A 53,490-nucleotide genomic window follows, 5' to 3' on the forward strand; every position below is an offset into this window, starting at 1 on the left:
ACCGCGTGCAACAGGACATTGAGGCCCGGCGCAAGATCGTCGCGGTCGCAGTCTTCCTCGTTGTTGTGGGTGATGCCGCCCTTGCAGGGCGTGAAGATCATTGCCGTCGGGCAATGTCGCGCGAGGAAATAGGCATCATGGCCGGCCTGGGACTGGATGTCACGCCAGTCGTAGCCCATCCGGACCGCTTCAGCCCGGATTCCATCCACCATCGCGTGATCGAAGATGTCCCCGCCCCAAAACCACTCGTCCTCTATCACCGCGTCGCAGCCGGCGCGGGCGGCGCTTTCGAAGACGGCACGGCGCATCTTTTCACCCATTACGCGCGCGGTCGCCGCATCGGGATGGCGAACGTCGCAGATCGCTTGGGCCGTGTCGGAGAGGATGCCCGGTTTGTTCGGCCACGCCGCCAGCCGGGCGCCTGTCGCCTTGCCGTCGCCGACGGCAAAGTCCCAGCCGATGTCATCCACGGCAGTCAGCCAGCGTGCGCCCGCGATCAGCGCATTGCGGCGCAGGTCCATCGGCGTCGGGCCGGTATGCGCCGTCTTGCCCGTAAAGCGCACCCTCATCCCGTAGCTCGGATATCCGCCCGTAACCACTCCGATATCGCGTTTCTCGAGGTCGAGGATCGGCCCCTGCTCGATATGCAATTCGTAATAGGCATCGATCTCACCGGCACGACAGGGCTTGTTTCCGTTGTAACCGATGCGCTCGAGCTCGGCGCCAAAACGCGCTCCGTCGTCGGAGACGAGCTCTTTGACCCAGTCCCCGTCATAGGCCCCGACGAAGCAGCCGGATGCGACCATGGGCGGCGAGAAGCGCGCTCCCTCCTCATTCGTCCAGTTGACGACGACGATCGGACGGCGGGTGACATGACCGACGTCGTTCAGCGTACGGATCACCTCTAGTCCGGAAAGAACGCCGGCAATCCCATCGAAGCGACCACCGTTGATCTGGGTATCGAGATGGCTGCCGATCAGCACCGGCGGCAGCGACGGGTCGCTTCCTTCGCGCCGCCCGAAGATGTTGCCGAGTTCATCGATCTCGACGCTCAGCCCTGCATCACGACACCAGTTGACGAACAGGTCGCGCATTCTGCGATCATCGTCCGTCAGCGTGAGGCGGGCGAGACCGCCCGGCCGCCCCTGGCCGATTTCGGCGGAAGTCTCGATGGTCGACCAGAAGCGATCGATGTTGGCACGGGTGTTCGATGCGAACGACATGGTTCACCTTTCAAATGCAATTGCGGACGAAGCGGCTCACATTCCGAGCGACATCAGTGTCATCAGCCCCGGGAAGAGAATGAGGAGGAACATGATGAGCGCCATGACGCCGATGAACGGCAGCAGGTAGCGGAAGGACGCCGACATCGGAATGCCACCGGTGCGGCACGCGGCCATCAGGTCGATGCCGAGTGGCGGTGTGTTGGCGCCGATCGCCAGGTTGATGGTCAGCAGTACGCCGAAATAGACCGGATCGATCTCGAAGACCCGCAGCACCGGCAGGAAAACGGGCGCAAGGATGAGAATGATGGCGATCGATTCCATGAAAGTGCCAAGGACCAGGACCGCGACCATCATCAGTATGAGAGCGACCGTGGCGCTCTCGGTCGCGCCGGTGATGGCATTGACGACGAGCTGCGGAACCTGCTCGACCGTCAGGATCCAGCCGAAGACTGAGGCGGCCGCGATGACGATGAGGATGGAACCGGTCATTTCCGTCGTTTCGCGCAAGAGGTTGAAGACCTTGGCGAGCGTCAGCTGGCGATAGACGAAAGCCCCGACGAGCAGCGCATAGGCGACGCCGATGCCCGCCGCCTCCGTCGGCGTGAAGATGCCGAAGCGGATGCCGCCGACGATGATGACCGGCGCGAGCAGGGCAAGCACGGATTCGCGCAGAGCGGTGCCCAGCCGAGTCCAACTGAACGGTTCCCCGCCCTTCCAACCGTTTTTGCGGGAAATCCACCACGCGACGACCATCAGCCCGAGACCGAGCAGAATACCTGGACCGATGGAGTGGATGAAAAGCTGCCCGATCGACGTTCCGGTCGCCGTTCCGTAGACGATCAGGACAATAGACGGCGGAATGACCGTGCCAAGCGAACCGGCGCAGCCGAGACCTGCGGCGGAGAAGCCCGGATCGTAGCCGCGCTCCTTCATGGCCGGCAGCAGCATGGAACCGATCGCCACCACGTCAGCGACACCCGATCCCGAGAGCGAGCCGAACATCATGCAGGCGGCAATCATCACGATGGCGAGACCACCCGTCCGCTGTCCCACGACAGCCGCGCAGAGATTGACGATCCTCGGGGCGAGCCCCCCATGCACCATCAGCAAACCGGCAAGCAGGAAAAGCGGGATTGCAAGCAGCGTGAAGCTGTCGATCCCCGCGACCATGCGCTGCGCGACCACCATCAGCGGCAAGACATCGCCGACCAGCAGATAAGCGACCGAGGAAAGCGCAAGCGCAATCGCGATCGGTGCATCGATCAGGAGCAAAAGAATGAAGACGGCAAAGAGGACGAGAAGGGCAAGGCTCATTTGCGCAGTTCCGCGGCAACGAGGGCACCGAGGGCGGTGGCGCCGGTGACCGGCAGCGCGAGATAGACGAGCCCGGCGGGCCAGCTCAGGACCGTGGTTTCATGCGACCATGTCAGCACCGTTATCTTCCATCCGGACCAGATGACGACGACCAGGAACAGGAGGGATGCCAGACGCGCGAGTACGGCCAGGAAGGAACGGAACCGGCCGGGCGCAACGAGCAGGTCCGTCAGGCCGGCGCAAAGATGCGTGTTGCGGACGAAGGCGGAAACCGCACCGATGAACGTCACCCAGACCAAGAGAAGACGCGGGATCTCCTCCGACCAGCGCGGTGTGAAGGAAAGGGCATAACGGCAAATGACGACGTAGACGATGATGGCGGTGAAGGTGGCGATGGCCAGGCCGCCCGCCGCGCGGGCTACGTTGTCTATGGCATTGGAAATCCGCGGACGCGGTATCGATGCGTCTTGCATGGAAGCCTCGCTGGTGTGGACGGACGGACATGGCCCGGCGATGGGAAACGTCCTGCCCGCAACCGGCGGGCAGGACGACCGCATCACTTGCGGTAGCTGTCCATGACTTCAAGCAGCTCGGGACCGAAGACGTCCTTCTCGCTCTCCCAGATCGGCTTCAGGGCGTCGACGAAGGCAGCCTTGTCCACCTCGTTGAACTGCATGCCTTTCGATTTCAGCTTTTCGATCAGCGCGACCTCGTTATCGGCAACCATCTGGCGCTGGGCGTTGCCCCACTTGACGGCCGCTTCCTTCACGATGGCCTGGTCCTCGGGGGAAACCTGCGCCCAGGTCATGCTCGACACCGTCAGGCATGCGGCGCCCCAGATGTGGCCGGTCATCGAAACGTATTTCTGTACTTCGTAGAACGACGAGGCATCGATGATCGAGAGCGGATTTTCCTGGGCGTCGAACACGCCCTGCTGCAGGGCCGAGTATAGCTCGCCGAAGGCCAGCGGCGCCGGCTGCGCGCCGAGACGTTCGAACGTCGCCAGCCGGACCTTGTCCGGGGTTACGCGGATCTTGATGCCGGCGAGATCTGCCGGCTTGACGATCGGATGCTTGTTGTTGGTGATGTTGCGGAAGCCGTTTTCCCACCAGGCGAGAACCTCGATGCCTTTCGGCCGAAGCAGATCGGCAAGCGCTGTGCCGAGCTTGCCGTCGAGCGCGGCAAAAGCCTGTTCGCGACTGGTCCAGGCATAGGGCATTTCGATGATGCCGAACTTCGGTTCGACGAACTGGAAGGAGCCGCTGCCGATCAGGCCGCCCTGGATGGTGCCGATCTGCATGCCCTCGATGACTTCCTTCTCCGTGCCGAGTTGGCCGGAGGGGAAGATCTCGATCTTGACGCGGCCTTCCGTCTTCTCCGAGACCTCCTTGGCGAAGTCCGTCGAGGCCTTGTGCCAGCTATGGGTGTCGGCAAGCACGTGGCCGAGACGGATCGTTGTTTCGGCTATGGCAGCCGTATGAGCGGAAAGTCCGACGATGCCAGCGATCACGGTGGCGGCAAGACCGCGGGAAATTTTCGAAATGCCCAGTTTCATAGCGCCCTCATTTGTTGCGTTTATTCTGGGCATATTAGGCGGGCATGATGCCCGCAACGCAAATAGCCGGACCCAATGACAAACATTGAGTCCGCTTATGGGAGTGGCTGCGATTTCCTGTGAGAAAAGATCGCATCACTCCACGGTGGCGATACATTCGATCTCGATATCGAAATGCGTCCAAGGCTTGATCGCCACACAACTGCGGGCCGGAAAGCCGCCCGGAAAATACGCGCGATAGACCGCATTCATCTCCGCCGCCAAATCGTTATCGGTGATAAAGACGAGCGATTTGAAGACATTGTCGAGCGAGGAGCCAGCATGGCGGAGGGTGAACGAGAGCGCGTCCATGCAGGCGCGCGTCTGGATGGTCATGTCTCCCCTGACGATCTCGCCTGTGTTCAGGTCGATCGGCGGCATCCCGCACGTATAGAGAAGACCGCCGACGCGGGTCAACGCGGAGGTCGGCGCGCCCAGTCTTCGGATTGCTTCGGAAATCACAGGGATTTCAATAATTTCGTGCTTCATGTCGCATGACCCTTTTATCGGCGCAGATCGTACCGGTTATGTGGGAGATACTGTTTGCGCCACGTTTCGAGCAATGTATAGCCGTAGCGTATATTGCGTTCCAAGCCCCTGCATCTTGTTCCGCATGCCCCGGAGGGAGCCACAAAGCTGCCGCCTAATGGTCAGCAAATTGCCCCGTCGTCGCCGCACCGAGCACTTCCGGGGCGTACATGCTCCACGAGTCGCTTGCGTCGTTTCGACGGCGGAGCGAACGAGCAAGGCGGTATTGCTGCCGATCAAGTCATGCACGTCATGGAGGACAGAACATGATTACTCGCTATACACTCGTTGCATCGCTGACCGTTGCAGCCTCCAGCTTAATGCTTCTCAGCCCGGCTTCGGCGCTGGAAATCGCGCAGGCGCAACAGGCGCAGCCGACACAGACCCAACCCGACGCCGGCGGCACAGGCGCCCCGATCAGCGATCAGAAGATCGAGGCCTTTGCAGTGGCCTATCTTCAGGTCGACAAGGTAAGGCAGGAGTACTCCACGAAAATCGGGGCTACCACCGACGAGGCCGCGAAGGCGAAGCTGCAGAACGAAGCCAGTCAGGAAATGGTCAAGGCCGTAGAGACCGCGCCGAACATGTCGGTGGAGGAGTATACGACGATCCTCAAGGCTGCGCAGAGTGATCCGGCGCTTGCCCAGAAGGTTCAGGAAAAGCTCCAGACGTCCACGCCGCAGCAGCCGCAGCAGCAGTAAGCACGGCTTCGACACTTTGAGCAGCTCCGAGAAGATCGCGTGGCGATTTTCTGTCCGGAGTTGCGCATTTCAAAGACTTAGATCGTTTCACCATTGCGTGAAACGATCCGAGCTCTTCAGCTGACGAGCCAGAACAGTGCCGCGGCTATCAGAACGAACAGTCCAACAGCGGCTAGGAAACGCAGCGTACCGGCGTTCGTATTGTCGCCGAGCACCCGATTCCAGTATTCGCCGCCAGTGGCGTCGTTCGCTTCGGCGCCCGCTTCGGTCGGCGTATTCGTAAGCGTCATCGCGACCTTTCCGTCGCCTCCACTAAGATTGCGCGGATGCGGCTGTGGCGGGTCGGGGCGCGCCCGATCCACCTCGCCGAGATAGGGCGCACCGCTTCCAGCATCGCCGGCATCGGCGACGTGATCGTCGGGCTCCGCGGCACCGCCGGGAGCTAGACCAGTCCGGATCGGCATGCTTTCCTGTTTCCCCGCCATAGTTGGCCTCCCTTGTGCAAAATGAGAAAGGGGGCGCCATCGCGCCCCCATCCGAGCTCAACCGCCGGACCGTTCAGCCGCTTCGGTTGGACTGGTTGTGGGATCCACCGGGTTCGGTCACGCCCTTCAGGCCGGTGCCGGCCATTTGCGGCTGTTCACGGGCCGCGTCGGCAAGCGAAACGATCCCGACCAGCTGCTTGTCATGGTTCACCACGGGCAGCCGTCGAACCTGGATGTCGCCCATGTTGCGCGCGACATCGTCCACCTCATCGTCGTCGAAGCAATATTTCACGTCCGTGGTCATGATGTCGGCCACCCGTGCCTGCGGGTCCATCCCATCGGCAACACCGCGCACGACGATGTCTCTGTCCGTTATCATGCCGATCAGGCGGTCATCGTCTCCGACCGGCATGAAGCCGATATCGTTTTCCGCCATCTGCCGCGCAACAGCCGTTATGGTGTCGTTGGGGCTTGCAAGATGAACGTCTCTTGTCATGATCTCCGATACACGCATTTGTTTTCTCCTTCACGTTTCGTCGGCGGCTTCATCGGCTGCCCGGGAAGGCTCGAGCCGCCGTTACGGCCGCTCAGCGCCCGCCGTCCGGGCGGGCCGCCGGATTTCCTTCGGGCGAAGCGGGCGCCCCAGCCCCCGCCGCGGTCTGCTTTTCGCGCCGCCTGCTGCCGTTGGCCGGGCCCCCGCTCTCCGGCGCGGGGCCGTCTCTCTGCGTTTCCGAACCCTGTATTTCCGGTCCCTGCATTTCTCTGGCGGCCTGCTCCCAGTGGCGCTGATGCTGCCCGTCCGGCCGGCCCTCCTGCTCCCAGATCGCATAGGCTCTGCGCCTGATAAGCTCTTCGCGTTCGTTGTCCGTGTCCCTTCGCTCGTCCATGTCCCTTACCTCGCCGCTTTCGTTGATGGCGAGTTTCAAACGGCGCGACCGTCCATTTGTTCCGCCCGCGGCGCCATCCGCGCGGGACCTTCAAATGTGCTTTGGCGGCTCCGGATTTTCGTCCGGATTAGGGACCGGAATTTCATCCGGAAGGCGGTCCGGATCGGGCTCCTCGATCGGCGGCTCGGGATACCAGGGCGGCAAGTCCGGCGGCGGCGGCTCCGGTACTGGCTCCGGCTGACGCGGGTTCGGCATTTTCGTCTCCCTTGGGCATGCGGGGGCGACACCCCTCTTTCGGGGACAATCCCGACCGTGCGCGATTGTTCCGCCGGCGGCGCAGCGAACGGGGCGAAGCGCGGAACCCTTTGGGGCGATCGTGGGTTTGACCCAACATCAGCAAGAGCAAAAGCCAGGAGAGAGCCCATGCCCAGACATCCGGACTATGGCAGATACGATCCCTACGGCCGTCGCGATTGGGCCCGCCGCGACTGGGAGAACGAGCGCCAGCGCGACCCTTACAACTATGGATCCGAGCGCCGCGGTCGGGCGCGCAGCCGCTTCGACGAAGATGTCGAGCCGCGTGGCGCCGACTACGAGAGTTCGATGAACTGGCCGACCGGGAGCTACCGCGGCGGCGAACGCGAACGCTGGAGCGACGACGACTACGATCGTAGGGGCCGCGAGCGCTATTTCAGGGATTATCACGGACCCGGTTATGGCTATCGCGGCGAGGGCCGTTACCGCGGCTACGGAGGTTACGGCGAAACGCGCGATTATCGCCACGACCGCGATTTTCTCGACCGCGCCAGCGACGAGGTCGCTTCCTGGTTCGGTGACGAAGATGCCGAGCGCAGGCGGGAGATGGACCGGCACCGCGGCAAGGGCCCGAAAGGCTACAGGCGCACCGACGGCCGCATCCAGGAAGATGTCAGCGACCGCCTGAGTGACGACGGCGCTCTCGACGCCTCCAACATCGAAGTGAGCGTGTCGAACGGCGAAGTACAGCTCAATGGTTCGGTGAGCTCCAAATGGGCGAAGCGCCGCGCCGAGGACTGTGCAGAAAATGTATCTGGAGTCACGAATGTACAAAACAATCTGCGCATCGAGACGGCGGATACGGGCACTATTCAGCAGAACCCGAACCTCACCGATCTTAGTTGAGGCGATTGCGGGCGTGAGAGCCGAGGGTTTTTGATCGCCTCGTCCCTGTGCTCGTCACAGGGATGAGGCGGAGAGATTTCAGTCCTCGGAAAAGTTTCCTGCAGCGCCGCGCGTCTTAGCTGCTGCATGTTTTTGTTGTTCGGCTACGATCAATGGCGCACGGTCGGCACCATGATCTAAACAGCCCTTAGTTGGAAGCGCGTCGCTGCTCCGGGGCAGATCTTGCCTGCCGCGCCCTCGAGTGCGCCGAGCGCCGAAGAAAACTCAGCAAACGTTGTTCCTCCACACGCAGTTCGCTGTCCGAGCGCCCGCGCGCCTGAAGCTGTCGCGCGGAGATCGAGGCCGACTTGTCGGCGAGAGCGAGCACATCCGGATGAATGTAGCTGCTCCGGCTGATGGCGGGCGTGTTGTGAAGAACGGACGCAGCCGCTTCGCTCATCTGTTTGATCGTCGGCCACTCGCCCTGTTCGATCGAGGTGCGAGCGGCCGTGAAAGCCGCGAGAGTGCCGCCCCAGGTTCGGAATGTCTTTGCCGAAACCGCTGTTCCGGCCACCTCTGAAAGGTACCGGTTGAGCCGGCCGGAATCGACCGGCCGCAGGGCGTCGTTTTCATCCTTCCAGACGAAAAGCTGCCTGCCCGGCAGATCCGCGATCTCCTCGAGCAACCGCTGCAATTTGGGGCGGCGTAGCAGCCGCTGGACGCGCTTGCCGCCCTTGCCGATGAATTTCAGCTCTATGAAGCCGTCACCCAGCCTGAGATGCCGCTTCAAAAGCGTCGTGGCACCATAGCTCCCATTGGCCTGCACGTAAGCCTGGTTGCCGGTGCGCAGATGGGCTTCGTCCAGCAGGGCGACCAGCGCGGCGAGCACGGTTTGCATGTTTTCCACGTCACCCTGCATGTGGCGCCGTATCGTGCGGCGTATCCTGGGCAACGCCTTGCCGAACTCCACCAGTTGCGCGAATTTGTCGGCGCTCCTGAGAGCCTGCCACGCGCTGTGATAGCGGTACTGTTTCCGTCCGCGTGCATCATAGCCCGTGGCCTGCAGATGCCCCCGTTCTTCGAGGCAGATCCAGACGTCTTCATAGGCAGGCGGCAGGCCCAGCGCCGCTATGCGGCTTTTGATCGACGGATCGGTAACGATCGAGCCGTCCGGCATTCGGTAGACAAACCCCTTGCCACGCCTTTGCCGCCGGATGCCCGGCTCGCTGTCGCTGACATAGACGAGCCCGGTTTCCTCGGGCACGAGACCGGCCGCCGCCAAGTTCCGCGGGCCATCCACGATCACGCAAGGCGGAGGTTCGAGCACGTCGACCATCGTTGCTCTAGCCATTGCCTCCCTCCTGCGGGACGAAGGCGACGACGCTCTGCGCCGGGATAGTGTCGCGATCCGCGCTGGCGAACTTGCCGAACGGTTCTTCGGCTGCCGTGTCGAGCACGCGTTGCCAACGCCTGCTTCCGTTTCCGCGGGGAAGGGCTATCTCGCAATCACCGCCTGCATTGAGCACGAGGACGATCTCGCCGGCCGGCGAAGCTTCGCCCTGCCCGACGCGGCATATATAGGCGCAAATCAGGCGGAGCTCGGCGTCGTGCCAGGCACCCTCGTCCATGGGACTGCCATCCGCCTTGTACCAGGCGATTTCGACCCGTCCATTCTCGTCGGGCTCTCCGTCGAGGAATCGCTCCTGCCGCAAGACAGGATGGTCCTTGCGGAAGGCGAGGAGCTTGCGGCAGAAATCCACGAAGCTATCCTCCGCTCCGCTCCAATCGAGCCAGCCGATCTCGTTATCCTGGCAATAGGCGTTGTTGTTGCCCTGCTGGCTGTTTCCCAGCTCGTCGCCGCCGAGCACCATCGGCACGCCCTGGCTGATCATCAGGGTGGCAAGCATGGCCGCCCGCCGCCGTTTGCGCGCCTCGATGATCTCCCCGTTGTCGGTCGGGCCCTCGGCGCCCACGTTGTCGGAATGATTGTCGGAGTGACCGTCCCGGTTCTCCTCGCCGTTCGCCTCGTTGTGCTTTTCGCCGTAGGAGACCGTGTCCATCAGGGTGAAGCCGTCATGGGCGCTCACCAGGTTGATCGACGAGGTCGCGGCACGGTCCGAGTGCCTGAACTGCACGGGCGAACCGAGAATGCGCTCGGCAAGCACCGGAACCATGCCGCCGTCTCCCTTCCAGAAGCGCCGGACGTCGTCGCGGAACCGGTCGTTCCATTCGCGGAACGGCGGTGGGAAGCCGCCGAGCTGATAGCCGCCCTCGCCGACGTCCCAGGGTTCGGCGATCAGCTTCACACCCGCCAGGATAGGATCCTGCCGGATCGCGTCGAAGAAGCCGCCTTCGCGATCGAACTCCATGTATTCGCGGCCGAGCGTGCTTGCGAGATCGAAGCGGAAGCCGTCGATATGCATCACGCCCACCCAATAACGCAGGCTGTCGAGGACCATGCGCAGCACCAGGGGATGGGCAACGTTGAGCGTGTTGCCGGTACCGGTCGTGTCGTAGGTGTGGCGCGGCTCGTCGGGCGACTGGCGGTAATAGCTGAAATTGTCGAGCCCGCGGAAGCTCAAGGTCGGGCCCCGTTCCGAGCCCTCGGCCGTATGGTTGTAGACGACATCCATCAAAACCTCGATGCCGACGGAATGAAACCGCTTCACCATCGTCTTGAATTCGGTAAAGCGGTCGCCCTTGAGATAGCGCTCGTGCGGAGCGAAGAATCCGAGCGTCTGATATCCCCAATAGTTTCTGAGATTCCGCTCCACCAGGTAACGGTCGTCGAGGAAATATTGCACCGGCATCAATTCGATCGCCGAAACGCCGAGCTTCGTCAGGTGCTCGATGATCGGATCGCTCGCCATGCCGAGAAACGTGCCACGCAGCTCGTCCGGCACGCCGGGATGCGTCATGGTCATGCCGCGGACATGCGCCTCGTAGATGATCGTTTCCGTCCAGGGACGGCGGATCGCTTCTTCGCCCGCCCAGTCGAAAGTCGGGTCCTGAACGACGCCCTTCACCATGAAGGGGGCGCTGTCGCGCTCGTCGAAGGAAAGATCGCCCTCGGGGCTGCCGATCGTGTATCCGAAGAGCGCATCGTCCCAGATGAGCTCACCCGCGACCAGCTTGGCGTAGGGATCGAGCAGCAGCTTGTTCGGATTGAAGCGGTGACCATTGTGCGGATCGTAAGGTCCGTGGGCGCGGTAGCCGTAGAGGGTGCCGGGACCGATACCCTCGATGTAACCGGACCAGATGTCGCCCTCGCGCTTCGGCAGCGGCATGCGCGCCGTTTCCTCGCGCCCGTCCGGGGAAAAGAGGCAGAGCTCGATCTTCTCCGCATGCGCCGAGAAGACCGCAAAATGGGTCCCTTGCCCGGTGTATTCTGCACCGAGTTCAGGTTTTATGAAATCGAGTTCGGAAAAAGTCAGGTTCATTCAGTCGCGCCCTCTACCGCCTTGCCCGGCAGCTTTGATGCAACGCAACGGGCAGGCATTTGTTCCTCCTCCCGGACGAGTGCCGGGGGAACTTTCCCCGCCCTTGGCCAGTTCCTCGCCTTTCATCTCGAGGGACATATCGATGCCGGCGAACTCGACACGTGCACATTTCAGAAACAGCTGGGGCGCGAATTTCATCGACGGGCACACATGCCGGTTTCGGTTGTGGGCTCCCGACGAGCGGGACGTCGATCTGGTTCTCAGCGGGGCCGCGCATAAGATGCAGTCACTCGATGGCGGCTGGTTCGAAATCACGCTCGAGGCGAAGGCGGGGGAGCGCTATTGCTTCCGCCTTGCCGACGGCACCGAGGTCGCCGATCCCGCCTCCTCGGCACAGGAGCGGGAAGCTTCCGGTAGGTCGATCGTCGTCGATCACGCCGCCTATGAATGGCAGGCTTCCTCCTGGCGCGGCAGGCCCTGGGAGGAGACGGTCATTTCGGAGTTGCATGTCGGCTGCTTCACGCCGGAGGGCACCTTCCGCGCTGCAATTGAGCGCTTGCCGCATCTGGCCGGGGCCGGAATCACCGCGATCGAGATCATGCCCGTCGCGCAATTCCCCGGGGTGCGGGGCTGGGGCTACGACGGCGTGCTGCACTATGCTCCGCACAATGCCTACGGCAAGCCGGATGACCTGAAGGCGCTCGTGGATGCGGCCCATTCGCTCGGTCTGACGGTCCTGCTCGATGTCGTTTACAACCACTTCGGGCCGGAGGGAAATTTCCTTTCCCGCTATGCGAGCCGCTTCTTCAACAAGGATCGCCCGACACCCTGGGGAGCGTCGATCGCCTTCGAGGAGGAAGCGGTCCGACGCTATTTCATAGAGAACGCGCTCTACTGGCTCGGCGAATTCCGTTTCGACGGATTGCGTCTCGATGCGACCGAACAGATCCGCGATACGACCCGGCCGCATTTTCTCCTCGCGCTGGAGCACGAGGTTCGGGAAACGTTCGCCGAGCGCCAGATCCACCTGGTGCTGGAAGACGCTCACCGCCGAAGAAGCCTTCTGCAGCGCGACGCGAGCGGCACGCGCATGCTCTTCGATGCGGGATGGAACGACGATCTTCACAATGCTCTCCACGTCGTGGCGACCGGCGAGACCAAGGGCCACTATCGCCCCTTCGCCGACGAGCCCTGGGGCAAGATCCGCAGCGCGTTGGCCGATGGCTTCGCCGTGCCGGCAAAGGAAGACAATTTCTCTCCTGAGGGGAGCCGAGCCCGCGTGCCGCCGCAAGGCCGCGTAAATTTCCTGCAGAACCACGACCAGATCGGCAACCGCGCCTTCGGCGAACGTCTCGCCTCGCTCCTCCAGGAGGACAGGCTGCGCGTTTTGGCGGCGATGCACATGCTGACGCCGCAAATCCCTCTCCTGTTCATGGGTGAAGAATACGGCGAGACGCAGCCCTTCTGTTTTTTCGCCGACTACCAGGGAGAAATAGCCGAGGCTATCCGGCTGGGACGCCGGGACGAAGCCGAAAATTTCGGCGGCCTTCCAGAGGGCAAGACGATGGATGATCTCCCCGATCCGCTCGACCCGGACGTCTTTGCCGGCTCCAAGCTGCGTTGGAGCCGCGCGACAAGCCCTGCCGGCGAGCGGCATCTTGCCTATATGCGCGACCTCGCCGGGATAAGGCAGCGGCACATCGTGCCGCTGATCGCCGGCACCGCCGTACCGGATTGCCGTGCATACGAGACCAAGGACGGCATCATCGCCGTCGACTGGCAGTTCGGGGAGGCTTGCCTGGAACTGCGCGTCAATCTTTTGCAGGAGAGACAGGCCGTTCCCGCAATTCGCGGTCAGCCGATCTTCACGAGCGGAACGTCCGGGGGCGAGACCGTCGACGGCAGCGAGTTGGCCGGTCCAGGCATCGCCGTCGCCATTGCGCGGTGACACGCCATCGGCAGACAGGGGAACATGCCTTGAGCCTCACGGTTAGACACCGCGGCGAGAATAAAGGGAGAGCGCCCCGAGGAACGATGCCGAAACAGCCTGCGAAACTTGGACCGGCCCTTGCCGGCGAACACGCCGAGGCAACCACGATTGCCTCTCTGCGGCGGCAGGCGGAGGGTTGCGAGCGCTGCGACCTCTACAAGAACGCCACCCAACTGGTCTTCGGCGAGGGTCCGGTCGACGCCCGTGTCGTGCTCGTCGGCGAACAGCCCGGCGACCGCGAGGACCTTGCCGGGCGCCCGTTCGTCGGACCCGCCGGGCGCATCCTGGACGAATGCCTGCACGAAGCCGGGATCGATCGGTCGGAGTGCTATCTCACCAATGCCGTCAAACACTTCAAATTCGAACAGCGCGGCAAGCGCCGGCTGCATTCGCGGCCGAATGCCGGTGAGATTCAGGCCTGCGCCTGGTGGCTCGGCGCCGAACTCGATGAGCTCCGCCCCGAAATCGTCGTCGCGCTCGGGGCCACGGCGCTGATGTCCCTGCTCGGGCGAAGCGTGGGTGTCACCAGAAACCGCGGCGAGCTTCTGACGGCGCCCGGGGGCTTCTCCGTTCTCGTGACCATCCACCCCTCCTATCTTCTGAGAATCCGAGGCAGATCCGACCCCGAAGCGGAACGCGCCCGGTTTGTCGACGATCTCGCCAAGATCAAGGCTCGCATCGGTTGACGGTCAGGACTGCCGGTCGAGTTCCGGATAGTGGCGGAAGACGCAGGATTCGTTGAAGGCGAGCCGCCGCTCCGAGGCCAGATAGCTCAGAATTCTCGGCCGTGCACGAACGGCATCATGCAAGGCGACCAGTCCGGGAATGTTTGCCTCATAGGCATCCATCGCCTTGGGAAAGGCATAGCGGAGGCCTTCGATCACCTGGAAAAGCGAAAGATCGACGTAGCTCAACCGGTCCGAGACCATATGGCTCGGCCCTTTGGGGTTCTGTGTGAGCACGCGTTCGAAATAGCCGAGAAACTTCGGCAGGCGCTCGGAGAGGAAATCGGCCGACCGCCTCAGCGCTTCGGGCTTCTGGTCCTCGAAATAGAGAGACACGGCGATCGGATGATGCGTGTCGTGAATCTCCGCGACGAAATCGGTGATCGTCAGCTGCAGACCATTGGCAAGGGTTCGAAGTCCCTCGTCCTCGGCAACAAGGCCGAGCCTCGGCCCGAGATAAAAAAGGATGTTGGCGACGTGGCTTATGACGAGGTCGCCATCGACGAGGAACGGGGGAGCGAAGGGAGCGGCGGCTTCACCGGGCTCCTTCATAAGCTTCAGCATTTCATTCGTGCCGCCCGGCTGGCGGGCAATGTCGACGTAATCCGCGCCGGCCTCCTCCAGCGCGAGGCGCACGAATTCACCGCGGCCGGGAATACCATCCCAGTAATAGAGCTTGTATGGCATGAAAGGTCCCCTTCTTTGCCAGCATTCATCTTTGTTCGCCGGAGTCTATTCTGAGCACGATTGAAGGAAACATACAGCCGCGCAATTCGTTCCGGTTCGGCAGGGAACGGAACATCCTGCGCCGAGGAGAAAACCAATGAAAATCGAAGAGCTCATGTTCGCCGAAAGCGGCGGCGTACCGAACAACCCGCGCCTGCCGGTCCTGGTCTATCGTCAAGCGGTCGACGTTACGGAAAATGGAGCCACACAGATAGAGGAACGCTTCCGGGCCAATGGTTGGCGCGGCCTGTGGCGCAACGGCGTCTTTGCCCATCACCATTACCATTGCGGTGCGCACGAGGTTCTCGGGATCGCGGAAGGCCGGGCACGGCTGCTGATCGGAGGGCCGGAGGGACAGGAGGTCGAGGTCGCAGCCGGCGACGTCATCCTCCTCCCGGCAGGTACGGGCCACCGCCGGAACGAGGCGAGCATGGATTTCCTGGTCGTCGGCGGCTATCCGCCGGGTCAGGATGCCGAGATCCAGAGCGGCGCCGCAACCGCGGATGACCGTAAGGCAATCGCCTTGGTGCCGCTGCCGAGCCTGGACCCCATTCTCGGCGCAGAAGGACCTGCGGTCACCGTGTGGCAGTCCGCCATGCATGCGGGGGACGGTCTCGGCGAAGCACAGGGCCACTGATCACGCGCCGCAGTCGTCAGCGCAGCCAGACCGGGAGGTCGGCGGCGGTGCGGCAGCCCGCTGCCCGCTCTTTCAGTCCCAGTTTTTCCCAGGCGAATTTCTGGGCAGCGATCTGTGCCATTTCCTTGGTCTCGTAGATGTCCGGCAGGACGTATGCCTTACGGCCACACGACAGGAGCGCCCTGTGGCTCAGCAGATCGTAGTGAAGCTCGAGGTATTCTTCGGAATGCATGGGACCCTCCCAGGTGGCGATAAGGAAAACGGCAGCCGTCGCGGGAAGTTCCATGCTGCCCGCCGATTGCTGCGACGGTCAACGCTGCCGACGGAACATAGACGTCGCTTTCGAGTTGATGACGCTTACGGGAGTTCAGTCATGAGCACGAACAAACATGGAGAACCGCGCCCGGGGGCTGATGCGCGCCCGCTCGACCCACCGAGCGTCGACGAGCCGATCGACGCATGGGGGCGAGATCGGAAGAGCGCGCCGGGGGTCGGGAACCAACTCGACGAACTACGCGAGCGCATCGCCCGGCTACAATCCGAAATCGACGCCATCGCGACCGAGACCCACACGGCCGTTGGCACGGTGCCCGGAGGCGACAGGCTCGAAACAGCAAAAGACGTGGTCGCCGAAAAGCGCGGCGAGATCAAGCGACTGACCGCGCGTCTCGAAGAGATCGAGCAGACACTTGGCGGTAACGCCTAGTTTTCCGGACCTAAAATACGGTCATCCATACGCCGCGCCAGAAAAGCGAATCCGGGTCATCGAGGCGCTCGCAATCGTCGGTCGAAGGCTTCCGGATCTTTGCAGGCGCCGGCTCGATGCCGGTAAAAGGAGGCACAGGGCGCCCTTCGCGTTCCGTCGCGGGTTCCGGTTTTTTGATCGTAAGCATCGCGAGATCCTTTCCGCCGTAAAGGCATTCCGGCCTCAAGTGCTCCTTCCGCTTCTCCTCCGAGATCCGTCTTCGGGTCAGTCCCGGTTAATGAATTTACAGAAGCGGCTGGGTTGCCCGTCGTCAGTCATGTCCTGATGGAGGAAGGCCAGGTTCTCGTCGTCGAAGATCTTGAAGAATTCGTCCCAGGAAATTTTCTCCAGCGTGTCTTCCGGTTTGCCGAAATCAACGCGAAGCAGACCACCACCCCCTTCGGTCGCGCCCTTCACGCGCGCCGGCTGCCCCTTGCGGGCTTCTATCCAATTGCGGATCGTGTCGTGGTCGATCGTAGTCATCGCAGCGGTCATCGGAAACTCCATCAACTGGTATGCCGGCGGCGCCTCCGTATCCGAAGCGCCATCCTCAGCGGCAGCGAACGCGGTGTGCGCTCAACGCGCCCCAGCTGTGTAAATCGATCGCTGCGCTTATTGTTCCGCCTCAGCGCCGCGTGCGGTCGCTTGGCTCCGCGGCGGTTGCCTCGTCGTCGTGCGGTTCCCAGCCGAATATGCTGCGCCCGCCGAAACGCGCGGAGTCCCTGAATTCGCCCGCGACGATCTCCTTGAGGTCGGGCCCCGTGACGTAGCGCTCCAGCCGGCGCGATTGCTCGTCGAGCCGCTTCAGAGCCGCAAGCTCTTCCTCGCGCCCGAGCCGGCCCTTGCTGACCGCGGACTTCATGATCCTGATCGTCTCGTCGTAGACTTTCACCGGCACGGGGAACGGATGGCGGTCCTTGCCGCCATGGGCGAGCGAAAAGCGGGCAGGGTCCGAGAACCTGCAAGGCGTCCCGTGGACCACCTCCGCGACCATTGCCAGCGCCTTGACCGTCCGCGCGCCCACGCCCGGCACCAGCAGCAGGTCCTTGAAATCCGCCGGACCACGGTCGGCGGCGGCGGCGAAGTTGCCGTGCAGGCGCCGGAGATTGACGTCGCTTTCGCGTACATCGTGATGGGCAGGCATGAAGAGATGCGGCAGCATCGGCTGTGCCGGCGAGGCCAGAGGAGCCCCCCGAGACTCGATCCGGGCGACCTCGCGCAAGAGCCCGTCGGGCCCGAATGACTGGAGGAGATCGAGCTGCGCGGTCCTCGAGGCGGCGGCGCGGCGGTCGGCCAGATTGACGATCTCGCCCTGTTCTCTGCCTTCGATCGCGCTATGCGGCGCGTCGACGAAGCTTGTCAGGCCCTCCGAGAGCCAGTGATAGCGCCTCGCCTGCCGGAGGTCGCCGTTCATGCCCTGCTGGACGACCACCCACCTGGCATCGTCCGTGACGACGAAACCGTGCAAGTACAGATCGAAGCCGTCCTGAACGGCCGCACTGTCGACCTTGGCGACGAGGCGGCTCGCTTCTGCCAATGCGCCGCCATCGAAACCGACACGATTGCCGATCGACATGAGTTCGCCCGGAGTTTTGCGGGAGTGCTGGCCGCGGCCGCCGCAGACATGGATGCCCAGCTCGCCGGAAAGCGGGGTGAGACCGCGTTTCAACGCACCGATGACGCTCGTGGTGATACCGGAGGAATGCCAGTCCATGCCCATGACGGCACCGAAGGACTGAAACCAGAACGGATGCGCAAGCCGCTTTAGAAACTCGTCGCGTCCATAGTGATGAACCACCGCTTCGGTGACCAGCGCGCCGAGGCGCGTCATACGGTCGCCGAGCCATCGCGGCACGCGGCCGCCATGCAGCGGGAGATCCGCATTGCCTGCTCTTTGAGCCATAGTGTTTCCGTTCTGCGTCCCGACCGACAGGGCGCGTCGCCATCAGGCGCCGCGCCGACCCACTTAACATAGTGGAAATTGGAGCACGAAGCGAAAAACGCAGGCACGAGGACGCGCCGCGCACGAAGACAACCTTGAGAACGAGGGCGAACCCAAGCCCTCGGAGGACTACGCCGCGGATCGAAGGCAATCCGCCAGCCGGAGGCGATGGGAGCACCGCAGTGCGAGCGGTTAAGCCTTCGCACTGCGGCCCGCCTCCTCCGGCGGCCGCCTTCGATCACGACCCTCGATAATGCCGTCGCCTGCCCTAGCCGACAAACATCTGGCGCAACCGAGCAAACAGGCCTGGCTGTTTCTCGACAAGCATTGCGCGGATGTGGCGGGCGGCCGTCGATGCGCTGACCGTCGCGCCGAAATGGCAATAGCAGATGACCTTATGTAATTGCTCGTCGCTCAGCTCGAAAAACCGCCTCGCTTCGCCGTAGCTGTCGTTCTCCATCCCGGCGGTCCGGAAGACCGGATCCTCGAAGGCGACGGAGATCGGCGAACCGTCGCCGCGCATGGCCGCGCGGACTCTCGCCGGCTGATACTCTGTTTCGTGCAGCGTCGAAAGGCGTCTGTGAGGATCACGTTCCAGGAGTTCCGCCCAACGCTCAAGGCGCTCCTTGCGCGATAACGTCCGTCGCGGCAGGTCCTGCTTGACCTCGGCGACGCCCTGTAACTGCTCGATTGCTTGGTGCTTCATTGCGACCTCCTACTCTTACGATAGTTGGTCCCCCAATTTCCACCTCGTAGGCCTTATCAGCGTGACTCCAACCGGTCGGGAAGTCCAATCACGAAAATAGATCATGCCAAATTTGGCGCATGGCGTCGCACGCGGCGGCGCTCGTCACCCCTTGACGGCGCCGGACGTCAACCCCGCGACGATCTTGCGCTGGAAGATCAGGACGAGAACGAGCAGCGGCAGCGTCACCGTGACCGACGCGGCCATGATCTGGCCGAACGGATATTCATAGCGGCTGCTACCCGTCAGAAGGCCGATCGCGACCGGAACCGTCCGGTTCTCGTCGGTCAGGATGAAGGTGAGCGCGAAGAGGAATTCGTTCCATGCGAGGATGAACGACAGCAGACCGGTGCTGGCAATCGCAGGCCCCATCAGAGGCAGCAGCACATGGGTGAGAATGCGCAGGCGCGAACAGCCGTCGATGAGCGCCGCCTCCTCCAATTCGTTCGGCAGGTCACGGATGAAGCTCGTCAGGATCCATGTCGTAAAGGGCAAAGTGAGAATGAGATAGGAAACGATCAGCGCCGACGGCCGATTGTAGAGCCCGAGCCATCCGATCACCTCGAACATTCCCGAAAGCACCACCACTTGCGGGAAGACCGAGATCATAAGAACGGCGATCAGAACGATGCGGCCCGGAGGAAAATGCAGGCGGCCGAGCGCGTAAGCTGCGAGAATGCCGATGACGAGGGAGATCGCCGTGCTGACAAGCGCGACCACGCCGGAATTGACGAGCGCGCCCATGAATACCGGATTGTCGAACAATTGCCTGTAGTTGCTGAAATCGAGCGCCGGCAGCAGAGTGAACTGGTAAAGCGCCTGCCCCGTCTTGGTCGAAGAGACGATCGCCCAGTAATAGGGAAACAGCATGTAGACGAGGACGGCCGCCACGCCGGCATAGAGTCCGGCCGTCTTGACGCGGCGCAAGGTCCGGTACGTCGCGTTCGAATAGCGTCTCGTCATGGCTGCGCTCACCGTCATCGATACCCCCTCAGCCCGTCGCCCGATCGAGGCGCAAAAGCCCGACGATGACGATGGCGATCAGCCCGATGATCATGAACACCCAGGTGGAAGCAGCGGCTCCAAGGCCGAGGTCCTGAAAGCTGATGAGCTGGTCGCGCGCATAGATCGACATCGTCATCGTGTTTTCGTTGTTGGCCGCAAGCACGTAGCTCAGATCGAACATGCGGAGCGCGTCGAGCGCGCGGAAGAGTATCGCGACGCCGATCGCCGGCGTCGCGAGCGGCAAGGTTATGGACCAGAAGCGTTTCCAGTGCGGCACGCCGGAAACGTCCGCTGCCTCGTAGATTTCCTCGGGGATCAGTTGCAGGCCGGCAAGAATGAGGAGCACCATGAAGGGCGTCGTCACCCAGACGTCGATGAAGATCACCGTCCCGAGGATCAGCGAAGGATCGGCTGTCCAGGCGACGCCCTTTTCGACGAGTCCCAACGCGACCAGGAGCTTGTTGATCAGCCCGAACTGATCGTTGAGCATCCATTCCCAGATCCGGGCCGAGACGACCATCGGCATCGCCCAGGGAATGAGGATCGCCGCCCGCACGATGCCGCGGCCGGGAAAAGCGCGGTGAAGGAGCAAGGCGATCGCAAGTCCGAGAAGCGTCTCCAACCCGACGGATACCAGCGTGAAGACGAGCGTGTTCCTGACCGCGCCCCAGAACACCGGGTCTTCTGCAACTTCCACGAAATTCTCGAAACCCACGAATCCGTAATCCGAAGGGGCATCGAGATAAGCGTCGGTGAAGGAGAAAAAAATGCTGCGGGCGAGCGGCCATATCGCCACCGCCACCAGCGTCAGCAGCAACGGGAGCAGGAATATCCATGCGGTGCGGCGTTGCTGCCGCTCCATCCGGCGGGCGGCGTTCACGACGATGCTCCAAGGGCCAATGGAACGCTCGCGCGGTGATCGATGCGCCGGCCATCCTCTCCGAAGAGGTAGAGACCTTCCGGTTGCCAGCTCAGGCCGACGGGGTCGCCGGGGGCGACTTGCGGTGGACTTCCCGTCGAACGAACCATCCAGACCAGCGTCTCGGTGAGCCGCACATAGCAGACATATTCATAGCCGAGGTCCTCGATCCGCTCGAAGGTTCCGCGGATCGCGCCTTTCGTGTCGGCACCGACAAGCTTCAAAGCCTCCGGCCGCAAGCCGATTTCCGCAGGCCTTCCTTCGGCCGCGAGATATTCCGCGGCGTAGGCGAAGCCGCCTGCCCCCCTCAGAACCGTAGCGGCGGAGCCTGTCGCTTCGAGCGGGGCGAAATTCATTCTCGGGCTGCCGAGGAAGCCGGCAACGAAGCGATTTTCCGGCCGGTCGTAAAGCTCGCGCGGCCGCCCCACCTGCTCGATCTGCCCGTGGTTTAGAATGACGATCCGGTCCGCGAGCGTCATCGCTTCCGTCTGGTCGTGGGTGACATAGATCATCGTCGTCTTGACGCCGGCGTGCAGCTTGGCGATCTCGAAGCGCATTTCCATGCGCAGGTCCGCGTCGAGATTGGAAAGCGGCTCGTCGAAGAGGAAGACTTCCGGTTGGCCGACAAGCGCCCGGCCGATCGCCACGCGTTGCCGCTGACCGCCGGAAAGCTGGCGCGGCCGACGCTCGAGCAGGTGACCGATCTTCAGCATGTCCGCGACCCTGGCGACACGGCGACGGATTTCATCCTTGCCGAGCCGCGCCGTTTCCAACGCAAAGCCGATGTTTCGCGCCACATTCATATGCGGGTAGAGCGCGTATGATTGGAAGACGAAGGCCAGTCCACGTTTGGACGCCGGCACGTCCGTCACTTGGTCGCCGCCGATAAACACGTCGCCGCCGGAAACCGGCACGAGGCCGGCGATCAGTCGAAGAAGCGTCGACTTCCCGCAACCGGATGGGCCGACGAAGACGACGAACTCCCCGTCCTCGATCTCGAGATCGATGGAGCGGATCACGTCATAGGTGCCGAAGGTCTTGCTGACGTTCTTCAGGGAGACCGAAGCCATTCCATTTCCCTTCCAGGCCTTTCGCGGCAGCGCGTCCAACGCAGCCGGTTTCGATGAGGCGCCCCCGGCCGGGCCGAGGGCGAGCTCTCGTCATTTCGCCTTCACGTCGCGCTCGAGGCGGCGCTCGAGGTCGGCGAGTTCCTTGGCGACATCGTCCTTGCCGGAGATGATATCGTGTACGGCCCGGTAGAAGGTGCGGGAAACGCGGTTATAGTTCTTGCCGGTCGCAGCCGACGGACGTGCGACCGATTCCTCGAAGGCGGTCTTCGCCATGCTCAGGAAGGGGATCTTAGCCAGCACATCGGCGTCCTCGTAGAGCGCCTCGACGGTCGGATTGTAGCCGCCTTCGATCGCACGCATCTTCTGGTCTTCCGCGCCGACCATATAGCGCAGCAGCTCCGCGGCAAGCTCCGGCTTCTTGGAATATTTGGAGACGCCGAGATAGGCCGTGCCGAGCGCGCCGCTCGACTTCTGCCCGTCCGCACCGACGGGAAGCGCGCTCACTCCGACCTTGCCGACGAGCTTGCCGCCCTCGGCCTGCGACGTTCCCCAAACATAGGGCCAGTTGCGGTGGAAGACGGCATTGCCGCTCTCGAAGAGGGCACGTGAGTTTTCCTCGTCATAGTTCAAGACCCCCTCGGGCGAGATCGTACCGATCCAGCCGCGGGCACGGGTGAGCGCCGCCTCCGTCTGCGGATTGTTGATCGTCACCTCGCCGTCGTCGGAAAGAATGGTGCCGCCGCCGGCGGAAGCGATCCACTCCAGAGCATCGCATGTCAGGCCCTCATAGCTCCTGCCCTGCCAGGAATAGCCCCAGATGTCCGGGCTGCCGGCCTTGCGCTCCGCGTCCTGGATCTCCTTGGCTGTCGCCGTCAGCTCATCCCAGGTTTTCGGCGGCTGCTTGCCGTATTTCTCCAGAAGGTCCTTGCGGTAGAACATGAGGCCCGTATCGATATAGAAGGGCATCGACAGGAGCTTGCCGTCGAGGCGCGCCGCATCCGCGGCAGAGGCGAAATGCGCCTTCACCTCGTTCTCGGGTACGAGAGAGGTCAGATCGAGGAGATGATCCTTGAACATGCCGAGCCAGATGACGTCGATATAGAGGACGTCCATGTCGGACGACTGGGCCGCGAACAATTGCTGATAGATCGGAATGGCGTCGTCGAGATTCTGCGGCATCCGGTTGAGCTTCACCTCGTGCCCGGTGTCTTTCGTCCATTTCTGGACGGCCTTCTCGCAAAGTTCGTAATCGGTCGCCGAACAGAACATCGACACGGTGTCCGCCTTTGCCGGAAAGGCCGATGCGACGGCAAAAACGGTCATGCCTGCGAGTGTTTTCAACATATGCTTCATGTTCGTTCCCTCATTTGTTCGCTTGTGAACGCAAGCTATATCGCGGCCTCCCGCCGCCGATATTTCGTCAGATCCTCTTTGAAAGGCAGGTTGCGGCCGCCATATCCCGTCACGGCCAGCGAGCCGCAGATCACGCCGAGCTCGATCGCGCCGCCGATGTCGGGCTCGGTGAGGAGCCCATGAACGAAGCCGGCGTTGAAACTGTCGCCTGCGCCCGTCGTATCGAAGACCTCGACGGCAAGCGCCGGCACGCGGGTCGTCCGGCCCTTGGAGGAAGCGATCGCTCCGTCCGCTCCGCACTTGATCACGACGGTCGGGCAGAAGCGGGCGATCGACGACAGCGCACGCTGCACGTCCTCCTCGCCCGTCAGCGCCTTCGCTTCCGATGCGTTCGGCAGAAAGACGTCGATCAGTCCCAGCATGTCCTCCATTCCGGGCGTCGAGAGCCGATAGTCGACATGCTGGCAGTCCGAACAGACGGTGATCCCGAGTTCGCGCGCGGCCTCGATCAGCCGCCGTCTTTCATTGTCGAGCGAAAACCCCTGCAGAAGCAGTATGCGCGGCCTGATCCGCGCCAGATCCTCCGGCGTCGGCAACGGGTCCGGCTCTTCGGCATAGCTGATGAAGCCGCGGTCATGCGCGAAGGAAAAGGCTGCACTCACGCGGCGCAGCGGCCTGTCGATATGGATGAAGAGGCGATCGTCGATATTCTCGCGGCGCGCTTCCTCGAGGATCATGCGGCTGAAGATATCGTTGCCGAACTGGCACCACCACCCGGCACTCGTTCCAAGCCGCGCGAATGCCAGCGCCGTCGAATAGGCGGCACCCGGCACCCACTCGAATTCCTCCGCCCAGAGATCGGCGCTGATCTTCGGCACCTCCGGGAGGCCACGGAAGATCAGGTCGAAGTAGTATTCTCCGACCACCATGACGTCATTGCGCGAACCGGGGCCCGCGCCGATCACGACCATTCCCCTGCGAACTCGGCGTGTGCCGCCAGATACTCATCGACGAGAGGCACGGCGCGCGAATAGGAAAGCACAAGGGGGTGAGCCATGAGCGCCTGGACCGCAAGATCGCGGCTGCGTTCCCTGATCGCCCGCACGGCCAGCCGTTCGTAGCGCTTCACATTGTGGACGAGCTGCGACTGCGCTTCCGGCATCGCACCGATCTTCAGCGGCCGGATACCTTCGCCATCGACCACGCAGCTCACCTCGACGACATCGTCGTCCCGCAAGCCTTCGATGGCGCCTTCGTTGCGCACGTTGAGGCCGGTATAGCAGGGTTTGCCGGTCTCAAGTGCATCGACCAGATTGAGCGCGACGCCGGCATAGCCCTCGCCCTCCTCTCCCGTCTCCGCGGCGGCAAGGCCTTCGACCAGCCGGTCGGCCTCTTCCATGCTGGGGGCGTCCGTCAGCGCATAATGCATATAGGTGGCGTTGCGGCGCCGCTCGTAAGCGTAATAGGCGGCGAGCGCCGCATCGGCGCCGGTATTCAAATCCATCGCGCTGAGCCGCGAGATCAGCGCTGCGTTCAGGTCCTTGACCTCCTCGCCGCGCGTGCGTGCATCGGCCTTGAGCGCCTCGACCGCCTTCTCCGCATAATAGTAATAATAGAGATATTCGTTGATCCAGTTGCGCTGGCTTCTGATGAGGCTCGCATCGAACATGCGCTGAGAGGTGGAGCGAAGAAAGCCGTCGTCATCGAGCAGCGACTGAAGGACTTCCTTGCCGTCGATCGTTGCGCGCCTGGTAAAGGACAGATGGTTGAGCCCATAGACTTCGCAGCGCACGTCGTTCTGTTGCACCTTGTGCCAGTGCGCCAGCGCCTCCTGCGCACCGTTCGCCCCGTCACAGATGCCGACGGTACGATGATAGCCCTCGTTCTGCAGCGCCTGAGTCACGAGCCCCGCCGGATTGGTGAAGTTGAACAGCCACGCATCGGGACTGACCTTCTTCAGGATCTCGGCATATTTCAGGATGACCGGAATGCTGCGAAGGGCCATGGCAAAACCGCCGGGACCGGTGGTTTCCTGGCCAAGCACCCCGTGGGCCAGCGCGATGCGCTCGTCCTTGATACGCCCATCCTCGTTGCCGGGGCGAACCGTCGTGACCACATAGCGCGCGCCGTCGAGCGCGCGTTCTGCGTCGGCCGCCATGGTGATCCGGACCGGTGACTGCATGCGCCGCGCCAGTTCCTGGCTTATACGCCCGAAAAGCTCGAGCTTGCGCTCGTTGATGTCCTGCAGGCAGATCTCGGTCAGGCCGCTTCTCTCCGCGCGCCTCAGCGCCGAACCGACAAAAAGGGGTGCCCGGACTCCGCCGCCGCCGATCAAGGTCAGTTTCATTCTTTACTCCGCCGTTCCGATCGTGGTATCGCTACTGGATATAACCAGTTATGTCAATTCGGACGGAAGCCGTTTTCCCGGTTTCCACTGGCGATCGCCGGAGTAGTCAGCGGCGCCTGCCGGCGATCCGAAAACCGCTTGGTACTTGTCTTCGGTCCGGACAGGTGCAATGCAAACGAACATCCGGAAACCGGCGGCTGAAACAAGAGAGCATGGCACGTCAAGCGAACCTACCGGACGAAAGCCCCATTGATCGCAACCATCCGGATGCGCTCTACGCACAGCTGCGAAATCTTCTGAAAGGCATGATCGAGCGGCGCGAGCTGTCGGTGAACGATAAGCTCCCTTCCGAGCGGGAGCTGGTGGCCGCCTACGGCGTCAGCCGCATCACCGTGCGCCAGGCGATCAAGGATCTCGAAAATCTCGGCTACCTGCAGACGCGGCCCGGAAAGGGCATCTACGTCACAGCGCCCGCGCCGTTTTACGAACTGGAAGTCGTTCGCAGCTTCACCCAGACGGCCCATGCAAACAATCGCAAGCCCGGCATGCGGCTCCTCAGGGCGGAGATCGTCGGGGCCGATCCGGAGGTCGCAAGACCGCTTTCGCTGCCGACCGGCGCCGAAGTGGTCTTTCTGGAGAGGCTGCGCCTTCTCGACGATTTACCGGTGGTCGTGCAGCGGGACTGGTTCTCCGCCTCGCTCGCGCCCGGCATTCTCGACATCGACTGGACGGTCGAGAACAGGTCGCTTTACGGCGAATTCGAGAACCGCTACGGCATCGTCCCGACGCGCGGACAATCGACCTTGAGCGCGCGGCTTGCATCCGACCTGGAGGCGTCCCTGCTCCAACTCGAGCGGCCGGCGGCCGTCCTGACGCTCGATCAGATCGCCTATGACAATCACAACCGTACCGTCAATATCAGCGCGGCAGCCTATCATCCGACGCGCTATCCGCTTTCGCTGAGGCAGTCGCACCGGCGCTTCTAGCCAGAGCACTTCCGGGAAACGTCCAATACCGCCCGGCGCCGGTCTCAATCTTCCCGGAAGGCATGCCGCATCTGGTCGGTAAGGGGCTTGGTCAGATAGGAGATCACCGTCCGGTCGGCGATCTTGATGAACACCTCGGCCGGCATGCCCGGATAGAGCGAAAGGCCCTTCAGCTTGGCGAGGCTCTCCGCTTTCGGCCGGATGCGCAGCGGGTAGTAGCTGGCGCCGGTGCGCTCGTCCGTGACAAGATCAGGAGCGACGGTCACGACTTCGGCTTCGACCTCCGGCGTAGTGCGCTGGTTGAAGGCGCTGAAGCGGATTTCGACCGGCTGGCCGACACGGATCTGGTCGATGTCGTGGGTCGCTACCTTCGCCTCGACCGTCAGGTCCTCGGCCTCGGGCACGACAAGCATCAGCGTTTCGCCCGGATTGACGACGCCGTTGACGGTATGGATCGCCAGTTGGTAAATGCGCCCGGGAAGCGGCGCGGTGATATCGAGGCGGCGCAGCTGGTCGGTCGCGGCGGTGCGGCGCTCCTCATATTCGGCGATCTTCGCCTCGACGTCCGTCAGTTCCTTCGATATCTCGCTGCGCCGGTCCTCGTCCAGCTGCAGGATCTGCAGGTCGATCTCGCTCGACTTGCCCCGGGCCTGGGCCCGGGCGGCGATATGCCTGCCGCGTCCACCCTCCAGCTCCGCCCGCTGGCGCTTCAGCGTCGTTACCCGCTGCATAGGCACGAGCCCCTGGCCGAAAAGCGAATCGACTCCGGTCAGCTCCTCCGCAATCAGCTTCAGCGCCTCCTCGATCGCGTTCAACTGCACAGTGAGCCCTTCGACCTCATCGGCGAGCTGCGCCTTTCTCGATTCGAGCTGTCCCTTCATGCCGGAAAGCGCCGACCGGCGGCTGTCAAAGAGCCGCTGTTCGCCCTCTATGAGCTTCGCCGCCGCCGTGCCGGGGATGAACTCGGCAAGATCCTCCTCGATTTCGAAGGATGCGGCGCCGATCCGCTCCGCCTGCAGCCGGGCGCGTCGGGCGTAGAACTGCGCCAGCGTGCTCTCGATGATCGCCAGATTGGCACGCACGGTGGTACCGTCCAGGCGGATCAGCACCTGGCCCGCTTCGACCCGATCGCCTTCCTTGACCAGGAGTTCGCCGACGATGCCACCGGTCAGATGCTGGACTTTCTTGACGTTGTCGTCGACGATCACGACGCCGCCGGCAACGATGGCGCTCGAAAGCTCCGTCGTCGCGGCCCAGCCGCCGACACCGGCAACGAGGGCAAGCGCGAGGACCGAGACGCCGATCAAATGGCGGGAGAGCGACCGGCGTGCAGTCGGCCTCTGCTGCTGGATCCAGCCCTTCATTGCTTCGCCTCCTGCCCTTCTGTAACGACTTTCAGGGCATTCTGTCGCTCCACCTGTTGCGGGCGAAGCACCTGGCCGAGAACCTGCTCCTTCGGCCCGAAGGCCTGCATGCGACCCTCGTTCATCATCAGCACGAGATCGACGCTTGCAAGCGCGCTCGGCCGATGGGCGACGACGATGACGATGCCGCCGCGGCTGCGCACGCTCATGATCGCTTCGCTGAGCGCCTGCTCGCCCTCCGCATCGAGGTTGGAATTCGGCTCGTCGAGAACGACGAGGAAGGGATCGCCGTAAAGGGCCCTCGCCAGAGCCACCCGTTGACGCTGGCCGGCCGAAAGCGTCATGCCGCCATCGCCGATCTCGGTGTCATAGCCGTTCGGCAGGCGCAGGATCAGATCGTTGACACGCGCCGCCTTCGCGGCGGCGACGATCGCCTCCGATGTCGCGTCTTCCGCAAAGCGGCAGATGTTCTGCGCGATCGTCCCGGCGAACAGTTCCACGTCCTGCGGCAGGTATCCGACATGTTTGCCGAGCGTGTCGCTGTCCCACTGGTCGAGCGCCGCGCCGTCGAGCCGAACGGAACCGCGATAGGCGGGCCAGATTCCGAGGATGGCGCGCGCCAAAGACGATTTTCCCGAGGCGCTCGGGCCGATCACGCCGACGGCGCCGCCGGCACGGACGGTGAAGTTCACATCCGAGACGATGAGGCGCTGTGCCGCGGGCGGACCGCTTGCCAGCCCCTCCACCGTGAGGCGTTCGCGCGGGTCCGGAAGCTGGAGCGGCGCGTCGGCCTCCGGCAGGGCTTTGAGCAATTCCTTGAGACGCTGCCAGCTCTGACGTGCCGCGACAAGACCGCGCCAGTTGCCGATCGCAAGTTCCACGGGCGCAAGAGCCCGGGCCGTCAGGATCGAGCCGGCGATAATGATGCCGGGCGAAGCTTCGCCGCGGATCACCAGAACGGCGCCGGCCGCCAGAACGCCGGATTGCAGCGCCATGCGGAAGACCTTCGACAACGCGCCATAGCCGTTGCCGATGTCGGACGTACGCCGGTTCTCGTCACGGAATTCCGTGTTGCGGCGCTCCCACAGCCCGGTGAGCCGCGCGGACATGCCCATGGCATGCACCACTTCGGCATTGCGCTGGGAGGCCTGAGCGAAGGCGTTGCGCAGCCCTCCGGCTTCCGACGCTTTCTTGGCAGGCGCCTGCGTGCCGCGGTTGGTGAGATAGGTGAGCAACGTCAGGATCAACCCGCCGATGATCGCGATCAATCCGATGACCGGGTGAAAAAGAAAACAAATCGCGACGTAGAAAGGCAGCCAGGGCAGGTCGAAGAGCGCGGCCGGACCGACGCCGGACAGGAACGACCGGACCTGATCGAAGTCGCGCAGCGCCTGAAGGCCGTCTCCCTGCATTCTGAGCTTCAACGGCGCCTTCACGATGGCGCGGTAGATGCGTCCGTTCAGGCTCTCGTCGAGGGCGCCGGCGATGCGCACCAGCATCCGCCCGCGGATGAGCTCGAAGGCTCCCTGAAAGGCATAAAGCAACAGCGCGAGGAGAGAGAGGGCAATCAACGACGGAATGCTGCGGCTCGGCAGGATCCGGTCGTAGACTTCGAGCATGAAGAACGAACCGGTGAGATAGAGAAGATTGACGAGCGCGCTGGCGATGCCGACGCCGATAAAGGCCGCCCGGCAATCGCGTAGTGCGGCGGCTGGATCGGCATTCCTGCCCTTGGATGTAGCCATGAACTCAGGCACCGGCTGATATCTCGCTATCGGGTTTCAGGTGCATGCGGCTCCTTTTCTCTTCATCCGCCGCCGAACACCGCAGACCGGCCATCCGCATCGACGCTCTTTTGTCCCGTTGTCTGGACCGTGCCGGCTCATACTTCCAAAGCTCGCAAGGAAGAGTTGTTCCCGAAAATATAATGATGTACGCCAAACTTGCTTAATTGACTACCGGTCACTGCGAATCCCGCGCTTTGCTGCCGGCATTCGCGCCATCACTCCATCGAAGCTGCGGCCTCGGCCAGAGGGGCGGATACGGTCGGAGGGATCGGCTCGGCCGTCGCTGCCAGAGAGCTTCCCTCGATGCTGCCGCCCCTTCCCCATGTCGCGGCAAGGCTCATCAGTTCCTCCATTTCCCGCCGGAGCCGATGCCATGCGAGGATCTCGTCCGCGTGCGTCGCATTGGTGCGCGGATCATAGAAGCGGCCTATCTCGTCGCCGGCGCTCCTGCGGGCGGCCTCGAGCCGCCCCTTCAAGGCGCCCGCCTCCTCCTTCAGCGAAAAATACCGGCGCATTACCGCAATCAGGGCAAGATCGTTCGGACTGGCGTTCACGAGCATTCCTCCGCGCAATTTCTTCAGCCCGACGGCGCAGGGACTCGCGGCCGGCAGGGCCGGCCCCAATTGCCCAAGACTTTGGCACTTTTCCGGCAAGGCGGGAGAAAATGCGGCGCACGAAAAAGAACGACCCGGCGGAATATCCGCCGGGTCGTTCCTCGTCCTGATGAGACCTTTCGGCCGGATGGATCCAATGACCCGTGCTTGGCTCAAGCCTCGAGGCGTCTGCGCCCGCCCGTGTCGCCCTCGACCTGCTCCATTTCCCGCCTGTTGTGCCGGATCGAAGACCAGAGCGAAAGACCGATGAGGCCCGCCCCGCCGAGGCCGGTAATGACTTCGGGAATGTGGATCAGCGTCTGGAAGTACATGACCACGGAAAGGATCAGGATAGCGTAGAAGGCGCCGTGCTCCAGGTAACGGTATTCACTGAGCGTGCCCTTCTCGACCAGCATGATCGTCATGGAGCGGACATACATCGCCCCGATGCCGAGCCCGATGGCGATGATGAAAAGGTTCTGGGTCAAAGCGAAAGCGCCGATCACTCCGTCGAAGGAGAAGCTGGCGTCGAGCACTTCCAGATAAAGGAAAGCCCCGAAGCCCCCCTTCGCCGCAGCGCTCATCGTCTGCTGCGAGGCGTCGAGCAGACCGCCGACCACCTCGACGGCCAGGAAGGTGAGGAGGCCGTAAACGCAGGCATGAACGAAGACCACGGCTTCTTCCGCTTCGAGCAGCCTCGAAAAGCCGAGTATGAGCGCCAGCACGAAGGCAATTTCGACGCCTTTGATGGTCGCAAAGCGTGCCATCCGGCTCTCCAGCCATGCAATCCAGTGCACGTCCTTCTCATGATCGAAGAAATAGGTGAGACCGACCATCATCAGGAATGTACCGCCGAATGCGGCGATCGGCAGATGCGCCTCGTGCATGATCCGGGAATATTCCTCGGGCCGGGCCGCTGCGAGAATGACGGCATCGATCGGACCGATACCCGCGGCGATGACCACGATCAGCAGCGGAAAGACGATGCGCATTCCGAAAACGGCGATGAGGATGCCCCAGGTCAGGAAGCGTTGCTGCCAGACGGGGGTCATGTCCTTGAGCTTGTTGGCATTGACGATGGCGTTGTCGAAGGACAACGAGATTTCCAGGACGGCAAGCACGGTGCAGATAAAGAACACCGTCATCATTCCGCCGATGGTGCCGGTCGACTGCCAGCCGAGCCATCCGCCAAGCAGAAGCCCGGCAGCCGTAACGATGAACGCCCATTTGAAATAACCGAGGGCGGTTGTCTGTGTGCTGGATCCGGTCATGGGCGAACCTCCCCTCCACGCGCTGTGGAAGCGTGGGCGAAAGGGAGATTTCCAGAGACAAAAAAACGCACAGCCGTATGGGCACATGCGTGAGGCATGAGATCAGTTTTCATGGTAGCTATATCCGCCGGCGTGACTTGCTGGCGGTACCGACATCACGAGAGCGCCGTAAACTCTCGCCAGAGGGGCCCGGCACCAATGTTCATCCCGCATTCCGATGTCCAAGAGCGGGACGTCTCTTACTTAGCAATGCCGCGCCTTGCGTCAAGGGGCAGGCGCGTGCTCGCAGCGGAACCAAAAGCCCGTTTCCCAAGTTTCATTTCCAACCGGCAACAACCCCGCGAGGCTCGCGTCATGCATTGTTTCTGGTGGGATAAGAGTGTCGAATTGGAACTCGGAACCGAGGGCAAATATCGCGACGTGAAAAGCACGCGCGAGGCCGTAGAATGCCTGTTGCAGCGATGGCCGCGTCGGGATGGACCGGCGCTGGCCGCAGCCAAGCGCGTATGCCTCCAGGCTCTGGATGGCAAGGTAAAGACCGAAAGGGCCCGCAGGGCCTTTATAAAGGCAGCGGAAGAGGCACATATTTCGATCCGCAGCCATTAGACCAGGACAATTCAGATTCCAACGCGTCGAAAGACGCGGTCGATCGAGTTTCGGAGTGGGACGCGGGAGGCGCCGTGCTGGCGGCCTTCGTATTGGGCGAGGAAGAACGATGTACGAGATTCCATGGAGCAAGCCCGTCAATATCAACATGCTCGACGGCAGGTGCCGCACGGTTGTCGGCCCGCTCGATGCGATGCACTGCCTGCAAAGCGAATGGCCGGTGCGGGACGGCGCCTATTATGGCTGCGCCATCCGTGCATGCAATGCGGCGCTCAAGCGCAGAAAGAGACCGGAAGATGCGCGGGCTGCCTTCATCGCCGCTTTGCGGGAGGCCTTTCTGACGGTCGTGCCGCTGCAGGAGGAAGGTCATGGACCCCGGCCCTTGGAATGAATGCGTCCCCGTGCGGATGCCCGATGATCCGCAGATCCACATGGTGTCGAACACCCGACAGGCGGTCGAATTGCTGACGAAGCGGTGGCCGGTCAGCCACGGCCAGGCTTACCAGGCGGCAATCGACATCTGCATGGCGGTGCTCGAACGCGAATCCCCCGCTTATGTCGCGCGGGCGGCCTTCGTCGCTGCCGCCAAAGAGGCGCAGGTCAATATCGTAAGCTGACCGATACATGCGCGGGAGGACACCGCATGCGGCTTCCCGCGCGCACCCACGATTCAAGGTGCCTACGAAGCGTTGCGCGCCTGACGGAGCTTGGCGTCGGGTGGGAACTCTTCGCCTGCTCGCGTGTTGATCAGCGGATCAACAAACGTGGGATATCCGATGCCAAAGGCCAATGGTTTCAGCAGGTTTGCAAGTGCGGTGGCGGAGTATGCCGGGCGCCCCGCCGTCTTTGTCCTCGCCCTTGTATTGATAGCCGTATGGGCCCTCACAGGCCCGATCTTCGGTTTTTCCCAGACGTGGCAACTCGTCGTCAATACCGGCACGACGATTGTCACCTTCCTGATGGTCTTCGTCCTTCAGAACACGCAGAACCGGGACGGCCGAGCGCTTCAGACGAAGCTCGACGAGCTCATTCTGACGAGCTCGGCTGAGAACAGTTACGTAGGCATTGAGAGGCTCGACGAGAAAGAGCTGAAACGCCTGGGCGAGATACTCCAGCAGCACGCCCACGACGAAGACGATCATACGCTTCGGGAAAAGGTCGCGAACGTTCTCAGCCGGCGGCCGCCGACCCGGAGCTAGGCGTCGGAACCAAAACACACCGCATCCGTTTGCCTGACGAATGGCGGGCGACCGCAGAACCCAATGCGGCATGGAAGCGCCGCAGCGAACGAGGAGGTGCCGTATGCATCTTGTAGGTACACAAGTGATCCCCGAACAGGGCGGGAAAGCCGGCTTCACGGTCGAATTCGTCGGCGACGGCGGTGAGATCGTTTCGGTCTCGATGCGCAACGACGCGGCCGCAAACCTCAACCGGCTCAACGCCATCGAAAAGGCGCAAGCCGTCATGCGTGAGCTCGCGTCCGCCGATTGCAGCGCGATCGAGGAGTCCCAGGAAACCTCGAAAATCCACCGCAGCGCACGTGGCGCGAAAGACACGGATGAAATGGAAAGGCAGCTCGACGAGGGCCTTGAGGACACATTCCCCGCCAGCGATCCGGTATCCGTTACGGTTTCCACGATCCCGACCGACCGCGCGAAGAACGGCCAGCCATGAACCAGTCATCGCCCGTCGCCTTGATCACCGGTGCCGGATCCGGCATCGGCCGAGCCACCGCGTTTACGCTTGCCGCAGACGGCGTGAAGGTGGGAGCGCTGGGGCGCACCCGCATGGAGGTGGAGGAAGTCGCCGATGAGATCGTCGGTTCCGGCGGCCAGGCGATCGCGCTGGAGGCGGATATCTCCGACGAGCTGCAGATGCGCAACGCAGTCAGAGATCTTGTGCTCAAGTTCGGTCATCTGGACATCGTCGTCGCCAATGCCGGCATCAATGGCGTCTGGGCGCCGATCGATGACCTGAAGCCTTTCGAATGGGACGAGACGATCGCCGTCAACCTGCGCGGCACGTTCCTCACCCTGCATTTGACGGTTCCCTACCTGAAACAGCGCGGGGGCGGCGCCATCGTGGTCGTTTCGTCGATCAATGGCACCCGGACCTTCACGACACCGGGTGCCACGGCCTACACCGCCACGAAGGCGGCACAGGTCGCGATCGTTCAGCAATTGGCGCTGGAGCTCGGCAAGCACCGTATCCGGGTCAACGCCGTTTGCCCCGGCGAGATCGAGACGAACATCAACGACAACACCAAGCTGCGCCACGAAGCGGAAACGGCGATTCCCGTCGAATGGCCGGAGGGGCAGGTGCCTATCACCGACGGGCAACCGGGGCGCAGCGAAGACGTGGCGGAGCTTATCCGTTTCCTCGTCTCCGAGCGTGCGCGCCACGTGACCGGAAGCCCCGTCTGGATCGACGGCGGCCAGGGCCTGCTGCGATAGTCCCTCCCCTCGTCACAGATCATGATCGACAAGAATGCGTTCCGCGCTCGCTCGCCGGCCGTCTTTCCTGGTCTCGCCTGAGATGCGTTCCCCTGGCGACACTTCGACACGCAAAGCCGCACAGGAAAGGGCCCCGCCCGGGGCGGCGGGGCCCACTATTTTGTTCGTTATTATTGAGGAGAGCGTGGATCCGTAGGGGCTTTGCGGAGAGGGAACTTGATTCCACGCGGTCCGACTATCAAACCGTGCAGCGATGCGTTTGTTCCCTTCGCACCGGATAATGTTGTCGCTTCCGGGTTTTCCCGGACGATACCGCCAGAGGGCAAGCGATGGCGGGCGAATGAATCGTTAACCATCTAGCCGATAGACGTGGCTGGTGATGAACGTAGGGTGATTCGATGGCAGCTGAGTTTGGTGAACGAGCCATGGTCCGGGGCGGCGACGTGGTCGCGTTTCCTTTGGCGGCACGCGCAGGCGATGTCGACCGCTGCGCACGCGAACTCGACCGGATACACGGGCCCGCTGCCGTCGACTACTGGAAGAGCGAGTGCCGAAAGCTCGCCGAGCAGCTTTCGGCACTCGGTCTACGCGAGGACGATATCCGAAACGAGGTCCTCGCGTTCCAGGCGGAAGTCCAGATCGCTATCGCCGAACGCTATCAGGAACCTGCGGCCCGGAACCGCTCCGACAGCCGCCCATGATGCCTCGATCTTTGTAACGCCGGATAAATCACCCGGTCCAGCTATGTACGCGGAACTGCGCTTCCTCGGCGGCCTTTATGAAGGCGGCACGTGCGACATCGGGCTCGTCATCGCCGTCGATCACGCGCTCGCATGCTGCGAAGGCCTCGCGCTTTGCGTCTCCGTCGGCAACCGGCCAGTGATTTTTGAGGCAAAGAAAAGCGTCGCGGGTGCTCTGTACCCGTAGGACGCGGTTCTCACCGGCCTCCAGAATCACCGCCTCGCTCCAGAGGCGATCCTGCGTCAGCATGTCGACATTCCTTCAAGTTGGTTATCGACGGGCGCGGGCCGGTTGATTCCCTCGAGAACGAGACCGCCGAGTTCCGGATTGACCCGGCTGATGTCCGCAAGAGCCACGATGCCGGCCGCGTGTCGCTTCCCATTGACGACGACGAGGCGCCGGATGCGCAGGTCGTGCATCTTCTGGGCGGCAAGCAGGAGGCTGTCGTCCTCCTCGCAGGATTCGGCAGCGACTGTCATGAACTCGAACACGGCCGTCGAACTGGACAGCCCCTGCGCGACGACGGAGGTGACGATATCCCGATCGGTGACGATCCCGAGGATCGTTCCGACACCCGGCGTTTCCACCGGCACCGCGCCAACCCCTGTCTCGGCCATGAGCCGGGCGACGGACTGCGCCGTATCGGTGGGAGAAACGGTGAAAACCTGCCGAGACATTACGTCCCGAACACGGACCATCTTGTCCTCATGGCCGGCCATCGATGAGACTCCTCCCATTGATCGAGGCCGGAATTGCCACTTCATCTGCCGTCGACTTCTTTGGAGTGAGGTCGACACGGTAAGGGCCAATGACCTGAGGTTGCCAGGTATTCCGCCCCGATTTCTTCGGATTTGGATTTTCAGGCGGCCGGGCAAAGTTCGGACGCTTCTGTTTCAGTCGAACGCGCACGATACGCTCCCTTCTCTTGCGTGGACATGCGGGGGGCTGAAAACGCAGCCTTTCGATTAACGCACGAAGGTAGAAGGGGTTCCGGTCTAATTGCCCCGGCAGGCGTGTCAAGGCGGCTCAGGGTCCAGATCCGTCCGGTCCCTCGCATCCTGCAGCATGGAAGCGATTTCCGTCGTCATCGCGTTCTGCCTGGCAAAGGCTTCCGAGGGTACGACGCCGGGATCTTCCTCATGATCCTGAACGATCGGGACCTCTTCCAGGGCGCGGTTGACTTCCGCCCAGACGTCCTTGTGGCGGTAAAGCGCGGATAGGACGGCAACAAGGATTTCTCTGTGCGCCGCCAGGCGAAACTCGATGCTTTGATTTTCCATGTATTGCCCTCAAGGGCTTGCGTGGCGGCGCATGCCGNCCGCCACGCTCGTGATTCAGGGACAGGAGCCGCACCAAGCAGACTTGCGCATGCATGCTGCGCACATCCAGCGCCGCGTCTCCGTCAGACGCGCAATGCTACTCCAAGACTTCCACGACCGTGTGCGTCTTCGGATTTACCACGACGCGCTTTTCGTTGACGATCGCATAGGCAAAATCGGGCTGGTCCGGGATCGTGTGGATCTCCACCGTTTCCGGAATCGGTTGCCCGACGACAATCTCGCCTTCATAGGTGATAGAAGGCGTCTTCTGCTCCATCACATAGGTTCTTACTTCGCCGGGCAGGACGACTGTCGTCTGCGCGACGGCCGATGAACCGATCAAAAGCAGTGCAGCAGTCATAGATGCAAATCTCTTCATGGCGTTCTCCTTCCACTCAACTGGATGTCCCTAGACCACTCAAACTGGTGATGTCGCTTTTGGTTCCCGTGTCGAGCGGCGGAGATCTCTCCCGGTGTAGGCCGCGCGATCAGATGCCGCATTGAGCCCGTCCGGGAAATATCCCCCGGCTCTCAGGAACCAAAGGGCCGGAAAGGCATTTCCCAACGTCACCTAGAGAAATCTTCATAGGCAGAAGGGCAATATTCGACATGCCTGCTATCGGCGGTCACGCATCGCAACAATCACCGCTGCTTGAGGAGCAAGTCGTCGATCTGATTCCCGCTCTGCGGGCGTTCGCTCGAACGTTCACGTCAGCGTCGTTCGAGGCCGACGACCTCGTTCAGGAGACATTGTTCCGGGCGTTGAGAAGCATCGAGCAGTTCGAGCCCGGTACGAGCCTCAAGTCCTGGCTGTTTACGATCATGCGAAATGCATTTCGTACGCAGTACAAGATCCGCACGCGGGAAAGCCCGGGGAGCACCAATTGTGCCGAATTGCCGATTCCAACCGCGCCGTCGCAGGAGTGGTCCGTGCTCAACGGCGAGCTGCGCAGCGCGCTTGGGGCTCTTTCACCCGAGCACCGCGAAGTCCTCGTGCTCGTTGCCGGGTTCGGAATGAGCTATAAGGAAGCCGCTGACATATGCGACTGCGCGATCGGTACGATCAAGAGCCGGCTCAGCCGGGCACGTGACGAACTGACGGCGCAAATGCACGGCAATCCGCTGAACTGACTGAGCGGACGAGCGGCTCCACGAGAGCAAACCGGCTTTCGGTCAGCGCTTGCGCTCGTCAAGGGCTTTTTGCAACTCCCGCGCCAGTTCGAGAAGTCGCTCCGGGACTGCTTCCTTGCGCATCTTCTGGACGAGCGACGCAATCCGCTCATCAACGGCTTTTTCCGCGTCCGCATCCGCGGAAACCCTGCTATCGTCCATTCGCCCGTCCTTAACCACGACCCGGATCCTGCTACAGAATATTGTTCCCGCTTGGCGCTGTACATCATCAAAACGGCGGGCGTGAAAGGGCTACAGCCATGGTGAGCTGAAACATTCTTCCGACCGTGAGGGCAAACCGGGACTTTTATACCTCGGCCCGAATACCGTTTACCGGCGCGTTCCGCAAGCGCAATGCGCTTTCAGCATGCGCGGTTACTTGTCCGAGACGTGTTCCTTCTTTCCCTTGCGCTTGGTCGAGGCCATTTCCTCGAGTTCCTTCTCGGTCATGGACTCTTCCATGCCCCTGGAGGCGCCCTTGAGTTCGCTCTTCTTCTTTTCGCCTCGTTTGGCGGCAAGGGCCGCGCCGGCAGCCTTCTGCTGCGCCTTCGACTTTGCAGGCATGGCTCCTTTCTCCTTTCGGTGCATGGCACTCACCGCAATGCACGGAGTTCGCTCCCGCACCGCGTCGCTGCCGGAACCGGCGAGACTCGATTATGTTCCCCCGCTCGAGCCAGCTTTACGGTTCTGATCGGCAAGCCGAAACAATGACGGAAGCTCGGGGGGCGCATGGCGGGACGGAAACGAAGGGGCTTTCCGAGCCTCTCGCCTTCGCTCTATTCGTTGTCGATCTCGAGCTTCTTGCTGAAGACCAGCGCGAGGACCGTGCAAAGAGCGCCGGAGAGAAGATAGTAGCCCGCGAAGGCGAGCCCGAAGCGGCTGGTCAGCCCCAGCGCCACCAGCGGCGCAAAGCCTGCGCCGATCAGCCAGGACAGGTCCGAGGTGAGCGCCGCCCCCGTGTAGCGGTACGCCTTGCCGAAGCGCGACGCGACGGCTCCGGCGGCCTGGCCGAAGGAGAGGCCGAGGATCGTGAAACCGACGATCACGAAGACGTCGCGACCGGTGGCGCCAGCCTGGAGCAGCATCGGGGCGACGAAGCTGAAAATCGCGATCAGGACCGCGCAAATTCCGAGGTGATTGCGCCGGCCGATGCGATCGGCAATCAGCCCGGAAGCGACGATGGCCAGGATGCCGCAGACCGCGCCGAGGAACTGCACCATCAGGAACGAACTTGCGCCGTGATCCGTGTAGATTTCCACCCAGCTGAGCGGAAACACGGTCACCAGATGGAAGAGGGCGAAGCTTGCAAGCGGGACGAAGGCACCGATGAGGACGTTGCCTCCATTTACCCTGAGCACTTCCGTGACCCGGGCCGCCTGAAGCTCGTGCATGTCGAGCAGCGTTCCGAATTCCTTCGTCATGACGAGCCGCAGGCGCGTGAACAGCGCGACGACGTTGATCGCAAAGGCTACGAAGAACGGGTAGCGCCAACCCCAGGCGAGAAAGTCCGCCTCGGAAATCGAAACGAGAAAATAGGCGAAGAGGGCGCTGGCGAGCATGAAACCAAGGGGCGCGCCGAGCTGCGGAATCATCGCGTACCAGCCGCGATGGTGCTGCGGCGCGTTCAGAGCGAGAAGCGAGGCCAGCCCGTCCCAGGCGCCGCCAAGCGCAAATCCCTGACCGAGACGAAAGACGGCAAGCAGCGCGATGGACCAGGCGCCTAGCGTCTCATAGCCCGGCAGGAAGGCGATCGAGGCCGTCGAGCCGCCAAGGAGGAAAAGCGCGATCGTCAGCTTGACGCCTCGGCCGTAAGTGCGGTCGATGGCCATGAAGACCAGCGAACCGACCGGCCTTGCAACGAAGGCAAGTGAAAAAATCGCGAAGGAGTAGAGCGTCGCCGTCAACCGATCCGGAGCGAAAGGAAAGAAGAGCTGGGGAAAGACGACCACGGAGGCAATGCCATAGACGAAGAAGTCGAAGAATTCCGCTGCCCGGCCGATAACGACGCCGATGGCGATATTGCCGGCAGATACGGAGGTGTCGTCGTGAATGCGCCGCGCGTCGCGCTCCATCGAAGAGGACGACGGTCCCAGGGACTGTTGCATTGCACTGCTCATCAAACGCCTCCCGCGCTCGCACGGGGGTTAGGAACATGCGGTGTTCCGCCGCACCCGCTCGTACTCTCAAGGTGAGAGCGCAAGGCCCCCTTGAAGGGATCTTGACCAATCAACCGCTCATATCAAGGGGAGAAACGCGAAATAATGCGTTTCACGTCCTCGCTACCTGCAAGCGGCGGAAGATGCTGCGTCGCAAAACGACTGCGGCGGATTGCTGCAGTGCGACCATCGACCTCATACCTTTCCCGCCCACTCTACTTTAGTCGCAAAGCCGTCGAAACAAATAGAGCTTCGAGCCGTGCCAGAACTGTTGAAGTTTTCCCGCCGCCTCGCCGTTTTGCCGCTGTTCTTCGTGATGGCGGGATGCGACATGGTGGTGATGTCGCCGTCCGGCGATATCGCTGCGCAGCAACGCGATCTGATCGTCATATCGACGATCCTCATGCTGCTGATCATCGTCCCGGTCGTTTTCCTGACGCTTTTCTTCGCCTGGCGGTATCGGCGGTCCAACACGAACGCCACCTACGATCCGGAGTGGCACCACTCGACGGCGCTCGAGGTGGTGATCTGGTCGGCACCGCTTGCGATCATCATCGCGCTCGGGGCGGTCACCTGGATCAGCACGCACAAGCTCGACCCCTATCGGCCGCTCGACCGGCTGGATGCGGAAAGGGCGATACCCGCGGACGTCAGACCGCTGAACGTCGAGGTCGTGGCGCTCGACTGGAAATGGCTGTTTTTCTATCCCGACCTCGGAGTCGCGACCGTCAACGAGCTCGCAGCGCCCGTCGACGTTCCGATCCGCTTCAAGATCACCGCCTCCTCGGTGATGAACTCCTTCTATATTCCGGCGCTTGCCGGCCAGATCTATGCGATGCCGGGCATGGAAACGAAGCTCCACGCGGTGATCAACAAGCCGGGCGAATATGAAGGCTTCTCGGCCAATTACAGTGGCGACGGCTTCTCCCACATGCGTTTCAAGTTCCACGGGCTCGACCGGCAGGGCTTCGACGACTGGGTGGCGCGGGTGAAGGCGCAGGGGACCGCGCTCAACCGCGACGCCTATCTGAAGCTCGAAAAGCCGAGCGAAAGGGAGCCGGTCCGCTATTACGCCGCGGTCGAGGACGGCTTGTATCGGGCAATCCTCAACCTATGCGTCGCACCCGGCAAGATGTGCATGGAGGAGATGATGCACATCGACATGATGGGGGGCGCCGGCAAGGAGAGCGCCGAGAACCGGGAAAAGCTGGAATACGACAACAGGCATTCCCTTGCGGAAGGAGCGCCGGCCGCAACGCACCCGGCGACGGGCACACCCGCGCGCAGCCAGCACGAGCCGCAGGGCACCGGCGCAGAGGAGCCGATGCAGCACGATATGCCCATGGGGGGACACGAGGGACACTCGATGCCGGGCATGAACCATGAGAGCGATCCGGCACCGCCGCAGCTCAACCATTGAACACGGCGCGTTGCGCCAACGATTGAACAGGTTTCCCATGTTCTCCGATCCAGATTTTCTGAAGCTCATCTTCGGCCGGCTTACCCTCGACGCGATCCCTTATCACGAGCCGATCCTCGTCGTGACCTTTCTCGCCGTCGCGCTCGGCGGCATCGCGCTGATCGGGCTCATCACCTATTACCGCTTCTGGGGGACGCTCTGGCGCGACTGGCTGACGAGCGTCGACCACAAGAAGATCGGCATCATGTACATCATCCTCGCGCTGGTGATGCTGTTGCGCGGATTTTCCGACGCGATCATGATGCGGCTGCAGCAGGCGATGGCCTTCGGCGGCTCGGAAGGCTACCTGCCGCCGCATCATTATGACCAGGTCTTCACCGCACACGGTGTCATCATGATCTTCTTCATGGCGATGCCCTTCGTGACGGGGCTGATGAACTTCGTCGTGCCGCTGCAGATCGGCGCGCGCGACGTCTCCTTCCCCTTCCTCAACAATTTCAGCTTCTGGATGACGACGGCCGGCGCGATCATCATCATGCTCTCGCTCTTCGTCGGCGAGTTCGCGCGGACCGGATGGCTTGCCTATCCGCCGCTGTCGGGCGCGGACTACAGCCCCGGCGTCGGGGTCGACTATTACATCTGGGGCCTGCAGATCGCCGGCATCGGAACGACGCTGTCGGGGATAAACCTCATCGCCACCATCGTGAAGATGCGCGCCCCCGGGATGACGATGATGAAGATGCCGGTCTTCACCTGGACCTCGCTCTGCACCAACGTGCTGATCGTCGCCACCTTCCCGGTGCTGACCGCGACGCTGGCGCTGCTTACGCTCGATCGGTATGCCGGCACGAACTTCTTCACCAACGACCTCGGCGGCAATCCGATGATGTATGTCAACCTCATCTGGATCTGGGGCCATCCGGAGGTCTACATCCTCATCCTGCCGGCCTTCGGCATTTTCTCGGAAGTCGTCGCAACTTTCTGCGGCAAGCGGCTCTTCGGCTATGCCTCGATGGTCTATGCGACGGTCGTCATCACCATCCTCTCCTACATCGTCTGGCTGCACCACTTCTTCACCATGGGCTCGGGTGCGAGCGTCAACGCGTTCTTCGGAATCACGACGATGATCATCTCGATCCCGACCGGAGCGAAGATGTTCAACTGGCTCTTCACCATGTATCGCGGCCGCATCCGCTACGAGGTGCCGATGCTCTGGACCATCGGTTTCATGGTGACCTTCGTGCTCGGCGGCATGACCGGCGTTCTGCTTGCGGTTCCGCCTGCCGATTTCGTGCTGCACAATTCGCTGTTCCTCATCGCCCACTTTCACAATGTCATCATAGGCGGCGTCGTCTTCGGGCTGATGGCAGGCGTCGTCTACTGGTTCCCGAAGGCTTTCGGATTCAGGCTCGATCCGTTCTGGGGCAAGATGTCCTTCTGGTTCTGGCTGACCGGCTTCTACTTCGCCTTCATGCCGCTCTACGTGCTCGGGCTCATGGGGGTCACGCGCCGCGTCAGCCAGTTCGAGGATCCCTCTCTGCAGATCTGGTTCGTCATCGCGGCCTTCGGCGCCTTCCTGATCGCGCTCGGTATCCTGTCGATGCTGATCCAGCTCGTCGTCAGTTTCGTGCGGCGCGAAGAACTGCGCGACACGACCGGCGACCCCTGGGACGGGCGCACGCTCGAATGGTCGACCGCCTCGCCACCGCCGGATTACAATTTCGCCTTCACTCCGCTCGTCCACGATCAGGACTCCTGGTGGGACATGAAAAAGCGCGGCCACAGCCGGCCGCTTGCAGGCTTCAAGCCGATCCACATGCCGAAGAACACCGGCACGGGCGTCATCCTCGGGGCGATCAGCGTCGTCTTCGCCTTCGCCATGGTCTGGTACATGTGGTGGCTGGTGATCCTCTCCTTCGTCGCCATGGTGGTGATCGCCGTCGGTCACACCTTCAACTATGACCGCGACTTCCACATTCCCGCAAACGTCGTCGCCGACACAGAGGGCAAGCGCACAGAAGTGCTTGCCGCCGAGGTGCAAGCATGACCGAGTTCCGTACCGAAAGCGCGCTTGATGCGGACCAGGCGCCGACCTTCTACCTGACGGAGGAGCACCACCCCGAAGGAAGCACGATGCTCGGCTTCTGGCTCTATCTGATGAGCGACTGCCTGATCTTCGCGGTTCTCTTCGCCACCCATGCGGTTCTCGGCCGAAACTATGCCGCAGGCCCCTCGCCCGCCGATCTCTTCGACCTGCCGCTCGTCGCGGTGAACACGTCGATGCTGCTTTTTTCCTCGATCACCTACGGCTTCGCCATGCTGGCGATGGAACGTTACGAGAAAAAAGCGACGCTCGCCTGGATGGCAGTCACCGCGCTCTTCGGCATCGCCTTCGTCGGGCTCGAGCTCTACGAATTCGCGCATCTGATCCATGAGGGCGCCGGACCGCAGCGCAGCGCCTTCCTGTCCTCCTTCTTCACGCTCGTCGGCACGCACGGCCTGCACGTGACCGCCGGCATCGTCTGGATGTTCGTGCTCATGGCGCAAGTCGCAAAACGCGGGCTGATCCCGGAAAACAAGCGCCGCCTCATGTGCCTTTCGATGTTCTGGCACTTCCTCGACGTCGTCTGGATCGGCGTCTTTTCCTTCGTCTATCTGATGGGAGTTCTCGGATGAGTACGCACGCACCTTCGCACGAGGACGCTTTCGAGGCCCATCATGGCCACAGCCATGGTCACGACGCGGGACACGGAACGCTGAAGAGTTACGTGACCGGCTTCGTCCTCTCCGTCGTCCTGACCGCGATCCCCTTCTGGCTGGTGATGGCCGACGTTCTCGACAGCGCCGTCCTCACCGCCGCGATCATCATGGCTCTCGGCGCCGTCCAGATCGTCGTCCACATGATCTTCTTCCTGCACATGAACACCCGCTCTGAAGGCGGCTGGACGATGATGGCGCTGATCTTCACGATCCTTCTCGTCGCCATCGCGCTTTCCGGCTCGCTCTGGGTCATGCATCACCTGAACACGAACATGATGCCGATGAGCCCGGAAATGATGAAAAACATGCCGTGAGTCGGAGCTTCGCCCCTCACCGGACCTTCTCCCCGCCTGCGGGGAGAAGGCGCCGGGAGGCGGATGAGGGGCGCCAGCAGATCGAATTCAAAGACAAGCTTGCAATGGTAGACGTCGAAGCCGCATCAAGACAGCACTCCCGGCTCTCGCTTGCGATCCTCAGCATCCTCGGCCTCCTGCTCATCGCGGCTTTTGCTGCGCTCGGCACGTGGCAGCTCAAGCGCCTCTCCTGGAAGCTCGACCTGATCGCCCGGGTCGAGGAGCGCGTCCGGGCGGCACCCGTGCCTGTGCCGCCGCGCAGCGACTGGCCGAACGTCAACGCCGCGCGAGACGAATACCGGCACGTCACTCTCCAGGGCCGCTTCCTCCACGAGAAGGAAACGCTGGTCTATGCCGCAACCGAGCGCGGTGCCGGCTATTGGGTCGTAACGCCGCTTGCGGCGGCCGATGGGACGACCGTGCTCGTGAACCGCGGCTTCGTCCCGACGGAGAGGCGTGAGGCATCGACGCGGCGGGAAGGCCAGATCGAGGGCGAGGCGAAGGTCACCGGCCTCGTGCGCATGGACGAGCCGAACGGTTCACTCCTTCAGTCGAACAAGGCCGGGGAAAACCGTTGGTATTCGCGCGACGTGGGTGCGATCGCTGCGGCGCGCGGCCTCTCCGAGGTCGCGCCCTACTTCGTCGACGCGGATGCTGTCCCCAATCGCGGCGGGCTTCCCGTCGGAGGCCTGACGCGCGTCGTCTTCCCGAACAATCACCTCGTTTATGCCGTCACATGGTACGGTCTCGCGGCCATGACGGCAGGCATGCTGGTGATTTTGTGGAGGACGGCGAGGAGATCGGCCCCGGCGCGGCGTAACGGCCGCGCCGGCCAAGACATCAATTCGCGGAGTTGAGGGTCATCGATGTGCCCGCGGCCGCGACATTGAGACCGAGCTGGCCGGTGACGCTGACCGTCTGGAGGTGGATAGAGCCGGAGGTGCCGCCGACGAGGACGTTGGCGCCCACACCCGCACCGAGCGTCGCCTCGGCGCTCGCGCCCTTATAGATACCGCTCAAAGAACCATGGTGGTAGCCTGCCGTCGGCGCGAACACGGCCCAGATCAACCGGCTGCGCATCGTGAAACCCACGTCGATCCCGAGTTTGCGAATTTCTCCCGTGTAGCGATCCTCGATCACGTCGCCGCCGAGCGACCGGAAAGCGCACTCGACCTCTTTGGACGAACCGAGCACGTAGCCGGCGCCGCCGCCGATGTCGCATTCCAGATAGCCTATCTTCACACCGCCGCGCGCGTCCTGCACCGCCGGCGGCGGCGCCGGCTCCTGATAGGTCAGATCGGCGGCATTGGCGCCCGCGGCGGCAGACGCGATCGTGACCGCGAAAAACGCCTTGGCGAGAGTCTTTTTCATGCATCTTCTCCTTTTCGGCTCATGATCGGCAGAAACCCCGGCCGATCGTCCGAAACAAATTCAGTAATGTCAGCCGCACGGAAAGCTATCGTGCCGCTATGCCTGCCACTCAGGCGGGCTCACGTTTTCGTTGCATTGAGACGATTCGGAGGCAGGCTCGACAACAACTTACTTTTGCGCAGAAGTGTTGCCTTTCGGCCAAAGCCTGAAGCGCGACGCCTCGAATGGATTTGCCACGCGCATCAGCCGCCGTTGACGAGATTGAGGATGAGCTGGTGAACATTGCCGCCGTCGCTGAGCTCGGCCCTGTCGAAGTCGCGGCTCTTCTGTCTTTGCGTGCGGGAGATTTCGCCGAGCCGCTTCGTCATTTCGGATTTGATCTTGCGGCATTGCGGATCGTCGGCAACGGTAAGGCCCACGGTAGCGGCCTCGATGGCGCTCACCATCTCCTTGATGAAGTCGCCATGGACCAGCTCATGCTTTCTCACGCCGGCGATGAAGGTCTGCCAGTGGGCCTCAATATTGGCGGGCAGCTTTCCGGCAAGTTTCGGCAGCGTATAGGTGATGGTGAGCTTCGGCAGCGCCGACGCCAGCACGCAGGCCCCGTCTCGCTCCTCATATTTCCGCCTCCAGGTGAGCTTGAAGCTCGTATGGGCGATCGCGCGCCCGAGGCCGCCCACCTGCGGTCCTCGTTCGCCGATGGAAGCATAGAGCTCCGGCCCGGACTGACCGGTGATCGCGTAAGTCTCTGTCTTTTCGACCGCCCGCCATTCCCCCCGGGCGGCCGCCGGCATCAGCAGAAGACAGGCCAACAGAAAACAAGTTCGACGGCCCGCCAAGCCAACCCCCACGAAAACCTTCATTGAATGCCGGCGCAACCTAACGGGGATGGGTCCGGCTTTCAATCGTCCCGATCTGCCCCTGCGCGGCAGCTGCCGGTCAGACGCTGCTCAACAGGAGACTGGTCTCGCTGTTGGCCACACCGTCGATCATTCGCACCTCGCGCAGGATCCGGTCGAATTCGGAGAGATTAGCTGCCCGTATGTTGGCGACCAGATCCCAGTTGCCGTTGGTGGTGTGCAGCGTATAAATCTCGGGCATGCCGCGCAGTTTGCGAACAACCTGCGTCGTCGACTTCCCCACAACCTCGATCATCATCACCGCATGAACCGTGTTGAGGTCGTAGTCTTCCCTGACGCGCACCGTGAACCCGAGAAGCGTCCCGGTCTCCAGCAGGCGATCCAGGCGATTTTGCACGGTGCCACGCGCCACGCCCAGCGCGTCGGAAAGTTTGGAAAGTGATGCCCGGCCGTCGGCGCGCAGATGCGCAATGATCCGGCGGTCCAGATCATCCGGGGTGTATTTTGCAACGACTGAATCGCCAACCGCTGTTCTGCTCATATTGCACAATCCGACTGGAAAAATCGCTCAATTCGGTGCCGAAATTAGCACATGTTTGCGCTTTCGACCAGCGCACGCAATCGCTACCCTGTCCTGGAGTACAGCAAGCCGCCAAGAGGAATCCCCATGTTCTCCCCGCTTCCTTCAGCCAAGGCCATGGTGCCCTTCGTCAGCGTCGACAACATGATGCGCCTCGTGCATCACCTCGGTGTGGAAACGGTTCTGGCGGAACTCACGGACGCCATCGAGGCGGACTTCCGCCGCTGGGAAAGTTTCGACAAGACGCCGCGCGTCGCCAGCCACTCGCGCGACGGCGTGATCGAGCTGATGCCGACCTCGGACGGCAGGATCTACAGTTTCAAATATGTCAACGGTCACCCGAAGAACACCGCCGAGGGGCTGCAGACGGTGACCGCATTCGGGCTGCTCGCCGAGGTTTCGACGGGCTATCCGGCACTGCTGACCGAGATGACGATACTGACGGCGCTCAGAACTGCCGCAACCTCGGCAATGGCTGCCCGGCACCTGGCGCCGAAGAATGCACGCACCATGGCTATGATCGGCAACGGCGCGCAGGCCGAGTTCCAGGCCCTGGCGATGAAGGCCGTCTGCGGCATCGACACCATCCGCCTTTACGATATCGACCCGCGCGCAACGGAAAAGGCCGCCCGCAACCTCGAGGGTTCCGGGCTCAGGATCGTGTCCTGCAGGTCCGCCCAGGAAGCGATCGAAGGCGCCGAGATCGTCACCACCTGTACGGCTGATAAGCAGTTCGCCACGATTCTCACCGATAACATGGTCGGCGCCGGCGTCCACATCAACGCAATCGGCGGCGATTGCCCCGGCAAGACGGAATTGCATCGCGATATCCTGAAGCGCTCGGACGTCTTCGTCGAATATCCGCCGCAGACCCGGATCGAGGGCGAAATCCAGCAGATGGCACCCGATTTTCCCGTGACCGAATTTTGGAAGGTCGTCACGGGCGAGGCGCAGGGCCGGCGCGACGCCCGCCAGATCACCCTCTTCGACAGTGTCGGCTTCGCGATCGAGGATTTCTCTGCGCTCCGCTACGTCCGCGATCGCCTCCCCGGAACCGACTTCTATCAGAACCTCGACATGATCGCCGACCCAGATGACCCGCGCGACCTGTTCGGTATGCTGCTGCGGGCAAAAGAGAGCGAAGAAGCCGTCTAAGCCCTGTCGAGGTTCGGGCCACCCGCCGCCGCTTTTTTTGATTTCCTCATCCTTGTGCTCGATGTTTAGCCCGGACACAGGAATGAGGGTAGAGAGGGTGCGGTCCCTCGGCGCGGTTTCATAAACCGTGAAGATAGCGAGGCGGCGCGGACGGTCCCGGGTCACGCCCGTATGCAGCGTCCCGTTTCGCTTCGATGTAGTAGCCGCACATCCCCGGTCCCTCATTCCTGTGCTTGTCACAGGAACCCAGCCAGACCAAGTCCTTGGGCTGAAAGAACGTTTTCCGCGCCGCAGACGCGGCGCTGCTGGATCCCTGTGACGAGCACAATGATGAGGACGGAGAGGGTGCGGTCCCTCGGCGCGATTCATTGCGTCACAGGTTGACCATTCCCCGCCCGGGCGGCACCGCTTCACCGGGCCTGCAGACGCAACATCGCCTTTCGAGCATCCTCGACGAGCGCATGGCCGGGATGACGGCGGATGAAACGCTCGTAGGCCTCCACCGTATTTTCCGCCCGTGCGGCCTCGAACTCCGATCGCACGGCCCGCTCGTAGTCGGGTGGCTTCTGCATATCCGCTCCGTTTGGCTTCATCGCGCCTTGCGCCATGGCCGGAGACATTGCCGTAAATCCCAGCACAAGCAACTGCGCAATTTTGCGAAATGTCACGAACCGCTCCAATTTTACGGCATCCCTACGATAATAGTAGCCAATGTCGCTGATAATTGCTAATCAGAACATACAACAATAGCGGGAATGTCGCATGAGCGGCGCCGGAAAGTCTCTTAAGTTCGTCAAAGCAACCGGAAACAGCGTCGTTGATGCGTTGCTGACAGGAGACGCATGGAGCGGTACGATAACCTATGCATTCCCGACATGGCGCGGAAGCTACGGCTACGGGTTCGAAAAATACTACGGGTTTACTTCGATATCGGCGGCACAGGCGAAAACAGCGCTTTTCGCCATGGAGCAATCCTACGGTTCGGCGGCCAATGACGGCTTTTCGGTCGAAGGATTCACCAATGCCAGCTTCAAGGTGGGAAGCGCCAGCACCGCGACGATCCGGTTTGCGCAATCGTGGCTGCCGGACACCGCCTATGCTTACCTGCCGGCGCTCGATGCCTCCGGCGGCGACATCTGGTTCGGCACGGCCTATGCCGGCACGGCGGACGACTACCGCAAGCCGGTCGCGGGCAATTACGCATGGCACACGCTCCTGCACGAGCTCGGCCACGCACTCGGCCTGAAGCACGGCCATGAAGGTGACGTCTACGGCGCCTCGCCCGCACGATACGACTCGATCGAATATTCGATCATGACCTATCGTGGCTATATCGGCGCCGACGAGGGCTACTATTACGAGCAGTTCGGCGCGCCGCAGACCTTCATGATGGCCAACATCGCCGCGCTTCAGGAAATGTACGGCGCCGATTTCACGACCAATGCCGGCAATACGGTGTATAAGTGGACGCCGGGCGGCGGCACCACTTTCGTGAACGGCTGGGCCGGGATTTCGCCCGGCGCGAACCGCATCTTCGCAACCATCTGGGACGGCGGCGGCAACGACACCTACGATTTGAGCGCCTATACCAACGCCCTCAAGATCGATCTCAGGCCGGGCAGCGCTTCGACCTTCAGCATCGACCAGCTGGCCTGGCTCGGCGGCGGCCCGAATGGCGGCTTTGCCGCCGGCAACATTTTCAATGCGCTGCTTTACCATGGCGATGCGCGCTCACTGATCGAAAACGTCAAGGGAGGTTCGTCCGGCGACTCGATCATGGGCAACCAGGCAGCCAATGTGCTGTGGGGTTACGGGGGCAATGACAGGCTGAACGGAGACACGGGCAACGACACGCTCTATGGCGGCTCCGGTTCCGACAGAATCTACGGCGGAAAAGGCAACGACAAGCTCTACGGGGAATCCGGCAACGACCTGCTCTATGCCGCCGCGGGCGCGGATCGTCTGAACGGGGGCAGCGGTAGCGACAGCTTCACTTTCAAGGCGCTCTCGGATTCGACGGTGGCAAAGTCCGGGCGCGACACCATTTTCGATTTTACGGCAAAGTCCGACAGGATCGATCTCTCTGCGATCGATGCCAATACGTCCTCCGCCGGCGACCAGGCGTTTGGCTTCGTGGGAAGCGCCGCCTTCGGCGGCAAGAAGGGTGAGCTACGCTACGTCCGCGATGTCTCCGACACCTATATCTACGGCGACGTGAACGGCGACAGGAAGGCGGATTTCGCGATACACCTGGACGATGCCGTCACCCTCCAGAAGGGCTATTTCGTCCTCTAGACCGCCTGAACCGGCTGGACACACACAGGACGCACCCACCCCTTGCAGCATCGCAGATTACAATCGAAAGCAAGTGACTGCGCAGCCGCAGGGGCGCGGCACCGCAGGAGTTCGACGCGACGCCTGCGGCCGGCGTCGACAGGCCTCGGAGTATCCCATCGGCCCGATTTGCAGTGACAAACCCGCTTCCCTATTTGCCGCAGCCCCGCTAGCATGAGAAAGAGAAGCAATTTCAAGTTGCGCCGGTCGAAGTGTAGGGGTGGCTTGAGCCGAGATAGATGGTGTGATCCACGCGACGCGTGCGGGGGTCCGCTTGAGGGGAGCATTGCATGCGTGTTTCGAGAATTCTGGCTGCCGGTCTGACTTGCGGACTGCTCGCCGTCAGCGTCATGGCGGGAAATGCGCAGGCGCAACAGCCGCCTCCCTCGGTTACCGTCGCGCCGGCCGCGGTCATGGACCTGCGCGAAAGCGTCGGCCTGACCGGCAAGGTCGTCGCTGTTCAAAAGGTGGACATCCGCGCCCGCGTGTCCGGATTCCTCGAGAAGGTCAATTTCGAGGATGGGCAGAAGGTCTCGGCGGGAACAGTCCTTTACCAGGTGGAAGACGGTGCCTATCGCGCCGCGCTGCAGGAGATCGACGGTTCGATCGCGGCAGCGGAGGCTCAACGGGACCTCGCCGTTCTCGAACGTGACCGTGCCCAGCGGTTGATCTCCACCAATACCGTCGCGCAGGCGACGCTCGACACTGCGAATGCGCAACTGAAGAAGGCCGAGGCCGATATACTGCGCCTCAAGGGCAGTAAGCAGAATGCCGAGCTCAATCTTTCCTACACGAAGATCCTCGCGCCGTTCGACGGCGTTGTCGGCCTGACCAGCGTCGATGTCGGCGCCCTGGTCACGCCGGACAGCGGAGCGCTCGTGACGCTGACGCGTCTCGACCCGATCTATGTCGAGTTTCCCGTCGCGACATCCCTTTATTTCTCCTACCGCGAGCGCGTCGAAAAGGGTGAGATGTCCGGCGGCGCCAATGTCAGCATTACGCTTCCGAACGGTACCGATTACCCGGAGAAAGGCACAATAGACTTCGTCGCGAGCACGGTCTCGCAAGGGACCGACACCGTTACGGTTCGCGCCGAGTTTCCCAATCCCCGTGGGGCGCTTCTCGACGGGACGCTCGTCAGGGTCGTTCTCGAGCAGTCCGATCGGCAGGACGTGCTGGCCGTACCGCAACAGGCGGTCCAGCGCGACCAGCAGGGCGCCTTTGTCATGGTGGTCGACGCCAACTCCAAGGTCGAGCTTCGCCGCGTCGACGTCAGCCGCTCCAGCCGCGGCCAGGCCGTCGTCGCCAAGGGACTGAAGGAGGGAGAAAACGTCATAACCGAGGGTGTGGGCAAGGTTCGGCCGGGCATCGTGGTGGACGCCGTCGCCGCAACCACGACGGGTGGCTGAGCCATGATCTCCGGGATCTTCATCGATCGTCCGCGCTTTGCCGCGGTCATTTCCATCGTGCTCACGCTCGCGGGGCTGATCGCCCTGACGAGGCTGCCGATTGCACAGTTCCCCGATATCGTCCCGCCGCAGGTCAGCGTGACCGCGAGCTATCCCGGCGCAGGCGCCGACGTGGTCGAGGCCACCGTCGCTCAGCCGTTGGAAAGCAAGGTCGTCGGCGTCGACAACATGCTCTACATGAAATCGACGAGCGGCGCCGACGGGACCTACTCGCTGACGGTGACCTTTGCCGTCGGCACCGATCCGGATATCGCCACCGTCAACGTGCAGAACCGCGTCGCGCTTGCCGAGCCGGTGCTGCCGGCCGAAGTCAAGCAGAGCGGCGTCAGCGTCAAGAAGCAGTCATCCTCGCTCATGCAGGTGATCGCCATCCACGGCGAGAATGACGAGTTCGACAATCTGTTCCTCTCGAACTACGCCACGATCAACGTGCTCGACACGATCAAGCGCGTGCCGGGGGTCGGCGACGCGACGCTCTTCGGTGCCCAGGACTATTCGATGCGGATCGTCCTCGACATCGATCGGCTGACAAATCTGGGGCTGACGCCGACGGATGTGGTCAACGCCCTGAAGACCCAGAACGTCCAGGCGGCGATCGGCCGCATCGGCGCGCAGCCGATGACCGACGATCCGCTGTTCCAGCTGAACATACAGACGCAGGGCCGGCTCACCGATCCCGCCCAGTTCGAGGACGTCGTGCTTCGGGCAGAGGCGGACGGGTCCTTCGTGCGCATCCGCGACGTCGCGCGCGTCGAACTGGGTTCTGTGACCTCCGACTCCACCGCCCGCATCAACGGCAAGCCCGTGGCGATGATCGGCACCTATCAGGCGCCGGGCGCCAATGCGCTCGCCGCCACGGAGGGCGTGCAGCAGGCGATGGAGCGCCTGGCCCAGGCCTTCCCGGAGGGGCTCACCTATACGGTCTCCTACGACACGTCCGATTTCGTCGAGGCGAGCGTGGAGAATGTCGAGCACACCCTGTTCGAAGCCTTCGCACTCGTCATCGTCGTCGTCTTCCTCTTTCTCGGCAATTGGCGCGCAACACTGATTCCGCTCATCGCCGTCCCGGTGGCGCTCGTCGGCACCTTCGCCGTGATCCTGGCGATGGGCTTTTCGCTCAACACGGTTTCGCTTCTGGCGCTGGTGCTCGCCATCGGCATCGTCGTCGACGATGCGATCGTGGTGGTGGAAAACGTCGAGCGCGTCATGGAGGAAAACCCCGG

The 53,490-nt window shown here is 62.5% G+C and carries 61 protein-coding genes (2 of these 61 only partly in view); 24 read left to right on the top strand and 37 right to left on the bottom strand.

The genetic code is table 11. The features are described from left to right. From ACTJKL_RS11835 to ACTJKL_RS11855, 5 genes are all read right to left on the bottom strand, one after another. Positions 1-1,223 carry the 5' portion of a Zn-dependent hydrolase gene (locus ACTJKL_RS11835; RefSeq protein ID WP_275599307.1) on the bottom strand. It extends 22 nt beyond the left edge of the window, so the window shows 1,223 of its 1,245 coding nt (coding positions 1-1,223); its start codon is at positions 1,221-1,223; its stop codon lies beyond the left edge, outside the window. 36 nt (positions 1,224-1,259) lie between these two features. Further along, entirely contained in the window at positions 1,260-2,540 is a 1,281-nt protein-coding gene (locus ACTJKL_RS11840) for a TRAP transporter large permease (protein ID WP_275599308.1), read from the bottom strand. Next, a complete protein-coding gene (locus ACTJKL_RS11845; protein ID WP_275599309.1) occupies positions 2,537-3,013 on the bottom strand; it encodes a TRAP transporter small permease in 477 nt (158 codons plus the stop codon). The genes ACTJKL_RS11840 and ACTJKL_RS11845 overlap by 4 nt, the downstream gene beginning before the upstream one ends. An 83-nt stretch (positions 3,014-3,096) precedes the next feature. After that, the gene (locus tag ACTJKL_RS11850) at positions 3,097-4,095 is read right to left on the bottom strand and encodes a TRAP transporter substrate-binding protein (RefSeq protein WP_275599310.1); all 999 of its coding nucleotides are present in this window, start codon (positions 4,093-4,095) and stop codon (positions 3,097-3,099) included. A gap of 135 nt (positions 4,096-4,230) precedes the next feature. Further along, entirely contained in the window at positions 4,231-4,623 is a 393-nt protein-coding gene (locus tag ACTJKL_RS11855; RefSeq protein ID WP_018098999.1) for a RidA family protein, read from the bottom strand. A 305-nt stretch (positions 4,624-4,928) separates the two neighbouring features. Here ACTJKL_RS11855 and ACTJKL_RS11860 point away from each other — a divergent pair, with 305 nt between their 5' ends. Then, positions 4,929-5,363, top strand: coding sequence for a DUF4168 domain-containing protein (locus tag ACTJKL_RS11860; RefSeq protein WP_100671545.1), 435 nt, complete (start codon positions 4,929-4,931; stop codon positions 5,361-5,363). Between the two features lie 116 nt (positions 5,364-5,479). Here the strand turns inward: ACTJKL_RS11860 and ACTJKL_RS11865 are convergent, their stop codons facing one another. From ACTJKL_RS11865 to ACTJKL_RS11880, 4 genes are all read right to left on the bottom strand, one after another. Then, entirely contained in the window at positions 5,480-5,848 is a 369-nt protein-coding gene (locus ACTJKL_RS11865) for a hypothetical protein (RefSeq protein WP_275599311.1), read from the bottom strand. Between the two features lie 73 nt (positions 5,849-5,921). Then, the gene (locus ACTJKL_RS11870) at positions 5,922-6,362 is read right to left on the bottom strand and encodes a CBS domain-containing protein (protein WP_010976090.1); all 441 of its coding nucleotides are present in this window, start codon (positions 6,360-6,362) and stop codon (positions 5,922-5,924) included. Positions 6,363-6,435: 73 nt separating this feature from the next. Then, the gene (locus ACTJKL_RS11875) at positions 6,436-6,735 is read right to left on the bottom strand and encodes a DUF2934 domain-containing protein (RefSeq protein ID WP_275599312.1); all 300 of its coding nucleotides are present in this window, start codon (positions 6,733-6,735) and stop codon (positions 6,436-6,438) included. Positions 6,736-6,825: 90 nt separating this feature from the next. After that, complete coding sequence (locus tag ACTJKL_RS11880) at positions 6,826-6,990, bottom strand: hypothetical protein (RefSeq protein ID WP_018099003.1); 165 nt, start codon at positions 6,988-6,990, stop codon at positions 6,826-6,828. Positions 6,991-7,158: 168 nt separating this feature from the next. On the opposite strand from ACTJKL_RS11880, the gene ACTJKL_RS11885 reads away from it, so the two are divergent. Beyond that, the gene (locus ACTJKL_RS11885; protein ID WP_102761718.1) at positions 7,159-7,896 is read left to right on the top strand and encodes a BON domain-containing protein; all 738 of its coding nucleotides are present in this window, start codon (positions 7,159-7,161) and stop codon (positions 7,894-7,896) included. A gap of 187 nt (positions 7,897-8,083) precedes the next feature. Here the strand turns inward: ACTJKL_RS11885 and ACTJKL_RS11890 are convergent, their stop codons facing one another. Then, the gene (locus ACTJKL_RS11890; protein WP_440852934.1) at positions 8,084-9,226 is read right to left on the bottom strand and encodes a DNA topoisomerase IB; all 1,143 of its coding nucleotides are present in this window, start codon (positions 9,224-9,226) and stop codon (positions 8,084-8,086) included. After that, on the bottom strand, positions 9,219-11,315 hold the full coding sequence (gene glgX, locus ACTJKL_RS11895) for a glycogen debranching protein GlgX (RefSeq protein ID WP_440852935.1): 2,097 nt from the start codon (positions 11,313-11,315) through the stop codon (positions 9,219-9,221). The genes ACTJKL_RS11890 and glgX overlap by 8 nt, the downstream gene beginning before the upstream one ends. Before the next feature lie 142 nt (positions 11,316-11,457). Between glgX and treZ the strand changes: the two genes are divergently transcribed. Beyond that, positions 11,458-13,263 (top strand): malto-oligosyltrehalose trehalohydrolase, encoded by a 1,806-nt coding sequence (treZ, locus tag ACTJKL_RS11900; RefSeq protein ID WP_440852936.1) that lies wholly within the window; start codon positions 11,458-11,460, stop codon positions 13,261-13,263. 86 nt (positions 13,264-13,349) lie between these two features. After that, entirely contained in the window at positions 13,350-13,991 is a 642-nt protein-coding gene (locus ACTJKL_RS11905) for a UdgX family uracil-DNA binding protein (protein ID WP_440852937.1), read from the top strand. Positions 13,992-13,994: 3 nt separating this feature from the next. Here ACTJKL_RS11905 and ACTJKL_RS11910 read toward each other — a convergent pair whose 3' ends face one another. Beyond that, positions 13,995-14,717: a glutathione S-transferase gene (locus tag ACTJKL_RS11910; protein ID WP_440852938.1), complete on the bottom strand. Its 723-nt coding sequence runs from the start codon at positions 14,715-14,717 to the stop codon at positions 13,995-13,997. Positions 14,718-14,853: 136 nt separating this feature from the next. On the opposite strand from ACTJKL_RS11910, the gene ACTJKL_RS11915 reads away from it, so the two are divergent. After that, positions 14,854-15,393: a cupin domain-containing protein gene (locus ACTJKL_RS11915; RefSeq protein WP_440852939.1), complete on the top strand. Its 540-nt coding sequence runs from the start codon at positions 14,854-14,856 to the stop codon at positions 15,391-15,393. Between the two features lie 16 nt (positions 15,394-15,409). On the opposite strand, the gene ACTJKL_RS11920 is transcribed toward ACTJKL_RS11915, so the two are convergent. Further along, positions 15,410-15,625, bottom strand: coding sequence for a hypothetical protein (locus ACTJKL_RS11920; protein WP_026169042.1), 216 nt, complete (start codon positions 15,623-15,625; stop codon positions 15,410-15,412). A 141-nt stretch (positions 15,626-15,766) separates the two neighbouring features. Here ACTJKL_RS11920 and ACTJKL_RS11925 point away from each other — a divergent pair, with 141 nt between their 5' ends. Then, a complete protein-coding gene (locus ACTJKL_RS11925) occupies positions 15,767-16,099 on the top strand; it encodes a hypothetical protein (protein ID WP_440852940.1) in 333 nt (110 codons plus the stop codon). Positions 16,100-16,363: 264 nt separating this feature from the next. Here ACTJKL_RS11925 and ACTJKL_RS11930 read toward each other — a convergent pair whose 3' ends face one another. The 9 genes from ACTJKL_RS11930 to ACTJKL_RS11970 all read right to left on the bottom strand — a co-directional run bounded on the left by ACTJKL_RS11930 (position 16,364) and on the right by ACTJKL_RS11970 (position 25,519). Continuing rightward, positions 16,364-16,633: a hypothetical protein gene (locus ACTJKL_RS11930; protein ID WP_086017526.1), complete on the bottom strand. Its 270-nt coding sequence runs from the start codon at positions 16,631-16,633 to the stop codon at positions 16,364-16,366. 130 nt (positions 16,634-16,763) lie between these two features. Beyond that, a complete protein-coding gene (locus ACTJKL_RS11935) occupies positions 16,764-18,041 on the bottom strand; it encodes a DUF763 domain-containing protein (RefSeq protein ID WP_440852941.1) in 1,278 nt (425 codons plus the stop codon). A gap of 307 nt (positions 18,042-18,348) precedes the next feature. Further along, positions 18,349-18,786 carry a hypothetical protein gene (locus tag ACTJKL_RS11940; RefSeq protein ID WP_018099016.1) on the bottom strand — a complete coding sequence of 146 codons (438 nt, stop codon included), beginning with the start codon at positions 18,784-18,786 and terminating at the stop codon, positions 18,349-18,351. Between the two features lie 144 nt (positions 18,787-18,930). Continuing rightward, positions 18,931-19,806, bottom strand: a complete 876-nt coding sequence (locus ACTJKL_RS11945) for a carbohydrate ABC transporter permease (protein ID WP_440852942.1) — start codon at positions 19,804-19,806, stop codon at positions 18,931-18,933. Positions 19,807-19,816: 10 nt separating this feature from the next. After that, on the bottom strand, positions 19,817-20,710 hold the full coding sequence (locus ACTJKL_RS11950; protein ID WP_338281689.1) for a carbohydrate ABC transporter permease: 894 nt from the start codon (positions 20,708-20,710) through the stop codon (positions 19,817-19,819). Next, positions 20,707-21,819 (bottom strand): ABC transporter ATP-binding protein, encoded by a 1,113-nt coding sequence (locus tag ACTJKL_RS11955; protein ID WP_440852943.1) that lies wholly within the window; start codon positions 21,817-21,819, stop codon positions 20,707-20,709. Before ACTJKL_RS11955 ends, ACTJKL_RS11950 begins: the two co-directional genes overlap by 4 nt. A 90-nt stretch (positions 21,820-21,909) precedes the next feature. Continuing rightward, positions 21,910-23,172 carry an ABC transporter substrate-binding protein gene (locus ACTJKL_RS11960; protein WP_440852944.1) on the bottom strand — a complete coding sequence of 421 codons (1,263 nt, stop codon included), beginning with the start codon at positions 23,170-23,172 and terminating at the stop codon, positions 21,910-21,912. 35 nt (positions 23,173-23,207) lie between these two features. Next, positions 23,208-24,143, bottom strand: coding sequence for a carbohydrate kinase family protein (locus ACTJKL_RS11965; protein ID WP_440852945.1), 936 nt, complete (start codon positions 24,141-24,143; stop codon positions 23,208-23,210). Then, positions 24,134-25,519, bottom strand: coding sequence for a 6-phospho-beta-glucosidase (locus tag ACTJKL_RS11970; protein ID WP_440852946.1), 1,386 nt, complete (start codon positions 25,517-25,519; stop codon positions 24,134-24,136). The genes ACTJKL_RS11965 and ACTJKL_RS11970 overlap by 10 nt, the downstream gene beginning before the upstream one ends. Before the next feature lie 212 nt (positions 25,520-25,731). Between ACTJKL_RS11970 and ACTJKL_RS11975 the strand changes: the two genes are divergently transcribed. After that, a complete protein-coding gene (locus ACTJKL_RS11975; protein WP_440852947.1) occupies positions 25,732-26,505 on the top strand; it encodes a GntR family transcriptional regulator in 774 nt (257 codons plus the stop codon). Positions 26,506-26,549: 44 nt separating this feature from the next. Here ACTJKL_RS11975 and ACTJKL_RS11980 read toward each other — a convergent pair whose 3' ends face one another. The 4 genes from ACTJKL_RS11980 to ACTJKL_RS11995 form a co-directional block, all read right to left on the bottom strand. After that, complete coding sequence (locus ACTJKL_RS11980) at positions 26,550-27,869, bottom strand: HlyD family type I secretion periplasmic adaptor subunit (RefSeq protein WP_100671507.1); 1,320 nt, start codon at positions 27,867-27,869, stop codon at positions 26,550-26,552. Further along, a complete protein-coding gene (locus ACTJKL_RS11985) occupies positions 27,866-29,614 on the bottom strand; it encodes a type I secretion system permease/ATPase (RefSeq protein WP_440852948.1) in 1,749 nt (582 codons plus the stop codon). The genes ACTJKL_RS11980 and ACTJKL_RS11985 overlap by 4 nt, the downstream gene beginning before the upstream one ends. Before the next feature lie 257 nt (positions 29,615-29,871). Then, positions 29,872-30,216 (bottom strand): hypothetical protein, encoded by a 345-nt coding sequence (locus ACTJKL_RS11990; protein ID WP_411922935.1) that lies wholly within the window; start codon positions 30,214-30,216, stop codon positions 29,872-29,874. Positions 30,217-30,422: 206 nt separating this feature from the next. Continuing rightward, on the bottom strand, positions 30,423-31,520 hold the full coding sequence (locus ACTJKL_RS11995; protein ID WP_440852949.1) for a DUF475 domain-containing protein: 1,098 nt from the start codon (positions 31,518-31,520) through the stop codon (positions 30,423-30,425). A 354-nt stretch (positions 31,521-31,874) separates the two neighbouring features. On the opposite strand from ACTJKL_RS11995, the gene ACTJKL_RS12000 reads away from it, so the two are divergent. The 7 genes from ACTJKL_RS12000 (at position 31,875) to ACTJKL_RS12030 (ending at position 35,280) form a co-directional block, all read left to right on the top strand. Next, on the top strand, positions 31,875-32,126 hold the full coding sequence (locus ACTJKL_RS12000) for a DUF982 domain-containing protein (protein WP_013850417.1): 252 nt from the start codon (positions 31,875-31,877) through the stop codon (positions 32,124-32,126). Positions 32,127-32,235: 109 nt separating this feature from the next. Then, entirely contained in the window at positions 32,236-32,517 is a 282-nt protein-coding gene (locus tag ACTJKL_RS12005) for a DUF982 domain-containing protein (RefSeq protein WP_003526277.1), read from the top strand. Beyond that, positions 32,495-32,743: a DUF982 domain-containing protein gene (locus tag ACTJKL_RS12010; protein WP_013850416.1), complete on the top strand. Its 249-nt coding sequence runs from the start codon at positions 32,495-32,497 to the stop codon at positions 32,741-32,743. The genes ACTJKL_RS12005 and ACTJKL_RS12010 overlap by 23 nt, the downstream gene beginning before the upstream one ends. A 159-nt stretch (positions 32,744-32,902) precedes the next feature. Further along, the gene (locus tag ACTJKL_RS12015; RefSeq protein ID WP_275599332.1) at positions 32,903-33,325 is read left to right on the top strand and encodes a low affinity iron permease family protein; all 423 of its coding nucleotides are present in this window, start codon (positions 32,903-32,905) and stop codon (positions 33,323-33,325) included. 103 nt (positions 33,326-33,428) lie between these two features. Next, complete coding sequence (locus ACTJKL_RS12020; protein ID WP_198516676.1) at positions 33,429-33,800, top strand: hypothetical protein; 372 nt, start codon at positions 33,429-33,431, stop codon at positions 33,798-33,800. After that, complete coding sequence (locus ACTJKL_RS12025; protein ID WP_324763499.1) at positions 33,797-34,579, top strand: SDR family oxidoreductase; 783 nt, start codon at positions 33,797-33,799, stop codon at positions 34,577-34,579. The genes ACTJKL_RS12020 and ACTJKL_RS12025 overlap by 4 nt, the downstream gene beginning before the upstream one ends. Positions 34,580-34,977: 398 nt before the next feature. Beyond that, positions 34,978-35,280, top strand: coding sequence for a DUF6074 family protein (locus ACTJKL_RS12030; RefSeq protein WP_440852950.1), 303 nt, complete (start codon positions 34,978-34,980; stop codon positions 35,278-35,280). A 28-nt stretch (positions 35,281-35,308) separates the two neighbouring features. Here ACTJKL_RS12030 and ACTJKL_RS12035 read toward each other — a convergent pair whose 3' ends face one another. The 4 genes from ACTJKL_RS12035 to ACTJKL_RS12050 form a co-directional block, all read right to left on the bottom strand. Next, complete coding sequence (locus tag ACTJKL_RS12035; protein WP_440852951.1) at positions 35,309-35,569, bottom strand: DUF982 domain-containing protein; 261 nt, start codon at positions 35,567-35,569, stop codon at positions 35,309-35,311. Beyond that, a complete protein-coding gene (locus ACTJKL_RS12040) occupies positions 35,563-36,039 on the bottom strand; it encodes a CBS domain-containing protein (RefSeq protein ID WP_018099032.1) in 477 nt (158 codons plus the stop codon). The genes ACTJKL_RS12035 and ACTJKL_RS12040 overlap by 7 nt, the downstream gene beginning before the upstream one ends. Positions 36,040-36,336: 297 nt before the next feature. Further along, positions 36,337-36,600 (bottom strand): hypothetical protein, encoded by a 264-nt coding sequence (locus ACTJKL_RS12045; protein WP_379939132.1) that lies wholly within the window; start codon positions 36,598-36,600, stop codon positions 36,337-36,339. Positions 36,601-36,736: 136 nt separating this feature from the next. Further along, positions 36,737-37,018, bottom strand: a complete 282-nt coding sequence (locus ACTJKL_RS12050; protein WP_100671487.1) for a DUF1236 domain-containing protein — start codon at positions 37,016-37,018, stop codon at positions 36,737-36,739. A 230-nt stretch (positions 37,019-37,248) separates the two neighbouring features. On the opposite strand from ACTJKL_RS12050, the gene ACTJKL_RS12055 reads away from it, so the two are divergent. Beyond that, positions 37,249-37,770 (top strand): sigma-70 family RNA polymerase sigma factor, encoded by a 522-nt coding sequence (locus ACTJKL_RS12055; protein WP_018099035.1) that lies wholly within the window; start codon positions 37,249-37,251, stop codon positions 37,768-37,770. A 42-nt stretch (positions 37,771-37,812) separates the two neighbouring features. On the opposite strand, the gene ACTJKL_RS12060 is transcribed toward ACTJKL_RS12055, so the two are convergent. The 3 genes from ACTJKL_RS12060 to ACTJKL_RS12070 all read right to left on the bottom strand — a co-directional run bounded on the left by ACTJKL_RS12060 (position 37,813) and on the right by ACTJKL_RS12070 (position 39,926). Beyond that, positions 37,813-37,971 (bottom strand): hypothetical protein, encoded by a 159-nt coding sequence (locus ACTJKL_RS12060; protein WP_018099036.1) that lies wholly within the window; start codon positions 37,969-37,971, stop codon positions 37,813-37,815. Positions 37,972-38,184: 213 nt separating this feature from the next. Beyond that, complete coding sequence (locus ACTJKL_RS12065) at positions 38,185-38,373, bottom strand: DUF3008 family protein (RefSeq protein WP_003526298.1); 189 nt, start codon at positions 38,371-38,373, stop codon at positions 38,185-38,187. Positions 38,374-38,585: 212 nt separating this feature from the next. After that, positions 38,586-39,926 (bottom strand): MFS transporter, encoded by a 1,341-nt coding sequence (locus tag ACTJKL_RS12070; protein WP_275599334.1) that lies wholly within the window; start codon positions 39,924-39,926, stop codon positions 38,586-38,588. 298 nt (positions 39,927-40,224) lie between these two features. Here ACTJKL_RS12070 and cyoA point away from each other — a divergent pair, with 298 nt between their 5' ends. The 5 genes from cyoA to ACTJKL_RS12095 all read left to right on the top strand — a co-directional run bounded on the left by cyoA (position 40,225) and on the right by ACTJKL_RS12095 (position 45,355). Next, positions 40,225-41,385 (top strand): ubiquinol oxidase subunit II, encoded by a 1,161-nt coding sequence (gene cyoA / locus ACTJKL_RS12075; protein ID WP_411922939.1) that lies wholly within the window; start codon positions 40,225-40,227, stop codon positions 41,383-41,385. A 37-nt stretch (positions 41,386-41,422) separates the two neighbouring features. After that, positions 41,423-43,432, top strand: a complete 2,010-nt coding sequence (cyoB, locus tag ACTJKL_RS12080; RefSeq protein ID WP_324763497.1) for a cytochrome o ubiquinol oxidase subunit I — start codon at positions 41,423-41,425, stop codon at positions 43,430-43,432. Continuing rightward, entirely contained in the window at positions 43,429-44,061 is a 633-nt protein-coding gene (gene cyoC, locus ACTJKL_RS12085) for a cytochrome o ubiquinol oxidase subunit III (RefSeq protein WP_100671477.1), read from the top strand. The genes cyoB and cyoC overlap by 4 nt, the downstream gene beginning before the upstream one ends. Then, a complete protein-coding gene (gene cyoD / locus ACTJKL_RS12090) occupies positions 44,058-44,459 on the top strand; it encodes a cytochrome o ubiquinol oxidase subunit IV (RefSeq protein WP_100671475.1) in 402 nt (133 codons plus the stop codon). The genes cyoC and cyoD overlap by 4 nt, the downstream gene beginning before the upstream one ends. A 104-nt stretch (positions 44,460-44,563) precedes the next feature. Beyond that, positions 44,564-45,355: an SURF1 family protein gene (locus ACTJKL_RS12095; protein ID WP_440852952.1), complete on the top strand. Its 792-nt coding sequence runs from the start codon at positions 44,564-44,566 to the stop codon at positions 45,353-45,355. Here ACTJKL_RS12095 and ACTJKL_RS12100 read toward each other — a convergent pair. The 3 genes from ACTJKL_RS12100 to ACTJKL_RS12110 form a co-directional block, all read right to left on the bottom strand. Next, on the bottom strand, positions 45,339-45,869 hold the full coding sequence (locus ACTJKL_RS12100) for a DUF992 domain-containing protein (protein WP_275599336.1): 531 nt from the start codon (positions 45,867-45,869) through the stop codon (positions 45,339-45,341). The two genes, ACTJKL_RS12095 and ACTJKL_RS12100, sit on opposite strands and share 17 nt — an antisense overlap. A gap of 242 nt (positions 45,870-46,111) precedes the next feature. After that, a complete protein-coding gene (locus tag ACTJKL_RS12105; RefSeq protein WP_198516674.1) occupies positions 46,112-46,732 on the bottom strand; it encodes a DUF922 domain-containing Zn-dependent protease in 621 nt (206 codons plus the stop codon). 76 nt (positions 46,733-46,808) lie between these two features. Beyond that, on the bottom strand, positions 46,809-47,270 hold the full coding sequence (locus ACTJKL_RS12110) for an Lrp/AsnC family transcriptional regulator (protein ID WP_018099044.1): 462 nt from the start codon (positions 47,268-47,270) through the stop codon (positions 46,809-46,811). 126 nt (positions 47,271-47,396) lie between these two features. Here ACTJKL_RS12110 and ocd point away from each other — a divergent pair, with 126 nt between their 5' ends. Further along, positions 47,397-48,464 (top strand): ornithine cyclodeaminase, encoded by a 1,068-nt coding sequence (gene ocd, locus ACTJKL_RS12115; protein WP_440852953.1) that lies wholly within the window; start codon positions 47,397-47,399, stop codon positions 48,462-48,464. A gap of 410 nt (positions 48,465-48,874) precedes the next feature. Here ocd and ACTJKL_RS12120 read toward each other — a convergent pair whose 3' ends face one another. After that, entirely contained in the window at positions 48,875-49,144 is a 270-nt protein-coding gene (locus ACTJKL_RS12120; protein WP_440852954.1) for a hypothetical protein, read from the bottom strand. 82 nt (positions 49,145-49,226) lie between these two features. Here ACTJKL_RS12120 and ACTJKL_RS12125 point away from each other — a divergent pair, with 82 nt between their 5' ends. The 3 genes from ACTJKL_RS12125 to ACTJKL_RS12135 form a co-directional block, all read left to right on the top strand. After that, on the top strand, positions 49,227-50,759 hold the full coding sequence (locus ACTJKL_RS12125) for a M10 family metallopeptidase (RefSeq protein ID WP_440852955.1): 1,533 nt from the start codon (positions 49,227-49,229) through the stop codon (positions 50,757-50,759). Positions 50,760-51,088: 329 nt separating this feature from the next. Then, positions 51,089-52,207, top strand: a complete 1,119-nt coding sequence (locus ACTJKL_RS12130; RefSeq protein WP_440852956.1) for an efflux RND transporter periplasmic adaptor subunit — start codon at positions 51,089-51,091, stop codon at positions 52,205-52,207. Positions 52,208-52,210: 3 nt separating this feature from the next. Continuing rightward, positions 52,211-53,490, top strand: partial view of an efflux RND transporter permease subunit gene (locus ACTJKL_RS12135; RefSeq protein ID WP_440852957.1) — the 5' end (the start) only. 1,936 nt of this gene lie beyond the right edge of the window; only the first 1,280 of its 3,216 coding nucleotides appear in the window; its start codon is at positions 52,211-52,213; the stop codon falls past the right edge of the window.

This window comes from Sinorhizobium sp. 22678 (assembly GCF_052044265.1).
GTDB classification, from domain to species: Bacteria; Pseudomonadota; Alphaproteobacteria; order Rhizobiales; family Rhizobiaceae; genus Sinorhizobium; species Sinorhizobium meliloti_A.

What these genes read in the sequence shown, in the direction of transcription:
- ACTJKL_RS11925 (WP_440852940.1), top strand. Translation starts at nt 15,767, where the DNA reads ATGAGCACGAACAAACATGGAGAACCGCGCCCGGGGGCTGATGCGCGC.
- ACTJKL_RS11985 (WP_440852948.1), bottom strand. Translation starts at nt 29,614, where the DNA reads ATGGCTACATCCAAGGGCAGGAATGCCGATCCAGCCGCCGCACTACGC.
- ACTJKL_RS11840 (WP_275599308.1), bottom strand. Translation starts at nt 2,540, where the DNA reads ATGAGCCTTGCCCTTCTCGTCCTCTTTGCCGTCTTCATTCTTTTGCTC.
- ACTJKL_RS11960 (WP_440852944.1), bottom strand. Translation starts at nt 23,172, where the DNA reads ATGAAGCATATGTTGAAAACACTCGCAGGCATGACCGTTTTTGCCGTC.
- ACTJKL_RS12110 (WP_018099044.1), bottom strand. Translation starts at nt 47,270, where the DNA reads ATGAGCAGAACAGCGGTTGGCGATTCAGTCGTTGCAAAATACACCCCG.
- ACTJKL_RS12005 (WP_003526277.1), top strand. Translation starts at nt 32,236, where the DNA reads ATGTACGAGATTCCATGGAGCAAGCCCGTCAATATCAACATGCTCGAC.
- ACTJKL_RS11940 (WP_018099016.1), bottom strand. Translation starts at nt 18,786, where the DNA reads ATGAAGCACCAAGCAATCGAGCAGTTACAGGGCGTCGCCGAGGTCAAG.
- ACTJKL_RS11865 (WP_275599311.1), bottom strand. Translation starts at nt 5,848, where the DNA reads ATGGCGGGGAAACAGGAAAGCATGCCGATCCGGACTGGTCTAGCTCCC.
- ACTJKL_RS11880 (WP_018099003.1), bottom strand. Translation starts at nt 6,990, where the DNA reads ATGCCGAACCCGCGTCAGCCGGAGCCAGTACCGGAGCCGCCGCCGCCG.
- ACTJKL_RS11990 (WP_411922935.1), bottom strand. Translation starts at nt 30,216, where the DNA reads ATGCTCGTGAACGCCAGTCCGAACGATCTTGCCCTGATTGCGGTAATG.
- ACTJKL_RS12125 (WP_440852955.1), top strand. Translation starts at nt 49,227, where the DNA reads ATGAGCGGCGCCGGAAAGTCTCTTAAGTTCGTCAAAGCAACCGGAAAC.
- ACTJKL_RS12070 (WP_275599334.1), bottom strand. Translation starts at nt 39,926, where the DNA reads ATGAGCAGTGCAATGCAACAGTCCCTGGGACCGTCGTCCTCTTCGATG.
- ACTJKL_RS11920 (WP_026169042.1), bottom strand. Translation starts at nt 15,625, where the DNA reads ATGCATTCCGAAGAATACCTCGAGCTTCACTACGATCTGCTGAGCCAC.
- ocd (WP_440852953.1), top strand. Translation starts at nt 47,397, where the DNA reads ATGTTCTCCCCGCTTCCTTCAGCCAAGGCCATGGTGCCCTTCGTCAGC.
- ACTJKL_RS11860 (WP_100671545.1), top strand. Translation starts at nt 4,929, where the DNA reads ATGATTACTCGCTATACACTCGTTGCATCGCTGACCGTTGCAGCCTCC.
- ACTJKL_RS12060 (WP_018099036.1), bottom strand. Translation starts at nt 37,971, where the DNA reads ATGGACGATAGCAGGGTTTCCGCGGATGCGGACGCGGAAAAAGCCGTT.
- ACTJKL_RS12020 (WP_198516676.1), top strand. Translation starts at nt 33,429, where the DNA reads ATGCATCTTGTAGGTACACAAGTGATCCCCGAACAGGGCGGGAAAGCC.
- ACTJKL_RS11980 (WP_100671507.1), bottom strand. Translation starts at nt 27,869, where the DNA reads ATGAAGGGCTGGATCCAGCAGCAGAGGCCGACTGCACGCCGGTCGCTC.
- ACTJKL_RS12050 (WP_100671487.1), bottom strand. Translation starts at nt 37,018, where the DNA reads ATGAAGAGATTTGCATCTATGACTGCTGCACTGCTTTTGATCGGTTCA.
- ACTJKL_RS12030 (WP_440852950.1), top strand. Translation starts at nt 34,978, where the DNA reads ATGGCAGCTGAGTTTGGTGAACGAGCCATGGTCCGGGGCGGCGACGTG.
- ACTJKL_RS12010 (WP_013850416.1), top strand. Translation starts at nt 32,495, where the DNA reads ATGGACCCCGGCCCTTGGAATGAATGCGTCCCCGTGCGGATGCCCGAT.
- glgX (WP_440852935.1), bottom strand. Translation starts at nt 11,315, where the DNA reads ATGAACCTGACTTTTTCCGAACTCGATTTCATAAAACCTGAACTCGGT.
- ACTJKL_RS12015 (WP_275599332.1), top strand. Translation starts at nt 32,903, where the DNA reads ATGCCAAAGGCCAATGGTTTCAGCAGGTTTGCAAGTGCGGTGGCGGAG.
- ACTJKL_RS12100 (WP_275599336.1), bottom strand. Translation starts at nt 45,869, where the DNA reads ATGAAAAAGACTCTCGCCAAGGCGTTTTTCGCGGTCACGATCGCGTCT.
- ACTJKL_RS11915 (WP_440852939.1), top strand. Translation starts at nt 14,854, where the DNA reads ATGAAAATCGAAGAGCTCATGTTCGCCGAAAGCGGCGGCGTACCGAAC.
- ACTJKL_RS12095 (WP_440852952.1), top strand. Translation starts at nt 44,564, where the DNA reads ATGGTAGACGTCGAAGCCGCATCAAGACAGCACTCCCGGCTCTCGCTT.
- ACTJKL_RS12055 (WP_018099035.1), top strand. Translation starts at nt 37,249, where the DNA reads ATGCCTGCTATCGGCGGTCACGCATCGCAACAATCACCGCTGCTTGAG.
- ACTJKL_RS11910 (WP_440852938.1), bottom strand. Translation starts at nt 14,717, where the DNA reads ATGCCATACAAGCTCTATTACTGGGATGGTATTCCCGGCCGCGGTGAA.
- ACTJKL_RS11855 (WP_018098999.1), bottom strand. Translation starts at nt 4,623, where the DNA reads ATGAAGCACGAAATTATTGAAATCCCTGTGATTTCCGAAGCAATCCGA.
- ACTJKL_RS11875 (WP_275599312.1), bottom strand. Translation starts at nt 6,735, where the DNA reads ATGGACGAGCGAAGGGACACGGACAACGAACGCGAAGAGCTTATCAGG.
- cyoC (WP_100671477.1), top strand. Translation starts at nt 43,429, where the DNA reads ATGACCGAGTTCCGTACCGAAAGCGCGCTTGATGCGGACCAGGCGCCG.
- cyoB (WP_324763497.1), top strand. Translation starts at nt 41,423, where the DNA reads ATGTTCTCCGATCCAGATTTTCTGAAGCTCATCTTCGGCCGGCTTACC.
- ACTJKL_RS11930 (WP_086017526.1), bottom strand. Translation starts at nt 16,633, where the DNA reads ATGACCGCTGCGATGACTACGATCGACCACGACACGATCCGCAATTGG.
- ACTJKL_RS11850 (WP_275599310.1), bottom strand. Translation starts at nt 4,095, where the DNA reads ATGAAACTGGGCATTTCGAAAATTTCCCGCGGTCTTGCCGCCACCGTG.
- ACTJKL_RS11890 (WP_440852934.1), bottom strand. Translation starts at nt 9,226, where the DNA reads ATGGCTAGAGCAACGATGGTCGACGTGCTCGAACCTCCGCCTTGCGTG.
- ACTJKL_RS11935 (WP_440852941.1), bottom strand. Translation starts at nt 18,041, where the DNA reads ATGGCTCAAAGAGCAGGCAATGCGGATCTCCCGCTGCATGGCGGCCGC.
- ACTJKL_RS11885 (WP_102761718.1), top strand. Translation starts at nt 7,159, where the DNA reads ATGCCCAGACATCCGGACTATGGCAGATACGATCCCTACGGCCGTCGC.
- ACTJKL_RS12040 (WP_018099032.1), bottom strand. Translation starts at nt 36,039, where the DNA reads ATGGCCGGCCATGAGGACAAGATGGTCCGTGTTCGGGACGTAATGTCT.
- ACTJKL_RS11995 (WP_440852949.1), bottom strand. Translation starts at nt 31,520, where the DNA reads ATGACCGGATCCAGCACACAGACAACCGCCCTCGGTTATTTCAAATGG.
- ACTJKL_RS11965 (WP_440852945.1), bottom strand. Translation starts at nt 24,143, where the DNA reads ATGGTCGTGATCGGCGCGGGCCCCGGTTCGCGCAATGACGTCATGGTG.
- ACTJKL_RS12035 (WP_440852951.1), bottom strand. Translation starts at nt 35,569, where the DNA reads ATGCTGACGCAGGATCGCCTCTGGAGCGAGGCGGTGATTCTGGAGGCC.
- ACTJKL_RS11955 (WP_440852943.1), bottom strand. Translation starts at nt 21,819, where the DNA reads ATGGCTTCGGTCTCCCTGAAGAACGTCAGCAAGACCTTCGGCACCTAT.
- ACTJKL_RS11845 (WP_275599309.1), bottom strand. Translation starts at nt 3,013, where the DNA reads ATGCAAGACGCATCGATACCGCGTCCGCGGATTTCCAATGCCATAGAC.
- ACTJKL_RS12105 (WP_198516674.1), bottom strand. Translation starts at nt 46,732, where the DNA reads ATGAAGGTTTTCGTGGGGGTTGGCTTGGCGGGCCGTCGAACTTGTTTT.
- ACTJKL_RS11975 (WP_440852947.1), top strand. Translation starts at nt 25,732, where the DNA reads ATGGCACGTCAAGCGAACCTACCGGACGAAAGCCCCATTGATCGCAAC.
- treZ (WP_440852936.1), top strand. Translation starts at nt 11,458, where the DNA reads ATGCCGGCGAACTCGACACGTGCACATTTCAGAAACAGCTGGGGCGCG.
- ACTJKL_RS12065 (WP_003526298.1), bottom strand. Translation starts at nt 38,373, where the DNA reads ATGCCTGCAAAGTCGAAGGCGCAGCAGAAGGCTGCCGGCGCGGCCCTT.
- ACTJKL_RS12025 (WP_324763499.1), top strand. Translation starts at nt 33,797, where the DNA reads ATGAACCAGTCATCGCCCGTCGCCTTGATCACCGGTGCCGGATCCGGC.
- ACTJKL_RS12000 (WP_013850417.1), top strand. Translation starts at nt 31,875, where the DNA reads ATGCATTGTTTCTGGTGGGATAAGAGTGTCGAATTGGAACTCGGAACC.
- ACTJKL_RS11870 (WP_010976090.1), bottom strand. Translation starts at nt 6,362, where the DNA reads ATGCGTGTATCGGAGATCATGACAAGAGACGTTCATCTTGCAAGCCCC.
- ACTJKL_RS11970 (WP_440852946.1), bottom strand. Translation starts at nt 25,519, where the DNA reads ATGAAACTGACCTTGATCGGCGGCGGCGGAGTCCGGGCACCCCTTTTT.
- ACTJKL_RS11945 (WP_440852942.1), bottom strand. Translation starts at nt 19,806, where the DNA reads ATGACGGTGAGCGCAGCCATGACGAGACGCTATTCGAACGCGACGTAC.
- ACTJKL_RS11905 (WP_440852937.1), top strand. Translation starts at nt 13,350, where the DNA reads ATGCCGAAACAGCCTGCGAAACTTGGACCGGCCCTTGCCGGCGAACAC.
- ACTJKL_RS12045 (WP_379939132.1), bottom strand. Translation starts at nt 36,600, where the DNA reads ATGGAAAATCAAAGCATCGAGTTTCGCCTGGCGGCGCACAGAGAAATC.
- cyoD (WP_100671475.1), top strand. Translation starts at nt 44,058, where the DNA reads ATGAGTACGCACGCACCTTCGCACGAGGACGCTTTCGAGGCCCATCAT.
- ACTJKL_RS12130 (WP_440852956.1), top strand. Translation starts at nt 51,089, where the DNA reads ATGCGTGTTTCGAGAATTCTGGCTGCCGGTCTGACTTGCGGACTGCTC.